This is a genomic window from Olsenella intestinalis (assembly GCF_023276655.1).
Classification (GTDB): domain Bacteria; phylum Actinomycetota; class Coriobacteriia; order Coriobacteriales; family Atopobiaceae; genus Olsenella_J; species Olsenella_J intestinalis.
The window spans coordinates 1-57,671 of the sequence record NZ_JALGRK010000001.1 but is presented as its reverse complement, the minus strand read 5'-3'; the positions used below and the strand labels follow the sequence as shown (position 1 = coordinate 57,671).

The following is a 57,671-nucleotide window of genomic DNA, read 5'->3' as shown; positions in this document are numbered from 1 at the left end:
GATGCCTGGAAGAGCCCAACTCGCGTCGGCAAGAATAGCAAGCCCTCGGTGGAGTTCATCGAAAACATCCCTGCGTTTCGGTTGCCTGAGGGCGGCAGTGGCTTGGCTGAGTGTCTCATCAACCATTTAATCCAGGTCGACGTGCTTGCGGGGACGAAGCGGAGTCTGGGCTATTCGTTTGCCCTCGAGTGCGGAAAGATGGTTAGGGGCTATGTTGGCGATCGGTGGGAGTCATCGGGAGAGCGTGAGTACGTCAACCGGCTCCTGCCGCATCTGAACAACATGAAGGAGTTCGACCCCAATGACAATCCGGGCATCGAGGACGAGGGCTCGTTCGAGACATTGAGGACTCTTGCTCAGCTATGCGAGAAGCAGGACAATCGTGAGCTCGATAGTTTCTATAGGTACCTTCTTGTGAGGTGTGGCGTTGCAGACCTGCGCGTCCCGTTCGCGATGTGGGGTGCGGCGTTTGGCTTCTCGGCGATGCCGAAGACGCTGTGCGATGGCATGTCGGAGAAGGCCGAGGACGTCGCCAGGGACTGCTTTGATAGGGTGGTTGCGAAGATAGGCCAGGCGGAGGTCGGCTAGGGGGTGGCACGATGATCATCAGCGCGAGCAGGCGGACGGATATACCCGCGTTCTACTCCAGGTGGTTCTACCGGCGCCTGGAGGAGGGCTTCGTCGTGGTGCGGAACCCCTTCAACGCGAACCAGCTGACCAAGATCCGCCTCGACGCCGACGTGGTGGACGCGATCGTGCTGTGGACCAAGAACCCTGCCCCGATGCTCGACCGGCTGGACGAGCTCGACGCGCGCGGCATCCCGTACTACTTCCAGTTCACGATCACGCCGTACGGGCGCGACCTCGAGCCGAGGCTGCCGGCCGACAAGACGACCCTCGTCGAGACCTTCCACAAGCTCGCGCGGCGGCTGGGGCCCGAGCGCGTCATCTGGCGCTACGACCCCATCCTCTTCAGCGCGAAGTACTCCATGGCGTTCCACGAGCGCGCGTTCGCCCGGTGCGCGGACCTGCTTCGCGGCGCGACCGAGCGCGTGGTAATCAGCTTCCTCGACATGGACTACAACAACACCAAGAACATCCAGCGCCTGGGCATCAGCGACGGTTCGGCGGACGTGAAGAGCGCGCTTGCCGGGCGCATCGCCGAGATCGCCGGCGAGGCGGGCATGCGGGTCGAGACGTGCGCCGAGGGGATCGACCTCGACGCCTGTGGCATCGCGCACGGGCACTGCATCGACGCCGACCTGATCGAGCGCATCTCGGGCAGGAGGCTCACGCCCCGCGGGCGCGCCAAGGACAAGGGGCAGCGGGCGCTCTGCGGCTGCATCGGCAGCACCGACATCGGCGCCTACAACACATGCCGGCACGGCTGCGCGTACTGCTACGCCAACTTCTCGCAGGGGTCCATCCAGACCAACTGCGCCCGGCACGACCCCGACTCCCCGGTGCTTATCGGCGAGTGCGACGCCGACGCGCTGCCGTTCAAGAAGGATCAGAGGAGCCTCTTCGCGGGTCCCGCCGGCCCCGAGCAGATGACGCTGCTGTAGCGAACGTGCGGCCAGCAAGACGCAGGCTCTTCTCGGCAGGCTTTGCGGCTGCCGAGGGCGCTAGGCGTTGAGGCGGTCGATGGAGACCTCGGCGCACCAGTCCTTCGTGTGGCAGTGGGTGCAGGTCACGCGGCGCGTGGTGGGCGTGTGGCGCGCGAAGAACCACTCGGCGGCGCGCGGGACGAAGGCGCGGCGGCAGTGCGGGCAGAGGTAGGCGGTGTGGGCGCGGTAGGCGCGCACGAGCAGGGCCGCGGCGGCGAGGGCGAGGGGCATGACGATCGCGAAGGGGCGCCAGTCGCCGGTGGTGACCCACCAGACGATGGCGGCGACCTGGACGACGTCGATGGCGATGCCGACGACGAGCATGGTCTTGTAGAAGGGCGCGAGCTCGCTCTTCCACATGCTGGGGCGCTCGGGCGCGGGCTGCGGCGTGGTGTTGGTCGTGGGCGTGGCGGTGTTCTGCATGATGGCTTCCATGTCGGGGATGGTCTGTGCGGGGAGCTCGCCGGTGGTGTCGAGCGAGGCGATCATGGTCGCGATGCGCTGGCGGGCGAGCGAGCGCTCCTGGAGCTCGCGCGCGAGGCGGGCGTCCTGGGCCTCGAGGATGTCGCGCAGGACCGTGGTCGATACGTCGCTCGCGAGGACGGAGCGGATGTCGGCGAGCCTGAGGCCGAGCGACTTCAGGAGAAGGATGCGGCGCAGGCGCGCGGCGTCGGCCTCGGAGTAGAGGCGCCGGCCGCCCTCGGTGTGTGCGGAGGGGGAGAGCAGGCTCTTCTCGTCGTAGTACTGGACGGTGCGAACGGTGACGCCGCATGCCTGGGCGAGCTCGCCGGTGGAGTAGGTCGCGTGCGCGGCCGTGGGGAGCGGTGCGTTGGTGGTCGTGGGATCCGACATGGAATCACCTCCTTTCGAGGGCATCATGCAACGTCACGTCGCGTGACGAGCAAGGGTTTTCGCGAAATTGGGCGCGGTATTTTTCGTTACGTAGGGTGATTTTAGCGGTGTGAAGCGAGCGGGGCGGGCGGCGTCGGCGGCCTGGGTGCTGCAGTTGTTGGCTGCATTACATGCCTATGGCTGTTTATCGGGGATGGCGCTCCGTTTCATGACATGGCTGGTGCGGTGAAGGTTGCGCGGGGCGCGTGGACGATGATATAAATCTTGCTAACGGTACCCCGCACGCGCGCGATAACGCAGCGAACCAGGCGGGGTCTTTTTTATGCCTCTACCCAAGGCGTGCTCCTTTGAGCAGCAGCTTGAAAAGATGAAGGGGCGTGGCGTCATTGTTTATGACGAAGACGCCGCCATCAGGAGACTACAATCGTCCTACGACAATCAAGCGACGATTGCTTCGGCGAGATTGTGCGTACGCGTCAGGCAAGCAGTTCCCGACCTTTCTTATCGCTAGCGTCTATACGAGCGGTCGTGGCCTGAGGAGTGGGGTCGCATGGAATTCGTGCCCGAGATCATACTGAGCGACGTTCGCGACAGGCAGGCGTTTCGCGCCTGGCTGGAGGCCAACCACGCCTCGGCGCCGGAGTGCTGGCTCGACGTGCGGCGCGGGCGGCCCGTGTACGAGGGCGAGGGCGCGGGCGTGTTCTGGTACCTCGACGCCGTGGAGGAGGCCTTGTGCTTCGGCTGGGTCGACAGCGTGCACAAGGAGGTCGACGGGGTGAGGCTGCAGCGCTTCTCTCCGCGAAAGCCAAAGAGCCCGTGGACCGAGCTGAACAAGGAGCGCGTGAGGCGGCTCGAGCGGCTGGGGCTGATGACCGACGCCGGGCGCGCGGTGCTGCCGAAGATGGGGCCGAGGAGCTTCAGGGTGGACGCCGACCTGGAGCGGGCGCTCAAGGATGCGCGGTGCTGGTCGAAGTTCCGGTCGTTTCCGGCGCTGTACCAGCGGGTGCGCGCGTACAACGTGACGTTCTACAAGACGCGCGACGAGGGTGCGTACGCGCGCGGCGTGGAGAACCTGATCGCGCACACGAGGCGCGGCGAGATGTACGGCGAGTGGAACGACTACGGGCGGCTGCTGGGGGAGTGAGCGGCTGGCGGCCCTCCCGTCCCGGCGCTGCCGGCCCTGGGTCTCCGTGCGCAATTCCACCCTTCCGTGGAAAGATTTCGAATCGCGCGATGCAAAAGTGGCCTTCCGTGGCAAGATTCGTGGCCGCCTTTCCCTGCCCTATCGGTTGGTTATGACATAGAAAGCGACGAAGGCGCACGTCGGGCCTCGAGGCTATGCATGCTTCGGGGGCGCGTTGTCGTTGAGTGGTCGGTTGGGCTTGCCACGGGGCATGGTTTTTGCGAAGCGAGGACTGAAAACTTTCCACGGGGACCTGGAATCGCGCAGAATCAGGACTTGAGCGCGTCAACGGAAGGACCCGGCCGAGCGGGTGCTCGGCCGGGTCCTTGGGGTTCGTCCGCGCGATGCGCGGGGCGAGTGGGGGAGTGGCTAGAACTCCAGGTTGGTTCCCGTCTCTTTGTCGAAGAGGTGGATGGCGTTGCCGGTGAAGGCGTACTCGACGCGCTCGCCCACGTTGTGGCGGTCGGCGAAGGTCGGGTCGGTCGCGTCCATGGTGTTGACGACGGCGATGACGTCCTGGCCGAGCGATGTCATGTGCAGGTGCACGGAGGAGCCCATCATCTCGGAGACGTCGACGGTGCCCTCGAGACAGGAGGTCTCGCCGGGGGCGAGGGTGATGTGCTCGGGGCGCACGCCCAGGGTGATCTTCTGGGACTTGATGCCGTGGGCCCTGAGGTTGGCCTGCTTCTCCTCGCTGGGCGCGACCTCGAAGCCGCCGAGGCGCACGACGTAGGAGTCGCCCGTGCGGACGAGGTCGGCGTCGAAGAAGTTCATCTGCGGGACGCCGATGAAGCCGGCGACGAAGATGTTGGCGGGGTTGTCGAAGACCTGGTGCGGGGTGCCGATCTGCTGGGCGATGCCGTCCTTCATGATGACGATGCGGTCGCCGAGGGTCATGGCCTCGGTCTGGTCGTGCGTGACGTAGATGAAGGTGGTGTCGATCTTCTGGCGCAGCTTGATGATCTCGGCGCGCATCTGGTTGCGCAGCTTCGCGTCGAGGTTGGAGAGGGGCTCGTCCATGAGGAGCACCTTGGGCTCGCGCACGATGGCGCGGCCGATGGCGACGCGCTGACGCTGGCCGCCGGAGAGTGCCTTGGGCTTGCGGTCGAGGTACTCGGTGATGCCGAGGGTCTCGGCTGCCTCGCGGACCTTTGCGTCGATCTGGTCCTTGGGGAGCTTGCGGAGCTTGAGGGGGAAGGCCATGTTCTCGTAGACCGTCATGTGCGGGTAGAGGGCATAGCTCTGGAAGACCATGGCGATGTCGCGGTCCTTGGGGGCGACGTCGTTGACGACCGTGCCGTCGATGGTGATCTCGCCGTCGGTGATGTCCTCGAGGCCGGCGATCATGCGCAGCGTGGTGGACTTGCCGCAGCCGGAGGGGCCGACGAGGACGATGAACTCGCGGTCGGCGATGTCGAGGTTGAAGTCGCGGACGACGAGGACCCCCTCGTCGGTCACGTTGGCGGGCGTGCTCTTCTCGGCGTCGCCCCTCTTCTTGCGGGACTTCTTCTCGTTGTTGGGGTAGACCTTCTTGACGTGCTTGAAGCTCACTTCTGCCATGGTTAGCTCGCTCTCCTTCCGTACAGTCGAGTCATCGAGGCGATGCGCTCGCTGAGCTCGGTTGTGGTCTGATTCGGCAGCATCCTCCACTGCCAGTTGCCCCCGAGGGTGCCCGGGGTGTTGGTTCGGGCCTCGGCGCCCAGGCCGAGGTAGTCCTGCATCTGTGCGGCGAAGAGCTTCGAGACGCTCGACATGCCGCCGCGAATGAAGCCCCAGGTGAAGCCCTCCTCGTCGTTGAGGCCGAAGTAGGCGCGCGCAAGGGCAACGTCAGCGGGGTCGGCCTCGGCGGCCCAGCCCATGAGGGTCTGGTTGTCGTGGGTGCCGACGTAGCAGGTGCTGTTGGGCACGAAGCCGTGGGGCAGGAACGGCGACGCGTCGCGGGAGTCGAAGGCGAACTCGAGGACCTTCATGCCCGGGAAGCCGGAGTCGTCGAGAAGGCGCTCGACCTCGGGGGTGTGGTAGCCGAGGTCCTCGGCGATGAACTCGAGCGTGGGGAAGGCGCGCTCGAGCGTGCCGACGAGGTCCATGCCGGGGCCCTTGACCCAGCGGCCGTGGCGGGCCGTCTTCTCGCCGTAGGGGACGGACCAGAAGGACTCGAAGCCGCGGAAGTGGTCGATGCGGATGACGTCGTAGAGCTTGGCGGCGCCGGCGATGCGCCTCTTCCACCAGCCGTAGCCGTCGGCGGCCATGGCATCGTAGTCGTAGAGGGGATTGCCCCAGAGCTGGCCGTCGGCGCTGAAGCAGTCGGGCGGGACGCCCGCGACCGAGGTGGGGACGTGCCTCTCGTCGAGCTCGAACCACTGGGGCTCGGCCCAGACGTCGGCGGAGTCGAGGGCGACGTAGATGGGAAGGTCGCCGATGATGCCGATGTGCTTCGAGCGGGCGTAGGCGCGCAGGCGCTCCCACTGCCCGAAGAAGAGGTACTGGACGTAGACGTTGAAGTCGACCTGGTCGGCGAGGGCCTCGCGGTAGGAGTCGAGGGCGCCGGGCTCGCGCATGCGGATGGCGGGGTCGTCCCACTCGATCCACGACCTCATGCCGAAGTGGCGCTTGATGGCCATGAACAGGGCGTAGTCCTCGATCCACGAGGCGTTCTGGGCGCGGAAGCGCGCGACCTTCTCGGCGTCGCGGGCGAAGCCCCGCTCGAAGGCGAGGCGTAGGACTTTGGCGCGGCTCGCGTAGAGCTTGGCGTAGTCGACGCGGGCGGGGTCGTCGCCCCAGTCGGGGGAGTCGACCTCGTCCTGGGTGAGTAGGCTGTCGGCCACGAGCTCGTCGAGGTCGATCAGGTAGGGGTTGCCCGCGAAGGCCGAGGGGCTCTGGTAGGGGGAGTCGCCGAAGCTCGTGGGACCCACGGGCAGGAGCTGCCACCACGACTGGCCGGCGTCGGCGAGGAAGTCCACGAAGTCGTGGGCGGCCTTGCCCATGGTGCCGATGCCGTGGGGAGACGGCAGCGCGTAGAGCGGCATGATGATTGCGCTGGACCTCTTCATCACTACCCCTTAACGGCGCCGGCCGCGACACCCTTGATGATGTGCTTCTGGCAGGCCAGGTAGAAGATGATGACCGGGACGATGCTCATGAGGATGAGCGCCATGGTCGCGCCGAGGTCGACGGTGCCGTAGGAGCCCTTGAGGTACTGGATGTGGATGGGAATCGTGCGGTACTCGTTGATGTCGAGCACGAGGTAGGGCAGGAGGTAGTCGTTCCAGACCCACATGAGCTCGAGGATGCCGACGGAGATGAGCGTGGGCTTGAGCATGGGGAGCACCACGCAGAAGAAGGTGCGGATGGGGCCGCAGCCGTCGATGGCGGCCGCCTCTTCGATCTCGAGGGGGATCGACTTCACGAAGCCGACGAACATGAAGATCGCGAGGCCGGCTCCGAAGCCGAGGTAGACCACCGGGATCGTCCAGGGCGTGTTGAGGTTGAGGGTGTCGGCGGTCTTCGAGAGGGTGAACATCACCATCTGGAAGGGGACGACCATCGAGAACACGCAGAGGATGTAGACGAGCTTGCAGAACTTGGAGTTGACGCGGGCGATGTACCAGGCGGCCATCGAGCAGCAGATCAGGATCAGGGCGGTGGAGGCCACGGTGATCAGGACGCTGAAGAAGGCGGCGCGCCAGAACGGGTAGTTGCCGAAGGTCATGCCCGTGATGAAGTTGGAGAGGCCTGCGAAGCTCTCGGAGTTGGGCAGGGCAAAGGTGTCGGTCTTGACGTAGGTGTTGAGCTTGAAGGAGTTCACCACCACGGCGACGACCGGCAGGCAGTAGATGACGCAGATGATCGCGAGGACGACGGACAGGATGTTCTTGCGACGCCTCTCGGACGCGAGCGTGTCGTGAGCGTTGGACATTACTGCTGCACCTCCCTCTTGCGGGTGTAGGCGAGTTGGGCGAGGCCGAGGCCTGCGACGAGGACGAAGAACAGGACGGCCTTGGCCTGGGCGACGCCGCGGGTGGCCGCGCCCGACGTGTAGAACGTGTTGTAGATGTTCAGGGCCAGCATCTCGGTGGTGTTGATGGTGCCGCCGTCGGGCTGGATGATGAAGGGCAGGCCGCCGGTGAGGGCGAGGTTCTGGTCGAAGAGCTTGAAGCCGTTGGTCAGCGACAGGAAGGTGCAGATCGTGATCGAGGGCATCACGTTGGGGATGATCACCTTGAAGAGGGTCTGCAGCTTGGTGGCGCCGTCGATCTTGGCCGCCTCGATCATGTCCTCGGGCACGGCCTGGAGGCCGGCGATGTAGATGATCATCATGTAGCCGATCTGCTGCCAGCACATGAGGATGATCAGGCCCCAGAAGCCGAGGGTGGAGTCGAGCAGGATGGACGTGCTGTAGGCCTGGAGGATGCCGTCGAAGATCATCGACCAGATGTAGCCGAGCACGATGCCGCCGATCAGGTTCGGCATGAAGAAGATCGTGCGGAAGATATTAGAGCCCTTGAGGTTCTGGGTGAGGGCGTAGGCGACGGCGAAGGCGATCACGTTGATGAGGACAAGGCTGACGATGGCCGTGGCCGCCGTGTACCAGAACGAGTGGGCGAAGCTTGCGTCTGCGAGGGCCTGGACGTAGTTGTCGAGCCCGACGAACGTGGCCTTGGAAACGAGCTTGAAGTTGCAGAACGAGAGGTAGATTCCCTGGATGAAGGGCCAGACGAAGCCGATGCAGAAGGCCACGAAGACTGGGCAGATGAAGAGCGGTGCCCACCTGCGGATCGAGCTTTGCCGGATGCTCCCTCCCTTTGCTTTCTTGGTCATAGTTGCCCCTTACGAGCTGTCGAGAGGAGGCCGGGAGGGCGTTGCCCACCCGGCCTCTCTGCGTGCGAAGAACTGCAAATCGTGCAAGGTAGTACGTGGTATGTGTCAGGGACGTGCGTCCCTCGGCACCGTGGCCTCGGACAGAGGTCCTAGGCGCTGGTCTTGCCGTAGTTGTTGGCCCAGCCGTCGACGAAGGCGGTCTTGAAGGCGCCCCAGTTGGCCTCGGACTGGTCACCGGTGTAGGAGTTGAGCGCGGAGACGAGCGCGGCGCGGTAGGTGTCGACGTTGGGCTGGAAGTTCGTGGCCCAGTCCATCGTGTAGTTGCCCTTGGAGGCGAGGTCCGCGGCGTTGTTGAGGTAGGGGTTGGTGCCCTCGGGGGCGCCGGTGAAGGGCAGGACGCCCAGGGCGTCGACCATGTCCTTGGCGGCCTCGCCATCGGTCACGAGCCAGAGCGCGAAGTCGAGCGTGGCCTTCTTGTCCTCCTCGGAGGCGTTGTCGTTGACGGCCCAGCAGTTCTCGGTGCCGCAGTTGAGGCCCGCCTTCTCCTCGCCCTGAACGCCGCAGTAGTAGGGGATGCAGGAGGTCTTCTTGACGGTGTCCTTGATGTCGGCGTAGCCGAAGGAGCCGGAGAAGATGAAGGCCGCCTTGCCCTGGGCGAACTCGGTCTCGGGGTCGTGGCCGCCGGTCGCGAGGGTCTCGGGCGCGACGGTGGAGTTGTTGATCGCGAGGTCGAAGAGGTTCTTGTAGTTCGGGAGGTACTCGCCGGTGATCGTCTTGGGGCACTCGGTCCAGGTGCTGCCGGCCTTCTTCTCCTCGTAGAAGTACTCGAGGTTGGCGAGGTGGCCGGTGACGCGCCAGGCGGAGGCGCCGTCGAGGTCGGTGGCTGCGAAGGCGTCGAAGCCGAGCTCGGAGGCACGGGAGTGGATGTCCTCGACGACCTTCTTGAGGGAGGCGAAGTCCTTGATGTCGTCCTTGGAGTGGCCGGCCTTCTCGAGGAGCTCGTCGTTCACGCAGATGCCGTAGCACTCGTAGCAGTAGCCCGCAGCGACGACCTTGTTGCCGTCCTTGAGGTTGTACTCATCGGTGTTCTGGGCCTTGACGAGCTCGGTGTCCTTGAGGTCCATGGCGTAGCTGCCCCACTCCTTGAGGGCGGCGCGGTTGCCGATGACGAACAGCGTCGGCGCGTCGTCCTTGTCCATCTCGGAGGTGAGCGTCTGCTCGTAGGTACCGGAGGCGGCGGTGACGACCTTCACCTTGACGTCGGGGTACTTCTCCATGTACTTCTTGGCGAGCGACTGTGCGGTGGTGTCGAGCTCGGGCTTGAAGTTGAGCCAGTACACCTTGCCCTTGCGGGCGCCGTCAGACGCGGCCTTGGAGCCAGAGCCGTTGCTGCAGGCAGCGAGTCCGGCGACCGTTGCGGCACTGGCCACGCCAGCGAGGAAAGACCTACGCGTAATTGCCTTCATAAACATATACCTCTTCTCTCTCTTGTAACCCGACTAACAGATGCTATCGACTACCTACGGTCCCGCCGGGACGCAGGGTAGTTTCGATCCTGAGGTGCTCGTTGTGGGCACCCTCGTTGATGACCCCCAGAATCACCTTCACGGCGTCGCGGCCGAGGTCCTGCTGCGGCTGGCAGAGGGTGGTGAGCGTGGGGACGGTGTAGAGCGAGGACTCGATGCCGTCGATGGCGATGACCGAGACGTCCTCGGGGACGCGATGGCCCAGGTCGGAGAGGGCCTTCATCGCGGCGATGGCCATGGAGTCGGAGATGGAGAAGATCGCGGTCACGTCGGGGTGGCTCCTCATGAGCTCGAGGGTCCCGTCGTAGGCGGCCGCCATCGAGAAGTCGCCGGTCTGGACGGCGAGCTCGAGCTCGGTGGGAATGCCGTGGTCCTTCAGGGCGGCGCAGTAGCCCCTGAAGCGGAGGGTGCCGATGGAGTTGGAGTCGACGGAGTCGAGCAGGATCGCGACCTTGCTGTGGCCATGGTCGAGCAGGTACTCGGTCGCCTTGTAGGCCTCGGCGGTGTCGTCGAGGGAGACGGAGGAGTACTCGGACTCGTCGAGGTTGCCGAAGCGATTGTCGAAGGAGCAGCAGACGAAGGGGACGCCGAGGGTGGCGACCTCGTTCTGCGTGTAGTCGAAGCGGCCGCCGAGGAAGACGATGCCCTTCAGGCGCTTGGAGCGCACGAGCTCGGCGGCCGCGGCGATCTCGTCGTCGGAGGGGGAGATGAGCTCGGAGATGAGCGTGTAGCCCTTCTTGTCGGCCTCCTCGTCCATCGCGTTGATGACGGGGGTGAAGAAGGGGTTGCCCGAGCCGCGGACGACGACGCCGATGGCGTCGATGGTGGAGGACACGAGGTCGCGTGCGCTGTTGTTGGGCACGTAGTGCAGCTCGGCGATGGCCTGCTGGACCTTGGCGCGGACCTCCTTGCTGACGTCCGGGTGGTTGTTGAGGACGCGGGAGACGGTGCTGACGGAAACGCCGCAGTGGGCGGCTACGTCCTTGATGGTCATGTCGCGTCCCTTCGCTTCGCAGGTGATGTGAACGGGCGCCCCGGGTGTTTCTGAAAACGTTACTGGAAACGTTTCCGAGGGCCGCCGGGAACGGTTATAGACCCTCGTGGCGGCGGCTGGAAACGTTTCCGAAAGAAATTGCCGTGAGCGTAGCGAATTGCACGGTGAACGGTTTTGCGCTCTTCTCGGCTTGACAAACGTCGCATAATGGTTCGCTAAATTTGCCATGAGCCCTTGCCCCCGCGCGGGGCGAGGGCTTTGCATAGAGAGGAAGAACATGCCGTCTACCTGCACAAACCCTGCCCAGAACCAGGTGATCTACTCCGTCTTCGTGCGAAATCACACCGAGGAGGGGACCTTCGCGGCGCTCGAGGCCGACCTTGCGCGCATCCGCTCGCTCGGCGTCGACTGGGTCTGGCTCATGCCGATCCACCCCATTGGCGAGCGGAATCGCAAGGGGAGCCTTGGCTGCCCCTACGCGATTCGCGACTACCGCGCCGTGAACCCCGAGTACGGCGACCGCGCGAGCCTGGGGCACCTGGTCGATGCGATCCACGCGGCGGGCATGCGCTGCATGATCGACGTGGTCTACAACCACACGAGCCCGGACTCGGTCCTGCTCGAGCAGCATCCCGAGTTCTTCTGGCGCACGCCCGAGGGGACCGTGGGCAACCGCGTGGGGGACTGGACCGACATCGTCGACCTGGACTACGGGGTCGAGGGCCTCTGGGACTACCAGATCGAGACGCTCTGCCAGTGGGCGAAGGTCGTGGACGGCTTTCGCTGCGACGTGGCGTCGTTCGTGCCCGTCGAGTTCTGGCAGCGCGCGCGGGCCGAGGTCGAGCGCGTGCACCCCGGCTTCGTGTGGCTCGCCGAGACCGTGCACCGGTCGTTCGCGAGGGCGAGCCGCGCCCGCGGGATGTACTGCGCGCGGGACGGCGAGCTCTTCTCGGCGTTTGACGCGGAGTACGACTACGACGTACAGGAGACCTTCGCCGACTACCTTGCCGGCAGGGCGAGCCTCGGGCACCTGCTGGACCTGCTTGACTACCAGGAGTCCGCGTACCCCGCGAGCACGTGCAAGATGCGCTTCCTCGAGAACCATGACCTGCCGCGCATCGCGTCGGTCTTGGACGGCCACTCGCTCGAGAACCTGACCGCGCTCGTGTTCATGCTGCGCGGCGCGACCCTTTTGTACGCGGGCGAGGAGCGCTGCCTCACGCACCAGCCGAGCCTGTTCGACCGCGACACGATCGACTGGTCGGCGGGGGAGGACCTGTCGGGCCTGCTCGCGCGGCTCGCGAAGATCAAGCACGAGCAGCTGGGCGGTCTCGACGTGCAGGCGCTCTCGTGCGAGGGCGACATCGCCGTGGTGAGCCGCGGACGCGTGGGCGGGGAGCACCCGTCCGTGGTGGGCGTGCTGTCGCTTGCGGGCGAGGCCGGCGAGGTCGGCGTGGACCTGCCGGACGGGACGTACGCGGAGCTTGTGGGCGGCGGCGAGGTCGTCGTGTCCGGCGGCCGCGTGCGCACCGAGGGGGCGCCCCTGGTGCTCAAGGCGTAGGCGCAGGCGCGTCGATAGATTGGCTTTTGGCCCCGTGGCGCTGGCGCGTCGCGGGGTCCTTACGTATGGCTCTGGCTTTGGTCGGCGGGGGCGCCTGGGCGCTCGGACCAGGTCCTGCGGTAGCTTGCCGGCGAGAGGCCGTAGGCCGCCTTGAAGCTGCGCGTGAAGTAGGGGACGTTGTCGAAGCCGCAGTTGGCGGCCACGCGCGAGACGGGCTCCGACGTGCGGCGAAGCATCGCCTCCGCCTCGGAGAGGCGGAAGGAGCGCAGGTAGCTCACGAAGGTCTGGCCGGTCTCGCGCTTGAACACGCGCATGAAGTGGGCTGCGCTGTAGCCCGCGAGGCCCGCGGCCTCCTCTACGCTGATGGGCTTGTCGAAATGGGTCTTCACCTCGCGCAGCACCGGCTTGAGCCTCTCGGCTACGGCGTTGGGGGTGGGTGCCTGAGTGCGCGTCGCATGGGCGTAGAGCGCCCGGAAGAAGAGGTAGATGCTGCCCTTGATTGCAAGCGTGTAGCCGGGCCCGCGCTCGGCCGAGGCGGCGTCCGCGGCGTCGAGGGCGCGGGCTGCCTCGTCGTGCAGGGCGCTTCCGGGCTCGAGCACGCAGTCGAAGGAGAGCGTGCCCTCGCGCAGGGGCGTGAGGACGTTGTCGCGGCACCAGTCGTCGGGCATGCGCGAGTCGAACGCCTCGAGCGAGAAGATGATGTTCTCGTACTCCATGCGCTCGCCGCGCAGGCCCTCGATCGCGTGGACGCGGCCGGGCCGCACCACGACGATCGTGTTCGCCGTGACCTCGTAGCGCTCGAAGTCGAGGGACACGACGCCGCGGCCGCCCTTGACGTAGATGACCTCCATCTGGTCGTGCCAATGCTCGGGCACGCGGTCGAAGTCAAGCGGGATCGTGCAGGGGTAGGTGACGTAGGCGAAGCCGGGGCGCTCGTGGAGCTTGCGCTCGCGGTAGCGCTCGTAGTCGCCGGCGGGGGCAGGCGCGCCCGGCGCGGCGACGGGCGCGGCGGCGGTCTTCGTCTCGGGGCGGTCCATGGGCGGTAGCCTTTCTCGCCGTGAGCGGCGCCCGGCCGCGGGGCGAGGCGGCACGCTCTTCTCGGCGGCGTTGGTCGTGAGCTGGCAGATGCTAGCTTAGTGCAATTCCTTGCGGGTATGGGGCATGATTTTGGGGGTTGCGCGCAACTATAGTGCCACTCAGTCAGACGAACCGCAGACCGACCGAAGGGAATGACGATGGCTGTGGCAGCTAACACGTGCCAGGGCGCGACCGGCGCCGACATCGCGCGCATCGCGGGCAAGCCGCTCGCGGAGTGCACGAACCTCGAGATCTTCAACGCGCTGCTCTCCCTCGTGCGCGACGCCGCCGAGACGCGCGGCACCAACGAGGGAAAGAAGCGGCTGTACTACGTCTCCGCCGAGTTCCTCATCGGCAAGCTCCTGAGCAACAACCTCATCAACCTGGGGCTCTTTGACCAGGTGAGCGCCGAGCTCGCGGCCGCGGGCAAGAGCCTCGCCGAGATCGAGGAGATCGAGTGCGAGCCTTCGCTGGGCAACGGTGGCCTGGGGCGCCTCGCCGCGTGCTTCCTCGACTCGTGCGCGACGCTGGGCCTGCCGGCCGACGGCATCGGCCTGGCCTACCACTGCGGCCTGTTCCGCCAGAGCTTCGCCGGCAACAAGCAGCGCGAGACGCCCGACGCGTGGCTTCGCTGGGGGCAGGAGGGCTGGATGCGACGCGCCGCACTGCACCAGACCGTGCGCTTCGGCGGCTTCGACGTCACGAGCACCCTCTACGACATCGACGTGACCGGCTACGGCAGCAAGTGCGCGCGCCTGCGGCTCTTCGACGTCGACAGCGTGGACGAGCGCATCATCAAGGACGGCATCTCCTTCGACAAGGGGCAGGTCGAGCGCGGCCTCACGCTCTTCCTCTACCCGGACGACTCCGACGACCAGGGCCGCCTGCTTCGCGTCTACCAGGAGTACTTCATGTGCTCCAACGCCGCGCAGCTGATCCTGGCCGAGTGCGAGGAGCGCGGCTCCAACCTGCGCGACCTGGCCGACTACGCCGCCGTGCAGATCAACGACACGCACCCCTCGATGATCATCCCCGAGCTGGTGCGCCTGCTCTGCGAGAAGGGCCTGACCTTCGACGAGGCCGTCTCGCAGGTGCGCGCCGTGTGCGCCTACACCAACCACACGATCCTGGCGGAGGCCCTCGAGTGCTGGCCGAAGGCCTACCTCGAGCAGGTCGCGCCCCAGATCGTGCCCGTGATCGAGAGGCTTGACGCCCGCGTGCGCGCCGCCTGCGACGATCCCTTCGTGCAGGTGATCGACGACGAGGGCCTCGTGCACATGGCCAACATGGACATCCACTTCTCGCACTCCACCAACGGCGTGGCGGCCCTGCACACCCAGATCCTGAAGGACGTGGAGCTCGCGCCCTTCCACCGGCTCTATCCCGAGCGCTTCAACAACAAGACCAACGGCATCACCTTCCGCCGCTGGTGCATCGCCTGCAACCCGGAGCTCGCGAGCCTGATCGACGGCGCCATTGGCGACGGCTGGAGACACGACGCGGCCGCGCTCGAGGGGCTGCTCGCGGCAGAGGACGAGGCTCTTCTCGGCGAGCTCGCCCGCGTCAAGCGCCACAACAAGGAGCGCTTCTGCGCGTGGCTCGAGGCGCACCAGGGCACCGTGCTCGACCCCGACTCCGTCTTCGACGTGCAGTCCAAGCGCCTGCACGAGTACAAGCGCCAGCAGCTGAACCTGCTGTGGGCCATCAACGCCTACCTCGACGTCAGGGCCGGCCGCCTGCCGAAGCGCAAGGTCAGCGTGATCTTCGGCGCCAAGGCCGCGCCCGCCTACACCATCGCCAAGGACGTGATCCACGCGATCCTGTGCCTGGGCCAGGTCGTGGCCGCGGACCCCGTGGCCAGCGAGTGGCTGCAGGTCACCATGGTCGAGAACTACAACGTGAGCGCCGCCGAGCGCCTCATCCCCGCGGCCGACATCTCCGAGCAGATCTCGCTCGCGTCGAAGGAGGCCTCGGGCACGGGCAACATGAAGTTCATGCTTAACGGCGCGCTCACGCTCGGCACCATGGACGGCGCCAACGTCGAGATCGCGAACCTCGTGGGCGCGGGCAACATCTACACCTTCGGCGAGAGCTCCGACGAGGTCATCGCCCGCTACCGCCGCGGCGACTACGACCCGATGTCCTACTACGAGTCCGACCCCCGCATCAAGCGCGCCGTCGACTTCCTGCTCTCGCCCGAGATGCTCGCCGCCGGCGACGGCCACAGCCTCGAGCGCCTCGCGCACGAGCTGCTGCACAAGGACTGGTTCATGACGTTCCCGGACTTCGACGCCTACCTCGCCGAGAAGAGCCGCATGCTCGAGGACTTCGAGGACGAGCGCACCTGGCAGGCCAAGTGCCTCGCCAACATCGCAAGGGCCGGGTTCTTCTCGTCCGACCGCACCATCGCCGAGTACAACCGCGACATCTGGCACCTCACGCCCGACGAGCGCGGCTAGCGCCCGCACCATGACTTCCCCTGCCGGCCAGAGCGAGCCGATCCAACCCCTTCGAACACCCTAGCCGGCCTCCACTTCCGGCGGCGCCGCCCATCCCTCCCGTCGGGTGGCGCCGCCATCCCCTATGCCAGCCGCGTCCTGTCAGCGCGGCGCACAAGATCGGGGCCCCACGCGTATGCGCGGGGCCCCGACGTGCGTTTGGGTTCTGTCGCGTGCGTCCGGTCGCGTGCGTATGCGCGCGTGCGTGGGTGCGCCGGCCGTCGCTCCCTGTGGGTGCTACTTGGCGAGCCTGATGCACTGGCTCAGCGCCGTGGCCTCGCCCTCGGTGTTGGCGAGGGAGACGACCTCGGCGTAGTCGGAGCCCTTCTGGAAGTAGGCGGTCAGCTCGCAGGTGGTGTCGCTGCCCTTGTGCGTGATGAAGAGGTCGGCCGGCACCTGCTGGTTGTTGATGGTGAGCTGGACGTCCTTCACCTCGTAGCTGTCGAGCTCGCCCTTGTCGACGCGGGCCTTGGCCGCCTCCTCGAGCGCGGCGCGGCGGCTCTTGGCGTAGTCGGCGACGGGCACGGCCTCGGCGTCGGCCACCTTGACCACGAGCACCTGCATCGCGCGGGTGCTGTCGGCCGCGCGCCAGACGATGGCGCGCTCTCCGTCGGCGAGCTTGTTCGCGTCGGTCTTGAGGTCGGACGTGGAGGCGAAGTCCTTGAGCTCGCTCTCGCTCAGGGAGCTCATGCCCTGGGGGATGTCGATCCCGAAGCCGAAGTAGTCGTTGTCGTAGGTGCCCGCCGACGTGGTGTCCGTTCCCGAGGAGGTGGAGAAGCTGACCTCGGTCGAGCCGTCGGACGAGGTGGTCTGGGTGGTCGTGGTGCTGCAGGCGCCGAGCGCTCCCGCGAGGACGAGTGCGGAGGCGCAGGCTACGATGGTCTGCCTCTTCATGGGTGCTCCCTTCGACGTGGCGGCGCGCGTCGCGCGTAGTTGCTCAGTAGCATACCGAACGGCGGGGCGCGGCACGTCGCTTGGGCGGCGAGGGGTCCGTTCGTCGGTGGCGGGCGGTCCGCCGTTGACCCGCCCGGTCACGCGTGCGAAGATGTAGCTGGCGACGTCCTACGGTTGTGGGTAGGCGGCGCCGGTCTTCAGGTCCCGCGATGTTCCAGCATCACGGGACCCTACTCATGACTTAGGTGCCGAGCACTACGTGCGTCGGCCTGGCCCTCCTTCCGAGCCCTCATGGTCGCGCAAGGCGCCATAGAGCTCAATCGCGGCCTTCAGCAGCCCGAACAGGGCCGTCAGAAACGCCATGACCAAGAAGAATAGCTCCATAGGCAACACCTCCTTTCGAGAGGCGCCGCCCCGCACGTAGGTCCGTCGACCAGCGTGAGTGGAGCATAGCGCGAGACCTTACGAGTTTTTGTGAGAATTCCCAGCTAATCGGCCAAATTTGGTTGTGATTTTCTGGCCCTTGTCTGGCGTGATCGGGTCGATTTTGAACGGGGTTGTATCGCGGGGGCGACGACCCGTTAGATGACCTGCGCGCCGAAGGGCATGAGGGAGAGCTTCGCCATCTTGAACGCCTGGAGCGCGACCGGGATCCCGACGATGGTGCAGCACAGCATCACGCCGACCATGCAGTAGCCGAATGCCATGGGCACGCCCGCGAAGGCGAGCCAGATGATGTTGGCCACCAGGCTTGGCATGCCGCCGCCCCAGACCACGGTGCGCCCGAAGGGCGCGAGCGTGAGCGAGGCCATCTTCATGGCCTGCCTGCCCAGCGGGATCCCGATGATGGTGAGGTAGAAGATGCCACCGATGATCACCCACGCGCAGGCCGCGATCAGCCCGCCGAAGACGATCCAGAGTATGTTGGCGATCGTGCGCATGATGCCTTCCTTCTCGGGCGCCGCCGTGCGGCGACCCGTCTGTCGCCCTCAGTATAGGAGCGCGACCGGACAACAATTCCGGCTCTTCTTGGCCGCCATCTTTGACGGCTCGCGCGCGAGGCGTTGCTAGGAGACGTCGTTCGGGTGGTCGTGTGTGCGGGCGCCGCGCATAAAGAGGGCGGCCATGACGGCCACGAGGGCGGACGCCGAGAAGAGCACGGCTTGGACCCCGAAGAGGTTCGCCAGGAAGGGCGAGATCGCGAGCGGCAGGATGCCCGAGCTGTTGAGGCCCACGCGCATCACGCCGTTGACGCGGCCGAGCTGGCCGAGCTCGCAGCACTCCTGGGTCAGCATGTGCTGCGTGGGCATGAGCAGGCCGAAGCCGAAGCCCGTGAGCGCCTGGCCGATGGCCGCGACGGCAAGGAGGTCGGTGCCGACGTAGACCATGGATCCCACGCCCGCGAGCATGAGTGAGGTGGCGACCAGGCGGAAGTCGACGCGGCTCGCGGGGATGCGCAGCAGCGCGGCCGAGCCCACGACCGAGCCGATGCCCGAGATGGTCGAGAGCCAGCCCATCCACTCGACTCCCACGCGCAGGACGTCGCGGTAGAAGAGCGACTCGAGCGCGTCGAAGGCGCCGTACGCGAGGAAGCCGAAGAAGCCGACGAGAAAGAGGAAGCGCAGGTCGGCGCTTGCGAACGTGGTACGCAGGCCTTCGGTGAACTCGGCGAGGGCCCCGCAGGGCGCGCTCTTCTCGGCGCCGGGCTCGTCACCCTTGTCGAAGCGCTCGCGAAGTCCGATCGACGTGGCGGCCGCGGCGAGCATGCAGGCGGACGAGAACGCGAGCACGGCCTGCGGCGAGCGGACGGACGCGATCATGGCGCCGACGGCCGGGCCGAAGACGATCGCGAGGGAGAAGGCCGTGTCGACGAGGCTGTTGGCGTTCTTGAGGCTCTCGCGCTCGCGCGTGAGGTAGGGCGGGAACGACGTCATGGTCGTCGCGATGCAGCCCGCGATGAAGGTCATCGCGCCGGACGCCACGACGAGCACGCGGTATCCCAGGGGCAGCAGGCAGGCGGCTCCGGCGATGGCGGCGTAGGCGACCTCGAAGGTGACGAGCACGCGCCTCGGCCCGAGGCGGTCGATGAAGATGCCCGACGTCGCTGACCCGATGACGAAGGAGAGGTTCACGACCGCGAGCAGGACGGCGATGCCGAAGGCGTCCGAGCCGAGGAGGTAGGTGGCCGTGCCGATGATGCCGACGAAGTAGGCCGCCTGGTGCCCGGACTGGACGGCGAGGTTGGCGAGCGTGAGGCGCTGTACGAGCGCGTCGGCGTTGCGGGCGGACGAGAAGAGCGACATTGCGGGCTTCCTTCTGGCGGTGCGTGCGGGTGGTGCGGTGTGGACGGCGCGTTGCGGGCAGCGGGTGGTGCGCCGCAGGCGGCGCAGTGGTGAGCGCGATTGTACGTGAGGCGCGGGTGCGTGCGCGCGTGCTCAACAAAGGCGAAACAATGCCCGCGCGAGCCTCCCGTCGAGGCGGCGGCGCCTGCGTCGCGAGGGCCTGCTACGCTGCTGTGTGACGGCGCCGCCCGACGAGGGGCGGTGCGTGGGGAAGGGAGACGAGTGCCATGCCGCGCTTTCTTATGGCGTCTGACTCGCTGAAGGGCTCGATCTCGTCGGCGCGCGCCGCCGAGCTTCTGGGGGAGGCCGCGCTCGCGCGGTTCCCCGGCTGCGAGGTGTGCGAGCTTGCCGTTGCCGACGGCGGCGAGGGCACGGTCGAGGCTGTGGTGGCGGCCACGGGCGGCGAGCTGCGGCATGCCGTGGTGCGCGGCCCCCTTGGCGATGCGACCGACGCCGCCTTCGCGCTGCTGCCGGGCGGCCGCGCCCTGATCGAGATGGCCGCGGCGTCGGGGCTTCCGCTTCTGCCCGTGGGCGAGCGCGACCCGCGGCGCACGAGCACCTACGGCACCGGCGAGCTGATCCGCGCGGCGCTCGACGCCGGCGCGCGCGACGTCACGCTGGCCGTGGGCGGCTCGGCCACCAACGACGGCGGCATGGGCTGCATGCGTGCGCTGGGCGTGCGCTTTCTGGACGAGGGCGGCTGCGAGCTTGCCGGCACGGGCGCCGACCTTGGCCGCGTGGCTGCGATCGACGCGGCCGCGCTTGACGCGCGCGTGGGCGAGACGAGCTTCTCCGTGATGTGCGACGTGGACAACCCGCTTCTGGGCGAGCGTGGCTGCGCGCGGGTGTTCGCGCCGCAGAAGGGCGCCTCGCCTGCGGTGGTCGAGGAGCTCGAGCGGGGCATGACGAGCTTCGCGGCCGTGCTCGCGGCCGCGGTGCGCGGCTTCGAGCCGCAGCGGGAGGGGATGGGCGCCGCCGGCGGGCTGGCTGCCGCGGCATGCGCGCTCCTCTCGGCGGAGATGGTGAGCGGGGTCGAGCGGGTGCTGGACCTCGTGGGATTCGACGAGCTTTTGGCCGACTGCGACGTGTGCGTGACCGGCGAGGGGCATGCCGACGCGCAGTCGGCGCACGGCAAGGTCGTGAGCGGGGTCGCCGCTCGCTGCCGGCGCGCGGGCGTGCCGTGCGTGGCCGTGGTCGGCGGGATGGACGCGGACGCCACCGAGCTTCTGGACGTGGGCGTCGACGCGATCGTGCCCAGCGTGATCGACGCGTGCGACGTGGCCGAGGCCATGGAGCGTGCCGAGGCGAACTATCGGCTGGCGGCGGAGCGGACGTTTGCCCTGCTTGCGCTTGGGCGCGGGCTGTCGTAGCGGGGCCGCGTGGTGAAAACGGTCGCAGGCGACGGGTTGAAACTGGCGAAAACGGTCGCAAAGTAGGTTCTGAAAGTGGTGAAAACGGTCGCAAACGGTGGTTGAAAACCGCTGAAAACGGTCGCAACACCTGTCGTATGAGAGCTTCGTCGCGCAGGAGCTCGTCGCGCGCGGGTTCGTCCTGCGCCACTTCGACAAGTCGCGCTACGGCGAGGTCGACTTCGTGCTGCCCTCCTGCGACGCGTCCCTCCCCGTCGAGGTCAAGTCGGGAGCCGGCTTTCGCCGGCACAAGGCGCTCGACAACGTGCTCGCCGTGGGGGAGTGGGGCATCGACCGTTCCATCGTGCTGTGCCCGTCCTTCGCGTGGGGCGCAGGAAGCGCTGCGAGTAGCGGAAGGGGAGGGGGACGCCCAGGCGCGGGTCGGGTTTCGAGAATGGCTTGATGACTGTGCTCGGTGCCGGACTCCCCATCGCGCCGTCTAACCGGTGGTCTGTTGGTTTCGGATGCGAAAGAGTTTTAAGATGTTGATGAGCCACTAAAAACTCTTTCGTAATCGAAAGGCCAGCATGGACATCAATCTCATCCCCACTGCAGAGGCTGCAAGGCTGCTTGGCGTTTCACCGCAGAGAGTCACCCAGCTCATCAGGGGCGGCCAGCTTGAGGGCACGATGGTCGGCGGCAGGTGGCTGGTCGATCGTGCCTCGGTACAGGCTCGCCGCATGAGCGCCCCGTCGCGTGGGGGCCGGCCGAGGGCGGGCAGGGGTCGTGACGAGTTCGTGTTTACGCTCATGAACCGTGGCCATGAGATCCGTGAGGTGGTTTACAACGGCAGGCGAAAGGAGTTCACCCATGTGGGGGAGCTCCTGGACGGCGATCGTGCCCCTCTCGGCGTGTTCGGGCAGGACGGCATCTCCGATGTCGTCGCGTTCGACATGTGGTGGAAGGGGCGTGGCATACCTGCAACGCGCAGGGGCCTCCAGAGGGTTCTCGATGAGGCGGGCGTCTTCGTTTCCGAGGAGCTTGCCATGAGAAACCTGGGGCTATCGCTTTCCGATCAGTATTGGATCCAGCCTCGCGGATCTGATCTTGCATGGGATGACATCAACTTCTTCAACAATGACTTTGAGAGGGTCTCTGACAGGACTGATTCCTACTCGCCCGTTTCCACCTCTATCGGGGCGCATCCCGACAACACATCCGACGGCAATCTGGGTAAGCGCTGGATGATTCGAGACGGAAGGCGAATGCTTCTCAAGGAGGGCGGAACGCTCAATCAGGAGCCTTATAACGAGGCGGTGGCAACGGTTCTCCATCGGAGGTTGTTGAGTGAGGGCGACTTTGTTGCCTATCAGCTCGTTGAGGATGGGGGCGCCACGTTGTGCGCATGCGAGGACTTTCTGACCGACGAGGAGGAGTTCGTACCTGCAATTTACGTAGACCGGCTTCTCCCCGAGCGTGGCGATTGGGACGCGTACCAACACTACGTAAGGTGCTGCGAGTCGCTTGGCGCAAAGGATGTCGAGCTTGCCCTATGGAAGATGATCGTTTGCGACGACATCATCGCGAACTCCGACAGGCACTACCGCAACTTTGGCATCGTGAGAAACGTGGAGACGTTGGAGTGTCGACCGGCACCCATATTCGATTCGGGGACGTCGCTCTGGGCTGGTTGCTCGCTTGACGACCTCAGGGGCGGGGAGTTCAGCTTCCAGAGCAGGCAGTTTGACCCAAGTCCCGCGCGGCAGTTGCTGTTGGTCGAGGATATGAGTTGGTTCGATCCCCATGACCTCGACGGTTTTGGAGACGAGGCGCTCGAGATTCTCTCTCGGAACTCGCTGCTGTCGGAGCGCCTTCCCTACATCGAAAAGTCGCTTGAGCGTCGCGTGGCGCGAATCGTGGACCTTCGCGAGTGGAGCTGAGAGGAGCCGTCCGATAGGCGCGCGCGGGGTCGGCCAGGCGCACATGCCCGAGGTGATTCTCGCCGTGGAGGAAGTGTGAAGGTAAAATACAATTTTAGGAATAAAACTTTGCCTTAACACAATAATCCGTATTTGCATCGGTTAGGTGCGAGCGCACGTAGATAGGGCGCTGCCAAGAGTATGGCCACGTGCAGCCCTGAATAAATCTTCGGGTGCGTGCCAATACTATTCAAATGTGGCATCAGAGTGTTTCCTATATCTTGTGATCATCGAGAAGCCACTCCTACACCGGTCGTGGAGCAGCGGCGAGAGACAGGCGGGTGTCGGGCAACGCGTGCCCGCCCCGTGCTGCGCCGGGCCTCTTCCAAGGTACGCATGCATGGCAGGCGCGCCGCGGGGCGCTGCCACCTGGCGTCGGCGCGAGCCGTCGCGCGGAGCCATGCCGAGGTGAGGAGGGCCCAATGGACCACATCAGGATTCTGAACGAGGGGGAGGTCCGGTCGCTCGTGACCGTCCCCATGGCGCTCGAGGCAGTCGAGGCCGCGTACGCGCAGAAGCACGCGGGGCAGGCCTCCGTCTGGCCGCTGCTCTTCCACGAGTTCGTGGACGGCGTGCGTGACATGGACCTCAAGAGCGGAAACCTCGACGGCGACGGCGTCTGGGGTCTGAAGGCCATCAGCTGCTATCAGGACAACCCCGAGCAGGGCCGTCCCGTCTACCATGGCACGTCGCTCGTGTTCGACTTCGAGACCGGAGCGCCCAAGGCCGTGCTCAACGCCATGCCGATCACGCGCTTCAGGACGGGTGCCGCCGGCGCCGTCGGTGCCAAGTGGCTCGCCCGCGCGGACGCCGCGACGCTCGTCGTGTGCGGCGACGGCGGCCTGTGCCCCTATCTGATCGTCGCGAACCTGCTTGCGCTGCCCCAGCTCGAGCGGGTCGTCGTGACCAACCCGCTCCACGGCGAGACGGACGCCGGGCGCCTCGACGCGATCTCTGCCGAGGTGGCAGCTCTTCTCGGCGAGGCGGGCACGAACGTGGTGGCGCCCCACATCGAGACGGCGGGCCTTGCCGAGGCCGTCTGCCAGGCGGACGTGATCATGTGCGCCACACCCGCGCGCACTCCCTACCTCAGGGCGGAGTGGGTGCGTCCCGGCACGCACGTCTCCTGCGTGGGCGCCGACAAGCCCGGCAAGCAGGAGGCCGAGTCCGCGCTGCTGGCAGGCGCGCGCGTGGTCGTCGACGACGTGCGCCAGTGCCTCACGGTGGGGGGAGTGCGAGATTCCGCATGTCGAGGGCGCCCTTTCCGCCGAGCTCGACGAGATCGGCGCCGTCATTGCTGGCGACGCGCCCGGCCGCACGTCCGACGACGAGATTACCGTCTTCGACTCGACGGGGCTGTCGCTGCAGGACCTAGCGACGATCGCGCGCATCGTCTCCCGCGCCGAGGCGGAGGGCGTGGGCACCCAGGTGGAGCTCTAGCCAGGCGGCTCGCCAAGTCGCGAGGCACCCAACCCGCAAACCAGAAACTCGCAACCCAGAGAGGAACCCAACATGAACATCGAGAAGTTCGAGCTCGAGTGGTGGCTCAACCCCTACGACGCGATCGCGACCCACAACATGGGCTCCAGCTGCTGCAAGCCCATGAACATGCAGGAGCTCTTCGAGCTCGACGGCGTCTCGCGCGACGAGGTGATGGACGAGATCGCCAACATGAGTCTGCACTACGGCTACTTCGAGGGGATGCCCCGCCTGAAGGACGCCGTCGCCGGCCTTTTCGAGACGCCGCAGGTCAGCGCCCAGAACGTCATGGTCGTCCACGGCGCCACGAGCGCCAACGCGCTCACGTGCTACGCGCTCTGCGAGAAGGGCGACAACGTCATCGTGGTGGTCCCGTCCTACCAGCAGTTCGTCTCCATCCCGGCGGCCCTGGGCTGCGAGGTGCGCCAGTACGTGAGCGGCCCCGAGGACGGCTTCGGCATCAACTTCCGCAGGCTCGCCGACATGGTCGACGGCCACACCAAGGCGATCTTCCTCACCAGTCCCTCCAACCCCACCGGCTACGGCATGAGCCGAGAAGAGCTCGAGCAGCTTGCCGCGATCGCGCGCCCCGTGGGAGCCTACGTGGTCTGCGACGAGATCTACCGCGGGCTCACCGAGGGCTACGCCGCGTCCATCGTCGACGTCTACGAGCGCGGTATCTCCACGGGCGGCACGAGCAAGGTCTTCTCGTCCGCCGGACTGCGCATCGGCTGGATTGTCACGCGCGACCTCGGCCTCACGCACGTGATCAAGAACCTGCGCTCCTTCAACACCATCTGCGAGAGTCCCATAACCGAGCTGCTCGCAGCCATCGTCCTCGAGCACAAGGAGGAGATCTTCGCCCGCAACCGCAAGATCTGCGCCGAGGGCCGCGCGGCCCTGAACGAGTGGCTCAAGGGCCAGCCGCACCTCCACCTGGCCTGCGAGTCGCAGGGCTCCACGAGCTTCCTCACCTACGACTGGGACATCCCGACCAAGGAGTTTTGCGAGGGCCTCTTCGACAAGACCGGCGCGCTCGTGTGCCACGGCATGTGCTTCAACATGGAGCATGGCTTCCGCATCGGCTACGGCTACGGCGACGTCGAGTACTTCAAGGCGGGACTCGCCAAGCTCGCCGAGTACACCCAGGGCCTGAGCGACGACCTTCTTATCGGGTAGAGAACCGCGCGCAGTGGAGACCTGCGCGCAGTAGGGAGCCGCACGCGTTATCGATTGACGCATACGGCTGACGAGGGGCCGACGGGACGCACGTCTCGCCGGCCCCTGCTCATGCGCTTGACGTCACGGCAGCTCCGAGAGGCGTGCGGCGTGCGGCGCGACTTTCCCGTGCGGGTCGTCCGTGCTTCTAGATGGGCCCGAATGGGCTGGTCGGAGTGCGTGTATCCTGGGATACGGTTTTTCTGACGCCATGACGATACCTTCGGAACCGTAGGAGAACGAGCGAAGGGATGAGAAATGCGCCGGAGAATCGCGTAAGCTTATCTCTTGAGTGGCGTTCCACCAGTAATTCCGGGGGCGGCTCGCCCAACGTGGACAAGAGGGACGCCGGGGCGGTTCAGAGGGAGTATGACCGACGCGTGGTCGGCACGGGCCTGGCGGAGGTCGACGAGGACCTCGGCGACCTCGAGAGCGTCATCGACTCCACCTCCACGCTCGACAAGGAGAGGCTCAAGGCCAACGTCTCCGAGCTGCGCACCAAGGTCAGGTCGACCCTCAACGAGGACGTGGGGCTCTCGGATTTCCCCAGCAACCGTGACCGGGCGCTCTTCACCCTCGGCAACAAGGGGTGACGAGCGAGCGCTCCCCCATCGCTTCTGAGGCGCGGCGGTCGCCCACCGCCGGCCGTCGTCAGCCCTGTTTCTCGTTCTCGGCGCGTCGGCGCTCGTAGGTGGCCACGGCAGCGCCGAGCGCGGCGAGGCCGGCACCGGCGAGGCCAAGTCCACCGGGTGCGGCCTCGTCTCCCGTGTCGGGAAGGGCGGAGCGCCTCGAAGAGAGAGGCGGCTCGCCGGGTTCACCTATCGTCACGGGTGCCGGCTGGAAGGGCTCGCCGCCCGCAACGTCCGGGTCCACGCCTATGGTGTCCATGTGGCGCTGGTCCGGGTCCTGGTCGGCCTGGGTGCGTACCTGCACCACCTTGTACTCGCCCGGTTCGATGTGGAACTCAACGGCCTCGGCATCGAGCTCGTCGCCCTCTGCCTGGGCGTAGAGGTCGCTCACCACCTGCCCGTCTCGTGCCACGAAGAGCACCTTCTTGTCTCCGCTGGGCCAGTCCTTGGGCACGCTCACCGTCACGGCGTACACGCTCGTCTTGCCGGGCGCGAGCGCATAGTCCTCCTCGATGCCGCTCAGGCCGCCGGAGCCGTCGCCTCTGTTGTAGGTGGACTCCTGGATCGTGTCCTTTCCGAAGGCGACCACCGCCCGCGCACCCTCCACGCGCTCGTAGGTGTTCGTCTTCTCGTCCAGCGCGCAGAGCTCGAGCGTGCAGCCGGAGAGGTATGTGTTGCCGTCGTTTCTCACCGCGACGTGGAAGTCGATCCTGCCTCCCGGGTTCACGAAGGGGTAGGGCGCCTCGCAGGCCGTGGCCGTGACGCACCGCACGGCGGGCACCGCGGTGTAGTAGATGTCTGCCGCGTGGTAGAGGGGAGCGCCCTGGGCATTGCGCTCGCCCGTGTCCACGTGCACGGTGCGCAGTGCCTCCATCACTGCAGTGCTGTTAGCGCTCACGACGGAGAGCATGTCGGTGTCGTTGGGCAGGTCCGCCACGACGAAGGGGTCGGAGAAGCGCCCGCCGCGTATGCGGCAGGCCATGATCTGATAGACCGCATCGCGCTCCCGCACGTCCTCCCCGCCGTCGACGCGCCATACGCGGTCGTCGTCGGTGTCACGTGCCTGGGGCCAGAAGATGAAGCTGCCTCGCACGGCGAAGTTCACCACGTTGAAGCCTGTGGGTCCGATGGGCTCGACCCGCAGCTTGGGCGCGGCGTCGTTTGACCAGGTGGCCTTGTGCAGCGTCCATTTGGAATAGTCCCGCTTGCCTTGGGGGAGCTCGAGCTGTGCGGGGTCGGTGGGGTACGACGTGAGGAATCCGTCTACGGCCGGGCACCACACCAGGCGAATGCTGGGGTCGTAGTCCCCGCACCCCACGGGCCTCATGAACACGTATGAGCCCGTTGGGTTGTAGTTCGAGAGCACGGTCCTGACGTAGTGTACCCTCTTCGCCCCGCGTAGCATGAGGTACCAGGGAACGCCAAAGAGCGGACTGGCCACATACGATCCCGGGCAGAACTCCGCCTCGTAGACCGTGGGGTCTATGTCTCCCACGCTCGCGTGCCACCAGTCTGCCGGGTACTTCTCTATCGTGTAGGCGTCCGGCTGCCCCTCGCCGTACATGCGCCTCACTATGAGCGCCCCGACGCGCACGTGTGCCTTTTCGCCAAGCACCTCCTCCGCCGTGTCCGCGAAGCGGTCGAGAAAGAGTATGGCCGTGAGGTCATATGCGTAGTCCTGCTTCGGGCAGTTTGCGATTTTCAGGTTGGAGATGCAGTGGAGCTTGCTCGGTTCCACGTTGGCGATGTCGCTCGCCTTCATCGAGAAGCAGCCGAGGCCGCCCGCCTTCAGCACCTCGGAGGTGCCCACGAAGTCCGCGGAGGACAGGCACAGGTGGGTGATGACGAGTTCCGTCGACGCGCTCGCAAGCTTCACGTTGCCGCCGTTGTCCCTCCTGCCGGAAAGGATGACGAGGCACACGGCGCTCCTGTTCTCGCCGTGGCCGTAATGCTCCTGCCTGACCATGACGTCGAAGTCGTAGTCATAGAGGTCGCCGTGGGGCATCCCACTCACCAAGGTGTCGAACTCTATGACCCTGGTCGCGCCATTCGGGTCGCCGTCTATGCAGTTCGCGACTATGCGCGTGCGCGGTCGGCCGTCCACCTCCACCGAGGCGACGCGGAAGCACCAGACCCCGTGCTCCCGCGTCTTGCCGATGGGGGCACCTATGTCGAGCACCTGCGCGTGCGCGGCGCTCAGGACGTGCTGTCCGTCGGACCCGAAGAGGCGCACGTCGGACGAGGGGCGCACACCGCCCTGTGCGCCCAGGGACGCAACGCCCGGGCTGGGCAGGGAATCGTCTGCGGCGGTCTGCAGCCAGCTGACGTCAAGGGGCGCTCCGGCCTCAGCCTGCGTCTCCAAGGCGTCGCCTTGGTCTGGAGTCGCCGGGTGGGTGCCCCCTCCTGCGACCTCCTGCGTCGTGGTGCCTCCCAGCTCGTACGTCACGAGGGTCATGGTCGTGCCGTCCTCGAGCTCCACGACCTCCTCCCTGGCCAGCTCGTCCCAGTCGATGCAGACGGCCTCCGCCTCGTCCGCCGCCTGGGTGTGCACGCCCGACGCCAAGATCGCCTCGCTCGTCTGCTCGAGCATCGCGTCGTTGATGGGCGTCAGCTCGTCGAGCAGCTCGTCGAGCGACTTGTTGGCCATGGCGCCCAGCGCTGCCTCCTCTGCCTGCGACGCGAGGTTCTTACCGTTCCAGTTGTCGTAGAAGTTCGCGAAGGGCTTTGAGTAGAGCGAGAAGCTCTGGGTGAACAGGAACAGCTCGATGACGAGCGATATCTGCGCAGACCAGCCGGCCGAGAAATGAGGGCTCGGCAGCTCCTTGGGCTGGGTGCCCATGGGCACGCCGAAGAAGAGCGTGAGGGTGATGGCGCCCTTGACCGAGATGGAGGCGATGCCGCGGATGCCCACGCCCACCGAGAGTGCCGGCGTGATGTTGAGGGTCATGGTGAACCCGGTGTTCTCGTAGTCGAACCGCCAGCGACCGAAGTCGCAGATGGCGTCGATCATCTTCTCGTCGTCCCTCTCCTTCGTGGCGTAGGCCGCCGCGGACAGCGCGAAGACGAGGCTTGCGTCGAGCGAGAACGTGATGAGCACGGGTATGGGGCCGGCAAAGAAGTTCTCGGTGATGGTGAAGTTCATGGCCGCGAGGATCTGGCCCGCGACCTCGCCCTGGAAGAGGCCCTTGCCCGCGTTCCACTGCGCGAGGGCGAGCAGGTGGAAGTTGATGTCGACGGAGAAGGACTTGAAGAGGTCGATCTGCTGCACCGCCCCCGGCTTGGAGACGAGGGCGGCGGTCTTGTCCTGCATCTTCTTGAGCGTATTGACCTTCTTGTTCCACTGCTCCTCGACCGTCTTGCGCGGGTAGCGCCCCCAGCCGCTTGGCTCGTCGTCGCCCTTGTCGTTGCGGTAGCCCCAGATGGGGATGGTGAGGGTCAGCTGTGCCAGGCCAAAGGGGTTCACGTACACGTTGATGGGCAGCTCGGGAGCCCAGAACTTGAGTTCCCCGCCGCCGATGATGGGCACGTTGCTCGACCACGTGGCGCCTACGCCCGTGGCTCCGCCCTTGGTGGTGTTGATGAGGCCAAGCGTCTGGCCGTCCTTGCCCGCCGGCTCGTCGACGATTCCCTCCGCGAACTCGATGGCGAGCGGAATGGTGTAGGTGGCGCTGCCCTGCCGTGCAACGATCTTGAGCCGTGCTCCCACGGGAATCTGCTCCGTGTCGCCCTCCTTGAGGAAGTGTGCCTCGAAGGCGGCGGTGGCCGGGGCGCCGTAGACGTCCTCGTAGCCGTCGGGCGCGAACTCACCGGGAACGGAGTGCCTCTTGGCCCTCGTTCCGATCTTCTCGAGCTTGCCCATGGTCGCCGTTACGCTCGCACGGGGCTTGCCCTCGCCGTCCACCCACAGCTCGACCGTGGTGCCTTCGTCGCTGGGGAGGTTCCATATCTCGGCCCTGATGGTGTGCTTGTCCGAGTTCTGGGGCGTTACGAGGAACTCATTTCGCCAGTAGAGGGCGTCCCACTCGTCGAAGGAGACGAGCCGGGGGTAGGGCGTGCCAAGCTCGTCGGCGGGATGGGCGGGCACCTGCATGCCGGTGCCGCCCTCTATCGCCAGAAGCGCGGTCTCGAACTTGCGGTAGCCGAGGTCGGGGACGGTGGATGACGCTTGGGGCCCTCGCTCGATGGTGACGCTGCCGTTGAAGGCGTACGACGTGAGGCGGTTTACGTCCTCGCCGTCCTCGTGCACCGCGAGCTCGCGGACGTCGATGTTGGCGATGCCGCTCGCGTTGGTGGTGCCCTTGGCCACCTTGCCGTTGAAGCGCGAGGTCACGGTGACTTCGGCGCCGGAGACCGGTGGGTAGCTCATGAGGCCGCCGTCCTCCTGGACGCCCTTGGTGATGTCCACCACCATGAAGCCCACCTGCCACGGCTCCACGACGTCGATGACCACGTACTTGGACTCCCTGCCCGCTATCTGGTCGGCAAGGGTGTAGTCGTCCTCGGCGTAGGCCGGACGCGGCGCGAGGATGCGGCCCCCGGCGAGCACGGGCAGGCTGGTGATCATTCCGGCGGCAAGCTCCACGAACGAGCGGCGCGATACGTTGGGCATGGTCGCTCCTTGCTCGAGGGGATTTCGGACTCTGCACTATTGTATATGGTGAGACAGGGCTGGACCTTCCGCCTCGTTAAGCGGTGGAAACGGTACGCCGCTCGCATGTGGATGGCGATGTGCGAGACGTGCCGTTGCGATCGCGACGGTCGCCGCATCGAGCGGCGCGAATGGCAACTGGCGGGGGTCACGGTCTTATCGGTACGGATACGGTGCCATTTTCAAGAGGTGCAATGCGCCATGGATGCAACTCTTCACGACCGCCGGACTGCTTCGCAAGTGTTTTTTCAAAAGCTTGCGGTGGCCCATCTGCGCTTGGCGGTGGCTGACGCGCGAGCCTACTCCCCCTCAAGGAACGCGCCGCTCTGGCGGTCCCAGAGTCCCTCGTAGACGCCGCCGGCCTGGCTGAGCTCGGCGTGCGTGCCGTCCTCCACGATCTCGCCGCCGTCGAGCACGACGATGCGGTCGAGCGACGCGACGGTCGAGAGGCGGTGCGCGACCACGATCGCGGTGCGCCCGCGCATGAGGTTCTCGAGCGCGCCCTGGACCGCGGCCTCGCTCTCGCTGTCGAGGGCGCTCGTGGCCTCGTCGAGCACGAGGATCGGCGCGTCGGCCAGGATCGCGCGGGCGATCGCGATGCGCTGCCGCTGTCCGCCCGAGAGCTTGACGCCCCTCTCGCCGACCATGGTCTCGAGCCCGTTGGGCAGGCGGTCGATGAACTCGAGGGCGTTGGCCTGCGCCGCCGCGTCGCGGATCTCCTCCACGGTCGCGTCGGGCTTGCCGTAGGCGATGTTCTCGCCGATGGAGCGGTGGAAGAGAAGAGCCTCCTGCGGGACGTAGGCGATCTGGCGGCGCAGCGACTGCTGGGTGCAGCGGCTGATGTCCTGCCCGTCGACGAGTACGCGGCCCTCCTGCACGTCGGAGAGGCGAAGCAGCAGCTTGGTGAGGGTGGTCTTGCCCGAGCCCGAGCGGCCGACGAGGCCGATGCGCTGGCCGGCCGGCACGTGGAGGTCGAGGTCGGAGAAGACGTAGTCGCCCTCGGCGGCGTCGAGGTAGCGGAAGGAGAGGTGCTCGAAGTCGATGGCGCCCTCGCTGACGGCGAGCTCGGCGGCGTCGGGGGCGTCCTCCACGAGGCGCGGCTCGTCGAGGATGCGGGTCATCTCGGCGGCGTCGCCCACGGCGCGGTTCATGCGCGCGAGCATGGAGTTGAAGTAGTTGAAGCGCATGGTGAGCTGGTAGGTGTAGGTGAACATCATCACGAGGGTGCCTGCGCTGATACCGAACCAGGCGTTGCCGCCGGCCACGAAGATCGACGTGACGAACATGATGACGGTGATGAGCGTCGAGGTCATGGCGCCGCGGCGCATCATGGCGTTCATGGAGACGCGCTCGGTCTCCATCGCCTCGGTGTTGGCGGCGTCGAAGAAGCCGCGCTCAAAGTCCTCGCGGCCGTAGGTCTTGACGGCGAGGATGTTGGTCACGGCGTCGGAGAGCACGCCGGAGAGCTTGTTCTGCGCTTTGGCCGTGGCGGCCGTGAGCGGCAGGATCTTGTTGTACATGAAGTAGGCGGCCGCGACGTAGACCGTGAGCAGCACGAAGAGGATGAGCACGAAGAGGGGCGCCACCGGCACGAGGGTCACGAGCGTGCAGACGACGGCGGCGACGGTGGGGATCAGCGAGTAGACCACGACGTCGACCAGTGCCGTGTAGCCGCCCATGAAGCGGCTCGTCTGCGAGACGAGCGAGCCCCCAAAGCGGCTCGTGTGGAAGGTCATGGACTGGTTGGAGAGGGTGTCGAAGCACAGGCGCGCGAGGTGGTAGTTGCCGTTCATCTCGAGCTTGTAGACGGTGTAGTCCTGCAGCTTGGAGAAGGCCTGGCCCACGGCGTTGACGAGCAGCAGCGCGAGCACGTAGGGGCCGAAGACGGCGGCGACCTGGTCGGGCGCGACCGGTCCCGCCTGGACGCGGTCCACGATGAGACCCATGACGTAGGTGTTTGCGTAGGTGAGAAGGGCCGTGTAGCCGGCGCTCGTGATGACGGAGAGCGCGGTGATGCCGGGCTGCATCCTCGTGACGGCCCAGAAGCGCTGGAGGGTGCGCTTGACGGTGGAGCGCTTGAGGGGCGCTGTGGATCTCTGGGACATGGCGGTCCTTTCTAGTTGGAGCGTGCTCTTCTCGCCCGCGCCTTGTGAAGGCGGAGGGAGAAGCCGTGGAGGGTCTCGCGCGTGGCCACGATCTTGTCGGCGAGGCAGAGGATGGCGCCTTCGCGGCAGGTGGGCGGCGTGGGCGTGAGCGGGAACATGTGGTGGCGGACCATGGAGCGCTCGGTCGGCGTGAGGCCGAAGTCGCGCTCGGCGTTGGCGCAGGCGACGCCGGGGTGCGTGAAGCCGTGGAGGCGGTGGCTGGGGTCGTCGACGTGCCAGTCGTAGAGGAAGTAGTCGTGGAGGAGCGAGCCGCGGACGAGGGCGCGCTCGTCGACCGGGACGCGCAGGGTGCGCGCGATGACGACGCACCAGGCGCTGACGGCGGCGGAGTGGGCGAGGACCGAGGTGTCGCCGTGCTGGATGCAGGTCGCCTCGACGCGCATGCCGGGCGACGCGAGGATGTCAGCGGCGTGGCGGGAGATGAGCTGCTCGGGTGTGGCGTCGGCGGCGATGGGGCGGCGGGCGGGGCGCGGCTCGCGTGCGGCCTGGTCGGCGGGGGAGGGGGCGGCGTCGGGGGTTGCGTGGGTCACGCTAGGCCTCCTTGAACGCGGCGAGCAGGTCCTCGAGCAGGCCCTTGAGCTCAACGAGCTTTGCCGGCTCGAGGCCGACGCGGCCCGCGATGCAGCTGGGCACGTCGAGCGCCTGGCGGCGAAGGTCGCGGCCCTTCTCGGTGAGGGTGATGATGACGACGCGCTCGTCCTTGGGGGAGCGCGTGCGGCTGAGGTAGCCGTGCGACTCGAGGCGCTTGAGCAGCGGCGTGAGGGTCGCCGAGTCGAGGTAGAGGCGATCGCCGAGCTCGCCGACGGTCACGCCGTCGCGCTCCCAGAGGGCCATCATGGTGACGTACTGGGTGTAGGTGAGGCCGAGCGGATCGAGGAACGGCTTGTACCTGCGGGTGAGCTCCTTGGACGCCGCGTAGAGCGGGAAGCAGAGCTGGTTGTCGAGGCAGAGGGGGTTGAAGTCCTCCGGGATGGCGTCGGGGGCCGTGGTGGTGCTGGGCGTCATGCGTACCTTCTGTTCCTGCGGCCGGTGGCCGCAAATTGTATTGGGCAGAGATATATCGCCTGCAATTGTTTTGTGTGAGATAGTCTACCCGCAGGGCGCGAACTGATGCCTGCCGAGCCCGTGCGTGCACGTAAAGTGCATGTTTGATGGGTTGGGTCCGAGGCGGCTGCGTAATCGGGGAGTAGCCCTATGACCAAAGGCCCTTGCATGAGATTGCATAGAGCGGCACGTTCCTCATCCAGTCCTGCTCTCGGTAGCCTGAGAGACTGAAGCGTAGGGCCTTTGTCTCGGGGTGTGCCTTCTTGAAGGAACGCAGACTCTTGGCGCGGAGGTTCTCGTCTGCCTTTACTTCGATAGCGAAGACGTCGGTGCCGCTCTGGACGAGGAAGTCGATCTCTCCCGTCGAGCTTTTGGCTGACCAATAGTAGGGAGAGAGAGCGTTCTCTGATACGAGCTGCTGACAGACATACTGCTCGGTAAGCGCACCCTTGAACTCTTCGAAGATGTCGCTGCCCGAGATGACGGCGTTCTTGTCGAGCTGAACCATGGCACCCAGCAGGCCGATGTCGGCGAGGAATAACTTGAAGATCGAGGGGTCTTCGTATGAGCGAAGTGGGATGTCCGGCTTGGAGATCCTGGGGACCCTGAGTGCGATTCCTGCTTGCGTCAGCCAGGTGATGCCTGATCTGAAGTCCCTTGCGCGGGCGCCCTCGGCGATGTGGCCGAACACAAATCGTTTGTTTTCTCTCCCGAGGTGAGACGGCACGGAGTTCCATGCGGCGATCGTGTATTCGGTCTCTGTCCTAGAAAGGTGTTTGGAGATGTCGAACTCGTAGTCAAGAATAATCTGGCGCTGTACCGCACGGGCGTCCTCGAGGAGTCCGCGCTCCAGGAAGGCCATGACTGCCTCGGGCATCCCGCCGACGTAATAGTACTGGCGCAGCAGCGGTATGAATTTGGACGAGAAGGAACTTATGAGGGCGGCGTCGTTGCTGTCGAGCAGGTCTACGAGGCTGACGTTGCCTGATGCGGAAAGAAATTCACGAAAGCTCAGGGGGTATAGGTCGAGCGTGTTCACCTTACCGACGGGGTAGCCTGTTCCTTCGTGCACCGTTATGCCGAGAAGCGATCCCGCTGCGGCAACGGCAAGGCCCGGACGTTTTTCGCAGAAGTATTTGAGTGAGGTAAGAGCCTTGGGGCACTCCTGTATCTCGTCGAGGATGACGAGCGTGCTTCCCTCGCTGACGATTTGGCCAGTCTCGAACTGGATGGCGGAGACAATCCTGTCGATGTCGTAACCGAGCTCGAATTGCTCCCTCATCGTCGGGCTGTCGTCGAGGTTGACGTAGGCGACGCTTTCGAAGTGCGTTCGGCCGAATTCCTTGAGCAGCCAGGTCTTTCCGACCTGGCGTGCGCCGTTGAGGATGAGCGGTTTACGACGTGGGGCGTCTTTCCACTCGACGAGCTTTTTCATGAGGGCTCTCTGCATGGACAACCTCCTCCTTGCTGTTTGCGACCTATTATCGCCAAAATTGGCGAAAATTAGGCCTAACTTTCGCCAAAAATGGCGATTTTTAGTCGCTAAGCGGTATGGGAGGGCTTGGCCGGGTCACCGTCGAGGCACGGCCGAGTCCACCCGTGCGACCGCGGTGCGGGGACGCTATCATGCAGGGGACAGAGACGTCGGCCGCCTTGCTGCGCATGACTGCGCGCCGGGGCAGGCCTGCAGACAGGAGGGACGCATGAACTTCTCGGCGATTCATCACGTTGCGATCATCGTGTCCGACTACGAGGTCTCGCGCGAGTTCTACGTGGAGCGCCTGGGCTTTGAGGTCGTGCGCGAGAACTGGCGGCCCGAGAAGCGCGACTGGAAGCTCGACCTGCGCGTGAACCCCACGACCGAGCTCGAGATCTTCGCGCCGGAGAATCCGCCCGCGCGGCCGTCGTACCCCGAGGCGTGCGGCCTGCGCCACCTCGCGTTTCGCGTGAGCGACATCGAGGCGGCCGTGGCCCAGCTCGCCGAGCGCGGCATCGAGTGCGAGCCGGTGCGCACCGACGACTTCACCGGCGAGCGAATGACGTTCTTCTCCGACCCCGACGGGCTCCCGCTCGAGCTGCACGAGTAGCCGCGGCGCGACCCGGCTTCCGCACGCCACGTCGCCGCCGCGTTCGCGCGGGCGAGAAGAGCGTGGCCTACCAGCCCGGACGTAGGCTCTTCTCGGCAGGGCTCCTGATTATTGCGATTCGGAATCGCGATGGGGCAATCGTCGGGGGATGGCGTGCGCGCCCCGTATACTCATGTGCGTAGCGGGTCGCCCCGCGGGCGGCCGAACACTGTCTGGGCGGAGGTCTCATGGGTGCTTTCTTTGGTGCGGTGTCTCACCGTGACGTGGTGCTGGACGTCTTCTTTGGCGTCGACTATCACTCACACCTAGGCACGCGTCGCGCGGGCATGGTCTCGTGCCTGCCGGATGGCGGGTTCAAGAAGGAGATCCACTCGATCGAGAACACGCCGTTCCGCACCCGGTTCGACCACGACCTGCCCGAGTTCGAGGGCATGTGCGCCATGGGCTGCATCTCCGACTCCGACCCGCAGCCGCTTCTGGTGCGCTCGAAGCTCGGCGTGTACGCGATCTCGACGGTGGGCAACATCACCAACCAGGCCGACCTCGTCGAGAAGATGGAGGAGCGCGGCGCGCAGTTCATGTCGCTCAGCAACGGCGACGTGAACGCGACCGAGCTCGTCGCGACCATGATCAACACGCAGGACGACCTCGTCGAGGGCATCAAGTACGCGCAGGGCCAGATCGAGGGCTCGCTCACGCTGCTCATCATGCTCGAGTCCGGCGAGCTCGTGGCCGCGCGCGACAAGATGGGCCGCCTGCCGGTCCTCATCGGCCGCGACGACGACGGCTACTGCGTGTCGTTCGAGTCGTTCGCCTACGAGAAGCTGGGCTACGCCTCCGAGCACGAGCTTGGCTCCGCCGAGATCGTGCGGGTGCGCGCCGACGGCTACGAGGTTCTCTCCGAGCCCGTCGACGAGATGCGCATCTGCTCGTTCCTCTGGGTCTACTACGGCTACCCCAACTCCGTCTACGAGGGCCAGAACGTCGAGACCATGCGCTACGCCAACGGCCGCATCATGGCGCGCGACGAGCGCGAGGCCGGCACCCTGCCCGACGTGGACTACGTCGCCGGCGTGCCCGACTCCGGCCTTCCCCACGGCATCGGCTACGCCATGGAGTCCGGCAAGACCTTCGCGCGCCCGTTCGTGAAGTACACCCCCACGTGGCCGCGCTCGTTCATGCCGACCAACCAGGAGATCCGCAACCGCGTCGCCAAGATGAAGCAGATCCCGGTCTCCGAGCTGATCGACGGCAAGAAGCTCCTGCTCGTCGACGACTCGATCGTCCGCGGCACGCAGCTGCGCGAGACCGTCGACTTCCTCTACAACACCGGCGCCAAGGAAGTCCACATGCGCTCGGCCTGCCCGCCGATCATGTACGGCTGCAAGTACCTCTCGTTCTCGCGCAGCAACTCCGAGTACGAGCTCATCGCCCGCCGCAAGATCAAGGAGCTCGAGCCTGAGGGCGGAGAAGAGCACATCGCCGAGTACGCGGACGGCAAGACCAAGCGCGGCAAGTGCCTGCTCAAGTCGATCTGCGAGGAGATGGGCTTCGACTCGCTGTCGTTCCAGAGCCTGGACGGCCTGCTCGAGGCCATCGGCCTCCCGCGCGAGAAGGTCTGCACCTACTGCTGGGACGGTCGCGAGTAGCGAGCACCCGACCAGGTCCACCTGACATGAAGACGCCGGCCGCAGGGCTTCCTGCGACCGGCGTCGTTCGTTTGGTGCTGTCTGTCGAGTGCGGGGGCAGGCTCTTCTCGGCTGCCCGCGCCCGTGCTCGCGCCTATGCCTGCGCTAGGCCAGCGCGTCGAGGGTCTCGCGCACCGCGAGGATGAACTCGCGCGTGCCGAGCGTGGTCACGTCCTCAAGCGACGTGATGCGCGCGAGGTCGCCGGTCATCTTGCCGGCCTCGATCGTCTGGATGGTCGCGCGCTCCAGGCGGTCTGCGAACTCCACGAGCTCCGGCGTGGCGTCCAGCTCGCCGCGCTTGCGCAGGGCGCCGGTCCACGCGAAGATCGTCGCCACCGAGTTGGTCGACGTCGGCTCGCCCTTGAGGTGCTTGTAGTAGTGGCGCTGCACGGTGCCGTGCGCGGCCTCGTACTCGAAGTAGCCGTGCGGCGAGACGAGCACCGACGTCATCATCGCGAGCGAGCCGAACGCAGACGACAGCATGTCGCTCATGACGTCGCCGTCGTAGTTCTTGCACGCCCAGATGAAGCCGCCCTCCGACTTCATGACGCGCGCCACGGCGTCGTCGATCAGCGTGTAGAAGTACTCGATGCCGGCCGCCTCGAAGCGCGTGCGGTAGTCTGCCTCGAACACCTCGGCGAACACGTCCTTGAAGCGGTGGTCGTAGGTCTTCGAGATGGTGTCCTTCGTCGCGAACCACAGGTCCTGCCCCGTGGCGAGCGCGTACTCGAAGCAGCTGCGCGCGAAGCTCTCGATCGAGGCGTCGAGGTTGTGCGTGCCCTGGATCACGCCCGCGCCCTCGAACTCGTGGATCTTCTCGCGCGTTACGGTGCCGTCGGCCGCGGTGAAGACGAGCTCCGCCGTGCCCGCGCCCGGCACGCGGATCTCGGTGTTCTTGTACACGTCGCCGTACGCGTGACGCGCGATGGTGATCGGCTTCTTCCACGTGCGCACCACCGGGTCGATCCCCTTGACCACGATCGGCGCGCGGAACACGGTGCCGTCGAGCAGCGCGCGGATCGTGCCGTTGGGGCTCTTCCACATCTGCTTGAGGTCGTACTCCTCCATGCGCGCCGCGTTCGGCGTGATGGTCGCGCACTTCACGGCGACGCCCAGGCGCTTGGTCGCCTCCGCCGAGTCGATCGTCACCTGGTCGTCGGTCGCGTTGCGCATCTCGAGCCCCAGGTCGAAGTACTCGCTCTTCAGCTCCACGTACGGGCAGATCAGCTCGTCCTTGATCATCTGCCAGATGATGCGGGTCATCTCGTCGCCGTCCATCTCGACGAGCGCGGTCTTCATCTCGATCTTAGCCATAGAGCCTCCGAAGCCCCAAGGGGCGCCTGCGGCCACCCCGTGCCAACCAGTCTTCGTGCGCCGACCACGCATCCCGCGCGTCCGCGCACGAAAAAGAGTGTAGCCGAGAAGATCTCGGCCACACTCGTTAGGTGCATCTTGTATTCGAATCTAAACGTTGCCGCGAGGCGACGTCCGTCAGTCGCGCGGGTGCTCGTCCATGAAGCTCGTCCACTCCATCGGCTCGACCTCGGGCAGGCCCAGCTGCTCCTTGCCCAGGGCGATCGCCTTCACCATGAACGCCATGTTGCGCCCGAGCATGCGCATGGTCTGCATGCCCTCCACGTCGCGACGGACGTCCTCGGGCGCGTGCCCGTGCACGCTGTTCCAGTAGCGGCTCGAGACCACGGGCATCTGCGAGATCGTAAAGTACTTGTTGAGCTGGTCAAACGTCGCCGACGCACCGCCGCGCCTGCAGCTGACCACGGCCGCGCCGCACTTGAAGCGCTTGTCGAAGCTCGACGCGTAGAACAGCCGGTCGAGCACGCTCGTGATCGAGCCGGTCGCCGACGCGTAGTGCACGGCCGTGCCCACGACCAGGCCGTCGGCCGCCTCGAACTTCTCCAGCAGGTCGTTCACGATGTCGTTCTGCACGCAGCGGCCGTTCTTCGCGCAGAAGCCGCAGCCCATGCACCCGCCCTTCACGGCGTTGCCGACCCACACGGTCTCGCACGCGACGCCCGCGCGCTCGAGCTCACGGGCGACCTCCGCCAGCGCCGTCGCGGTGCACCCCGCCCTGTGCGGGCTGCCGTTTATGATGAGCACGCGCGGCGCGCCCTTGCCCTCTCCGGCCATGCAACCTCCCTCTCCGCCGGTCGCCCGGCATCTCCGACCGTCAGTCGCGACGATGCGCGACGCTAGTCCCTTTCCGCCGTCGCCGCTGCCGTCGCCGCCACCGTCGCCTCGCGCGGCGCGAGCCAGCGCGGCAGCTCGCTCGAGACCACGCGCGCGCAGACCCGTGCGCGGGCGAGAGGAGCGAGCGCCACCGCCCGGTAGCGTGCCTGGGGCCAGGCCAGCACGTCGTTGGCACGCTCCTCGTCGTCGAGCTCGAGCACGAGCGCGGCCTCGGCGCGCACCGAGCCCTCCTCGCAGAGCGGCAGCAGCAGGTGGACCATTCCCGAGGCGCCGTCGAAGGCCGGCGCCGCCAGGCGCACGTCTGCCCGCGCGCGGCGGGTGGCCCGCTCGATCGCGGCCGCGAGCGCCTCTGCGTCCCGAGCGAGCGCGGGCAGGGACGCCTCGCTCCTCTCGGCGGCGGCATCGCGGACGCACTGGCGCGCGAGCCTGCGCGCGTCTGCGTCCACCTGCCCGGCCGGCGCGAAGGCGGCCAGGCGCGCGTCGTCGGCAAAGGTCGCGCGCGCGGGCTGCGTGGCGAAGCGCTCGGCAACGCCCGCGCCCAGCATGCCGGCGCCCTCGGCGAGAAAGCCCTCGAGGCGCCAGGGGGTCTCGCCGTCGGTCGCCGAGAGCAGCGCCAGCACGCGCTCGCCGCGCGGTGCGAAGAGGCCGGTATCGAAGGCCGCGAGCGTGCCGTCCTGCGCGAGCACGAGCCTGTCCTGGTCGATCACGCGGCGGAAGGTCGAGGCGAGGTACGCGCGCAGCAGGCCGTGCGCGTCGGTGCCGGTCGCATCCGCCTCGTCCGCCGTGCCCGGCAGCGCCCACGGCTCGGGCGCGCTCACGTCGGCGAGCGCCGCGAGCGCGGTCTCCCAGCTGCCCAGGTGCACGGTACGCGCAAGCTCGCGCTCGGGGTCGGCCGCCTGCCCGCGCTGGCTCACGAGCACGCCTGCGCCCACGCGGGCCCACGGCGCCTCGGCCGGGTCGACCCAGTCGCCGCCCTCGCCCTCGCGCATGCCGCAGATCGAGGCGAGCTCCCAGTGCTTGCCGCTTGCGGTGCGCGCGACGTGCGCGATCGTGACCTCGACGGGCGTGCCGTCCGCGCTCACGTAGCGCAGCGGGAACGTCACGCTCGCGCGCGTGCCCGCGATCCGCGACGTCGAGCGCGCCACGAGCCACCCCTCGTCGAGCGCCGCCATGGGGTCGACGTCGGGCGGAAGCACCTGGTAGAGCAGGCCGAGCATGGCGTCCTTGCAGCTCACGTCCGCCGAGATGGTCTTGGGCAGGCCGCCCTGGTCGGCGATCTGGGCCTCGGGCGACTCGGGAATCCCGATGGTCGAGAGGAGCGAGGGCTCGTCCTCGTCTTCCTCCTCGACATCTGCCGCGCCCTCGGTCTCGAAGGAGAAGGAGCCCTTGGCGGGCAGTTCGTCTTCGCTGACGTAGAGGTGCGCCTGGGACTCGTCCTTGCGCGGGTCGTAGGTGATCGTGAGGTTGATGCCCGTGGCGGGCGCGGGCGCGGGCTCAGTCGCGGGCTCAGGCTCTGCCGCGGGCGCGGGCTCGGGCTCGGCTGCAGGCTCGGGCTCTGCCTCGGGCTCGGGCTCAGCCTCGGCCTCGGGATCGGCCTCGGCCACCGCAACGGCCTCCGTCTCCGCAGCCTCGGTCGCAACCTCGGGCGCAGCCGAAACCTCGGCCTCAGCCACGGCCTCCGTCGCGTCCACGGTCTCGGTCGCAGCTTCGGGAGCTGCGCTCTTCTCGGCGGCCTTCTGCTTCTTGTGGCGGGGCTTGGCGGGCTTCACGATCTTGCCGGCGCGCTTGCGCTTCCACGACTTGCCCGCGCGGACGTCCTTGTCGTCGCTGGGCTGCTTGGCCTTGGCGAGCATATCGTCGAGCTCGGGGGTCTGCTGGAGCGTCGCGAAGACGCGGCCCTTCTTGAAGGTCGTGATCTTGAGGAACTCGCCGAGCTCGCCGAGCAGCTCCTCGGCGGTCTCGCAGCCGCAGTCTGCGGGCGCGATGTCGTCGGCGGCGAGCGCGTCGGCGAAGACCCCGATGCGGACCTGGTTGCCAAAGCCGATCTCGCGCTGGAACAGCTGGTAGAAGTACAGGCGATTTCCCGGTGTGATCTTTGGCATGGTGTGCTCCTGCGTCTGCCCGCGAGGCGGGCGTGTTTCGTTTATGCGAGAGTGCGAAGGGTGCGGACCCTGAGGCACGCACCCTTCGGCAGCTAGGTTGGGTTGTGTGCGCTAGGCGAGGGGCTCGGCGCAGACGATCTGCGCGATCTGCTCGATCGCGTCCTTTGCCTCGGGGATGGGGTAGAGGGGCCAGACGTGGTTCATGCCCTGGCCGACGACGAGGTCGCAGCGGACCTTGGCGTCCTTCAGCTTGTCGGCGAACTTCACGCAGTCGGGGTAGAACAGCTCGCGCGTGCCGGCGAAGATCGTGACGTTGCGCAGGCCGCTGACGTCGCCGTAGATGGGCGAGAGGCGCGGGTCGCAGATGTCGTCGCCGTCGGCCCAGAGGTCGCCGACCTGGGCCAGGCCCCACGGCGCGTTCATCGGGTCGCGGTCGAAGAAGTCGTGCACGTCGGGGTTGCGCATCGACAGGTCGACGACCGGCGAGATGAGCACGAGGTTGGCCGGCTGGTCGAGGTTGTAGTGGTCGAAGGTCTCGGCGAGGCCGGCCGCGAGGCCGCCGCCGGTGGAGTCGCCCATGATGGTGATCGAGTCGGCCCCGTAGCGGTCGCACATGCCCTCGTAGAGGTCGGTGAGAAGAGAATAGGCCTCGTCGTAGTCGTGTGCGGGGGCGAGCGGGTAGATCGGGACCACGATCTCTGCGCCGGTGAGCTCGCAGAGGCGGTCGATGAACTGCCAGTGGAAGGGCGAGATCTGGTGGATGTGGGCCACGCCGTGCAGGTAGAGGACCGCGCGGTCGTTCTTGCCGGTGGTGCCGACGTGGAAGGTCTTCATGCCGTCGCGCGTCTCCTCGAAGACGACCGACTTCATGCCCATCCAGCCGGGAAGGTGGTATTCCTTCTCGTTGTTCTCGCGTTGCTTCTGGATGTAGTCGTCGTAGCGGCCCAGGTCGCGGCCGAGCATGTTGGAGCGCAGGCCGGACAGGCGGAGGACGCCCTCGGCCACGGTCGCGATGCCGGAGCGGCCGAAGCGGGCGCGCGACCAGGTCTCGAGCGAGGCGCACGCGGCCGCGGTGCCTGCGGCGACGGTGGTGATGGCAAGCAGTGCCTTGGTGGACTTCTTCACGTTTGCTCCTATCTCCCAATGCGTCACGTTCAAAAGTGTACCCAAGTCGTGCCCCAAAAGCGCGCTCGGCCCGCTCGCCGAAGGTCGGCGCCTGCGCTCTCCCTAGAGGTGCCGGTTGTGTATGCCCTTGCGCTCGAGGTTGCGGAGGTTGGTCACCGTGCCCTGCATGCCGTGGGGGACGTAGGTCATGGTCGAGAGGTCCTCGGGCAGGTAGTCGATGAGGCTGAGCGACGCGGTCTGCTCGACGGTGCCGTCGGCTGCGCGCTTCGGCTCGCGCGCGGGCGTGGCCTCGATCGCGTAGACGGTCGCGCCCTGCGCCGAGAGGCGCTCCTCGTACCAGCTCACGGGGTCGTCCGGGCGCTCGGCGCGGGCGTCGTCGGACTCCCAGACGATGTCGTAGCCCGCCAGCTCGAACTGCGTGCGTGAGAAGCCCCACAGCGGATAGCTGTCGGTCTTGAGCAGCACGGTGGCGCCCGGCGCGAGGATCTTGCGGTAGCGCAGGAGGTTGTCGAGGTGCGTCAAGCGCTGGGCCGCCTCCTTCTTGCGCGGGAACGGCGTGGGGAAGTTGAGGTAGATGCGCGAGAGCTCGCCCTCGGCGAAGTAGGTGGTCACCTTGTCCGCCACGCCGGGGGAGAAGATGACGTTGTCGAGCCCCGACTCCTCGGCCTTCTGCGCGGCATAGGCGATGCAGATGGGCTCGAAGTCGATGCCCACGAACAGCACGCTCTTCTCGGCCGCTGCCGCCTCCACGGTGAAGGCGCCCTTGCCGCAGCCCATGTCGAGGCGGACCTCGTCGAAGGACGTGCGCTCTGATCCGAGCGGGTGGCAGGCCTCGGCCCACTGTCCGGCCCAGCGCTCGGGGCTGGCCTCGATGGAGTCGGCGTAGCGCTCGAGGCGCTCCTCGAGGACGAAGTTCTTGGGCAGGCGTGCGTGCAGGGCGTGCATGTGGTCTCCTTGGACGGTTTCCCCAGTTGGGCGGGGTGCAGAGCACGCGACAGTATACAACCGTGAGTATCGCGGGCATTTGTTGTGGGCAAAGCTGCCACAAGGCTCCATGCTGGTAGACTGAAGTCGTTGGCCCGGCCGACGCAGACTACGTATGCCAATGACCGCATGGCGCTTCGGCGCCGCGAGCGAAAGGTGCGCACGAATGATCTTCACCGTTACCCTGAACCCTGCACTCGACAAGACCGCGCAGGCTCCCAACTTCAAGCTCGATGCGGTGACCAGGATCACGGAGCTCCGCCAGGACCCCGGCGGGAAGGGCATCAACGTCTCGAAGGTCATCAAGCAGCTCGGCGGCGAGTCCGTCGCATGGGCCGTGCTCGGCGGCAACACCGGCCGCGGCATCAAGGCCTCCCTCGAAGACATGGGCATCAGCTGCCGCGCCTTCGAGGTCGAGGGCGAGACCCGCACCAACCTCAAGGTGGTCGACCCCGTCGACGACACGCACACGGACATCAACGAGCCGGGTCCCGTCGTGACCGATGCGATGCTCGACGACATGCTCGCGCAGCTCGTGGCCGAGATCTCCGAGGGCGACATCGTCGTGCTCGCGGGCTCGATCGCGCGCGGCGCCTCCGACGACACCTACGAGAAGTGGGTCAAGGCCTGCCGCGAGGCCGGCGCCAAGGTCTTCCTCGACGCCGACGGCGACAAGCTCGTGGCCGGCATCAAGGGCAATCCCTTCCTCATCAAGCCCAACGAGATCGAGCTCGGCAACATGCTGGGCCGCACCCTCGACACCGACGAGAAGGTCGCCGAGGCCGCACGCGAGCTCATTGCCCAGGGCCTCGACAACGTGGTCGTCTCCATGGGCGGCGCCGGCGCCATGTTCGTGAGCGCCGACCGCGTCGTCAAGGGCGGTTCGGTCAAGGTCCCCGTGGGCTCCACCGTGGGCGCTGGCGACTCCGTGGTCGCCGCCCTCGCCTTCGCGGAGGAGAAGGGGATGTCGCTCGAGGACAAGGTCAAGCTCTCGATGGCCACCGGTGCCGCCAACGTCATGCAGTCCGGCACCCAGGCCGCCCCGCGCGACCTGGTCGACTCCCTGATCGAGAAGGTCACCGTCACCGAGATGTAGGCTCGGGCCCCATAGCGCACGACTCGGCGCCGGCTGCGATGGTTCGCGGCCGGCGTCCTTCCATTCACGAGGCCCAAGACCGGCCTGCCACGCGCAAAACATGCCCTCCGTGGCAAGATTTCGATTTCGCGTGCGCGATTTTGGGTCTCCGTGGCAAGCCGATGCGGCCACTCGCGCGACGCACGTCTTCGAGCATGCATACGTTCGCATTCCGACGTGCGCCTTCGCGAGTTCCTATGCAATAGAAATCATGCTAGGGCCTAAAGGCGCGGCCAGAGTTTGCCACGGAGGCCATAAATCGCTCATCGAGTTCGCGAAACTTACCACAAGAGGGCAAAACCGCGCATGAACCGGCTCCCGGCCGCCCAGACGTCGCCCTACAGCAGCTGGTCGAGCGTCTTCCCGTACGACGGCACGAACTCCGCCACGAAGTCGGCGACCTCGGGCAGCTCGGCGGCCATCTCGTCGACCTTGGCGCGTACCGACACGGCGGCGGTTTCGAACTCGGCGTTTCCCGCCTGCTGCTCCTCGATGCACTTGATGAGCGCCGAGATCTTGTCGGCGGCCTTCACGAGCCGGCGCAGGTACGCCTCGTCCTCGTCGTCCGAGCCAAAGTAGATGCCCTCGTAGGCGCCGCGCAGGTCCTCGGGCAGCTCCTCGATCAGCTGCCTGCACGCGCCGTCCTCGACGTCCTTGTAGGCGTCGCGGATCAGCGGGTTCGCGTACTTCACCGGCGTCGGCATGTCGCCCGTGATGATCTCGGACGTGTCGTGGAACAGCCCGATGAGGGCCGCCTTCTCGGCGTCAAGCGACCTGCCGTGCCGGACGTTTGCCAGCGTGGCCAGCGCGTGCGCGATGATCGCCACGTCGAGCGAGTGCTCCGCGAGGTTCTCCGGACGCGTGCTGCGCATGAGCGCCCAGCGCTCGATGTAGCGCATCCTTGACACGATCGCGAAGAAACTCGACCCTTCGGCAGATCCCTGCTCACTCACCTGCGTCATACTGACCTCCAACGGTAGCGTGCGGCGCGCCCGCGGCGCACCCCACATACTACGACAGCGCGAGCGCCGCGCGCCGCGTCACTGGTTGATGTGCACGTGCGGCCTGTCCCCGTACTCGTGGAAGTCGCCCATGTAGACGAAGTAGTCGGCCACCTCGTCGGCGAGCGACTGGTCGTGCGTCGCGATCACGAGCGTCTTGCCCGCGTCCTTGAGCTGGTGCAGAAAGCCCAAGAGCCACGCCCGCGTCCTTGCGTCCAGCCCGTTCAGCGGCTCGTCGAAGCAGTACACGTCCGGGTTCATCGACAGGATGCAGCCAATGGCGACCTTCTTCTTCTCGCCGCCCGACAGCGCCCACGGCGCCCGCCCGCGCAGCTCGTCGATGCCGATCATCCGGCATACGTCGTCCACGCGGCGGCGCACCTCCTCCTCGCCTAGCCCCATCTGCCTGGGCCCGAACGCGATCTCGTCCTCGACGCTCGCGCAGAACAGCTGCGCGTCGGAGTCCTGGAAGATGAACCCAACGCGCTGGTGCAGCCGCTTGGCGAACGACGCGTCGCGCATCGAGGCCTCGCTGACCTCCTCGCCGTCGAAGCGATAGCTGCCCCGCTGCGCGAACACCAGGCCGCTCATGGCCTTGAGCAGCGTCGACTTCCCCGATCCGTTGTCGCCCATCAGCACCACCGAGTCGCCCGCATACACGTCCAGGCTCACGTGGCGCAGCGTCGGCCGCTCCTCGTAGGCGAAGCAGAAGTCGTCGAAGCTCATGAGCACGCGGTCGCGCTCCGGCAGCCCGCACCCCTCGTGCGGGTGGTGGAACGCCTTCGGATGCGTCGCGTCGTGTGCCATGGGATCCCCTCTGCGCCTGCGTCACCATCCTGCGACGCCCAACGCCAGTTATACCAGAGACTGCAGGTAGCCAAAGGCGCAGGCGAGAAGAGCCAGCCCCACCGCCCACGCCGCGTCTTGCGCGCGCAGCCCGCCGCGCGCCGGTGCCGCCATGCGCCCGTCGAAGCCGCGGCAGCGCATCGCGGCCGCCACGTCCTCGGCCGCCTCGCGCGACTTGAGGAACAGCATGCCGCCCACGCCCCCGACGGAGGCGCGCTTGTCGTCGTTTCGTCCCACGCTTCGCAGCCTGAGCGCCTCGAGCATCTCGAGCGCCACCGTGCCCAGCACCACGATGTACTTGAGCGTGAGCCCCAGCGTGAGCGTGACCACCTCGCTCACGCGGAAGGTCGAGAGCGCCCGCATCATCTCGTGCGCGGGCGTCGTGAGCGCCACCTCGAGCGCGATGGCGGTCGTTGTCAGCACCTTGGTCCCCAGAAGCAGCGGCGCGTGACCCTGCCCCAGAAGGATCGCCGGAAGCATGACCAGCAGCGACACGCCCGCCGCCCCCGCCGACACGCCCGCAACGCGCCGCAGCGCCGACGACGGCAGCGCGCACGCGCGCACCAGCACGAGCGCGAGCATCAGCAGCACGAAGACGAAGTTCTGCGCCAGCGACGTCATGAGGATGCACGCTAGGCCAAGCACCAGCTTGAACGCCGGCGACGGCGAGAAGGGCGCCTCGCGCCCGTCGTCCACGCGCAGCCGCGTCAGCACCCCCGCCACGGACAGCATGCTCTTGCCGATGAACGCGTCGCGGTCGCGCGCGGGCTCGTAGCCCTCCGGCTCCGCGAGCCACGAGGGAAGGGGGCCGCCCGCACCGGTCGCACCCGGCTCGCGCGCGGCCCCCCGCTCGTCCGATATGTCGCGTCCGCTAGGCGCGCGCACGGTCAAAGTCGACGCTCGGCCTCATCGCGGCGGCCGCGAGCCTGAAGATCACGACCAGCAGCGCCACGCCGATCACGGCGCACAGGATGTAGCCGAACCACTCGGGCAGCTCGCCGATCGCGTAGTCGGGCATCAGCGAGCCCCACTCCCACGCGCCGTCCATGCCGGCGGGCGTGTAGCCCACAAGGCCGGCCAGGTCCTCGACGCCCCACTCGCCCCACGCGTCGCCGGTGGCCAGAAGCCCGAGCGGCGTCGCCAGGATGAGGCAGACGAGAAGAGCCACCACGGCGCCGCGAGAGCGCGCGGAGGCCTTATCGTCCGCGGTCGCGGCGCTCGAGCTCAGGCCGAAGTCGGGTGCGACGGCGTGCAGGAACGCGAGGATGCCGCAGGTGAAGACCACCTCGGCCGCGCCCCAGATCGTCAGGTGCCCCACGAGCATCGCCGGGACGGAGACGGCCAGCGGGTAGGGGCAGTACAGCGCCTCGCCCGCGGCGTTGGTGAACAGCAGCGGCTGGATGCCGAACTCGACCGCGGCACACAGCGCGGCACAGTTGATCGCCACGTAGGAGCCGACGGCGGCGCCCAAAAGCTCGCCCTTCTCGCCCTCGACGCGCTCCTTGATCAGCGAGTAGATGGCGTGGCCCACCATGGGGAGGACGAACGCCATGTTGAAGCAGTTGGCGCCCAGCGCGAGCACGCCGCCGTCGCCGAAGAGGACGGCCTGGATCACCAGGGCGATCGTCACCGCGATGCATGCGGCCCAGGGGCCGAAGAGGATCGCGATCAGCGTGCCGCAGACCGCGTGGCCGGTGGTGCCGCCCGGGATGGGGATGTTGAACATCATCGAGAGGAAGCAGAAGGCCGCGGCGATGCCGAGCAGCGGCATCTTCTCGCGCGGCATGGTCTCGCGCACGCGGCGGACGGCGGTCGCCCACACGGGGACCATCGCGACGCCCAGGACGCCGCAGGTGGACGGGCTCAGGTAGTTCTCGGGAATGTGCATCGGGCCTTCTCTTTCTCTCGGCACTCGGGCGTCTTGGCGCAGGGCGGCCTCAGGCGCCCCGCGCAGATGCGGCCATGCACGGCCGCAGCCGGCGTCACTCGCTGGTGGCCTGCGCGTGGTGGGCCGCCTTGTCATTGTAGAGCTTGGCGTCGGCGTGTTCGATCATGTCGCGCAGGTCGTCAGGGGCGACGGGCGTGCCACAGCTCATGCCCGCGCTGCAGACGATCTTGCGGCTCACGCCCTCGAGCGAGATGCCGAGCAGCTCCCGCTGCCACTCTTCGACCTTGCGTCTCACGTCCTCGTCGGCCTCGTCGACGAGGATGACGAGAAACTCGTCGCCTCCGAAGCGGTAGGCGCATCCCTCGCCGAAGACGTCCGTGATGGCGTCGGCGACGGCGACCAGCACGCGGTCGCCCGCAATGTGGCCGAAGGCGTCGTTGAACTTCTTGAAGTGGTCGACGTCGAGTATCAGCACGTGCAGGTCGTGACCGAGGTAGGACTCGAAGCGGTCGCGCAGGGCCATGCGGTTGAGCAGTCCCGTCAGCTCGTCGTGGGTGGACGTGTGGCGCAGCTCCTCGTTGAGCTCGTCGATCTGGCGGCGCCTGGCGAAGACGTCGATCATCGTCTGGTAGCGCACGGTCGCGCCCAGGATCGCGATGACCGCGAACAGGACGTAGTTGGTGACGTTGAGCGACGGCGCCCCGTCGAAGGCGACGCACATCGCGTAGAAGGTGCCGAACGCGCCGCCGTACATGATGACGGACTGCAGGGGCTTCGTGAGCAGGAAGCAGATGAAGCAGAGCTGCACGACGTAGAAGGTGACGATCTGCTCGCCTACAACGTAGTGTCGGTATGACGCGAAGATGCCCCATGCGGTCGCAAGCACGAAGATCGCGACCAGAAGCGCGTCGGCGGCGAGCACGCTGGTCTTCTCGCCACGCTTCAGCACGTGGGCGATCCCGATGGAGACGATGCAGAGCAGGAGGATCAGGCCAACGCTCATCGCGCTCGCGGTGCGCGACTGGATCTGGCCCTCGGGCACCAGGAGGACGTAGGCCAAGGTGATCGTCTCGAGCGCGATCACGAACGACCCCATGAGCCTGATGCTGGCCAGGTTGCTGTTCGCAACGTCCATGCGGGCCTCGCTCGTCGGGGCCCTGCGCGTGAACCACCGGAACCAATCTGTAAGCGTCTTGCCCATGGGCCTCCAACGTCCTTGGCGTTTCCCCTAGTGTAGCCCCTTTGCGGAAAGCTTTTATCCCAGTCGCCTTACAATGCGGCGGACGCAAGAGGGCGGCCGCCACGTGGCAGCCGCCCTCGGTCTTGGTGCATGTTGTTGCGCGCGGGTGAGACGCGCCGGAGCCTAGTCCTCGGTCTCCATCTCCTGCAGGGTCGCCATCAGGGGCGGGATGACCTGCTTCTTGCGGCTGACGACGCCAGGCAGCACGGCGATGCCGTCCTTCGGCGTGACGTCGAAGGTGCGCGCCACGATCTGCTCGGTGTCGGCGCCCCAGTAGAGCATCTCGGTAGTCTGGCTCTTCACGTCGGTGAACATGTAGAAGACCATCGGGATCTCGTTGGCCGCGGCCGCGTCCTTGAGGTAGGGGCCGACGAGGGCCTCGGCGGCCTTGCGGCTGTTCTCGGTCATGAAGCTGCCCTGGCCGACGCCGAAGCGGACGTGGCCGCGCGAGAAGACCTTGAAGTCGGAGTTGAAGACGTCCTCGGCGGTGCGGCCCGTGAGGTCGGCGCCCGCGTCGAACATGGCGTCGGCGTACTCGTCGATGTCGACGCCGCAGATCTTGGCGAGCTCCCTGCCGGCGTGCTCGTCCTTGGGCGTGCAGGTGGGGGAGCGGAACGCCAGCGTGTCGGAGAGGATGGCCGACAGCATGATGCCGGCGATGTTGGCCGGGATCTCGACGCCGTTCTCCTGGAAGATGTCGAAGATGATCGTGGAGGTGCAGCCCACGGGCATGTTGCGGAAGAGCGCGGGCGCGGCCGTCTCGATCGAGCCGATGCGGTGGTGGTCGATGATCTCCATGATCTCGGCGCGCTCGAGGCCGCTGACCGCCTGGCTGCGCTCGTTGTGGTCGACGAGCACGACGTGCTTCTTGTTGACGTTGATCATGCTGGAGGAGCTGACGACGCCGCAGTAGTGGCCGCCCTCGTCGAGCACGGGGAAGAAGCGGTGCTGCGAGCTCGCCATGACCTTCTGCGCGTCGTCGATCGAGGTGTTGACCGAGAAGCGCAGGATCGACTCCTCGGGGAGCATCTTGGCGCGCACGGGGATCGACATGCAGATGAGGCGCGCGGCGGCGTAGGTGTCGTACGGGGTGGTGATGACCGTGCAGCCGTGGCGCTTGGCGGCCTCGATCACGATGCTGGAGACGCCGGCGTCGTTGCAGATGATGAGCGTGCTCGCGCCCGCCTCGACGGCGAAGCGCTGGGTCTCGTAGCGGTTGGTGACGAGGACGATGTCGCCCTTCTCGACGTTGCCCTCCATCATCTCGGGGGTGGTGCCTACGCGGACCTTGCCCTCGGTGATGAAGCCGTTGGGGTCGCCTGCGACCATCTCGCCCTGGAGGGTCTCGACGACGTTGGAGTAGACGGTCTTCGACTCGGCGAGCACCGCGTTGTCGAAGATGTCCATGTTGGCGTTCGCGATGTCCTTGACCGCGATGAGGCCGAGCAGGTCGTTGTTGTCGTCGGTGACGCAGAGCGTGGCGGTCTTCATGTCACGCATGAGGTTCCAGGCGGAGAAGAGGCTCTTCTCGGCGTCGATGCCCTTGATGGGCAAGATCTCGATGTCCTTGATCTGAGGGGCGACCGAGGTGATGAGCTCGGGCTCGTCGAAGCCGAACTGCTTGAGGGCGAAGGCCGTCTCGCGGTTGATGGCGCCGGCGCGGCGCGGCTCGTACTCGACGTCGCCGAGCTGGTTCTTGAGGTAGGCGTAGGCGATCGCGGAGCAGATGCTGTCCGTGTCGGGGTGCAGGTGGCCGATGACGTTTACCTTGCGGATGGCCTCAGACATGGGTTCTCCCTCTGGTCGTGTTCGGGCGTTGTTTGCGTGGTGTGTTGCTCGGGCGCCTCGCGCGCGCGATGCGGCGCGTGCGCACCATCGGTAGAATTGCACAAGAATGCGGCGAGTACCATAGAAAACACAGTGTTCGCATACGCGCCCGGCTCGGCGAGGGGGCGACCCCGGGCGCGCGTGTGCCCAAAACCAGTCGAGGGCGCCGCGGCCCGGTCCGCTAGCGCGGGTTGCGGTCGTGGTTCACGGTGCGGTAGAAGAGCTCGCGCACGACCTCGGGGTCCTTGGACTGCCCGAGCGCCCACATGGTCTTGGCGACCAGCGCCTCGGTCGTCATGTCGTCGCCCTTCAGGATGTCGGCGTTCTCGGCGTAGGCGCGCCCGACCTCGTAGACGCCCAGGTCAAGCCCCTCCTCCGACACCTGCGTCGTGAGCGCGAGGGTGTGCCCGGACTCGACCCAGTCAAAGATCGCCCGCTCGAACGACGCGCGCTCGTACTCGGGGATGCCGCCGATGCCAAAGGTCTCGAGCACGATCGCGTCGAAGTCGCCGGCGAGAAGGTCGAACACCCTCGGGCTGAGGCCGGGCGTCAGGCGCAGGACGATGACGCGCTCGTTGAGCCGGTCGTAGACGAGCGGGCCCGCCGAGGACGCGACGTCGCCGGCGCCGTCGGGCCAGATGTCGCCGAGCGCCATGCCGACGCCGCCGTCACGCACGATGCGCCCGGCCCTGATGATGGCCGGCAGCGGGAAGTTGACGCTGTTGAACGCGTTGAAGCTCATGGTGCGCTGCTTGTGGGCGCGCGTCCCCACGATGACCTGCCCGCCGAAGACGATGGTCACGTCGCGCGACAGGTCGTCGGTCGCGTACAGCACCGACTGGTAGAGGTTGAGCCGCGCGTCGGTGAAGGGGTTGGCCATGGGCTGCTGCGAGCCGGTGAGCACGATGGGCTTGGGGCTCCCCTGGATGAGGTAGCTGAGCGCGGCCGCGGTGTAGGCCATGGTGTCGGTGCCGTGCAGCACGACGAAGCCGTCAAAGTCCTCGTACGCCCCCATGATCGTGCGCGATATGGCGACCCAGTCGGCCGGGCGCATGTTGGTGCTGTCGATGTTCATGGGCTGCACGACTTCGACCTGGGCGATGTCCGCGAGCTCGGGAACGTAGGCGGCGAGCTCCTCGCCGGTGAGGCCGGGCGCGAGGCCGTCCCCGCCGGGGGTCGAGGCGATCGTGCCGCCCGTCGCGATGATGAGGATCTTCTTCATGCTGCTGGTGCTCCTTCTGATTCGGCGTACCGATTGTCGCACACGGCGCCCCCGCGCGCGACATGGGCCCCGCCGCGCCGCTTGGGCGCCCGCGCGCCTTTCCGCCGCGTCCCCAAGCGCCCGAGAAGAGCGTGCCTCGCGACCCCCTACATGTGCGGAAAGGCGCGAATCGCCTCCTCTGGCACGAACGGCATGTTCGTGGCACGAACGGTCATTCCCGAGGCGAAATGTTGTCGTTCCAGCAGCCAATAATAAATGTGACTAGTTTTCGAACGTATGCGTGTCCTAGGAGGCAATTCAGGTGAGGTAGTCGTTCTGTCGCAGGGTGTTTGGAAGACGCCCCTGCATGAGTTAGGAAGGTGTTGGCGATGAAGCGGACCAAGACCAGGGTCGGGACCGATCCAAAGAAGCCCATCGTATCCACCAAGAGGCGCGCACGCGTCTGGGCAAACAAGGCCCTCTCAGTGCTGTGCGCCGTGACCCTCGTGTGCGGGCTCGTGCCAAACGTCGCCCTCGGCACCAATACGGCTGCCGAGCAGGAGGCTGCTGCGGCCGCCGCCACGGCTCAGGTCATCGAGACCAAGGCCACCGAGGTCGCGACCGCCGATGCCCAGGCCGGCGCCCAGGCAGACGCCCAAGCAGACGCCCAGGCCGTCCAGACCAAGGTGACCGAGCCCGCGAAGTCGGACGCCCAGACCGCGGCCTCTGCCACGGACGCTGCTCCCGCAGCCGAGAAGAGCGTGGCATACCCCGCCGTCACGTTCCCGACACAGCGCGCCAACGGCGTGACCGTCGACGTCTCCGCCCCCGAGGGCGCCCTTCCCGAGGGCGTCAGCATCAAGGTGACGGGCGTCTCGTCCGAGGACGTGCGCGGCACCGTCGCGGACGCCGTCTCCGAGGACGTCTCCGCCAGCGAGATCGCTGCGGTCGACATCTCCTTCACCTACACCGACCCCAAGACCGGCCAGGAGGGCGAGGTCGAGCCCAAGAGCGACATCTCCGTCAGGCTCGCCGCCGACTCCATCCGCGACGCGCGCTCCAACGCCGAGTCCAAGGTCGACGTCGTCCACATCGCCGACACCGGCGCCGCCGAGGTCGTCCCGTCTTCCGTCACCGCAGACGACCAGGTCCAGATCGCCGCCAAGAGCTTCTCCGTCTACGCCATCGTCACCCAGGTCACCCCGCGCCTCACCGTCAGGTTCGAGAACGGTGCCGCCGAGGCGCCCTCGATGATCGTCAAGGCCGACGACTCCGCCGAGGAGGTCGCCCAGATCATCCACGACCCCGGCGTCGAGGGCCTCGCCTCCAACGAGGTCTTCACGGGCTGGACCACCGACCCCAACTACACCGCCGAGACGCAGCTGCTCACCATCGAGCAGGTTCGCGAGGCCGCCATGGCCAAGGCCGACCAGATCACCTCCGACGAGTCGGTCACCTATTATGCGGCGACCGCGCTTCGCTACAAGGTCAACTACGTCGACGAGGCCGGCGTCTCCCAGGGCACCGAGACCGTCGAGGCCCCGGGCAACTCCGCCACCGGTGAGGCCGCCTACACCGTCAACATGGGCTACACCCCCGACAGCTCCGAGCGCGCCTTCGAGGGCTGGCTCGTCGCCGAGGGCAAGTCCAACGTCGTCGGCTACGAGGAGGGCCACCTCTACAAGAACGGCGACTCCGTCACCATCAAGGGCGACGTCGAGTTCCGCGTCTGCGAGCCCTACGGCCGCTGGCTCGTCTTCGAGGAGAACGGCAAGGGCGCGACCTACAACGCCCCGCAGTTCGTCAAGTCCGGCGACACCACCTCCAAGCCGTGCGACGACTCCGCGATGACCCGCTTCGGCTACACCTTCGGCGGCTGGTACACTGACGCCGCCTGCACGCCCGGCCACGAGTTCACCTTCGGGAACACCCTCGACGAGACCACTACCATCTATGCCAAGTGGACGGCTAGCGCGACCGCTGAGTACACCGTCATCATCTGGAAGCAGAACCTCGCGGGCGACGGCTACGACTTCGAGGAGGCCATCAACCTCTCCGGCCGCGTCGGCACCACCGTCAACACGGTCTCGCGGCAGGGCAACGGCAATAACGCCTACGCTCGCGTCAACGGCACGAACAAGCAGTACACGGGCTTCCACCTCAACAACTTCGACCAGAACGTCACAATCGCGACCGAGGGCAACTCCGTCGTGAACGTGTACTACGATCGCACCCAGTACACCCTCACGTTCAAGGGCACTGGTCTCTGGGCCAGGACCTACAAGACCATCACCGCACTGTACGGCCAGTACATCGGCGACAACTTCCCTATCACCGACAACGGTGCTGAAGAGGATTGGCGTTGGAAGCCTCAGAGCAGCAGCACGTTCAAGCAGGTCCTCGTCTACATCGACGTGATGCCTGCCGAGGACGTCACGTTTGTCCGTGACGAGGCAAATCACGGCACGAAGTACATGGAGTTCTACGTTGAGGCCCTCCCCGGCCAGACGGCCGAGAGGACCTGGAACGGAAAGGGCTTCGTCAAGTACGGCAACACGATTCCCGCGAACTACGCGTTCTTCACCGAGGCCGAGGACTTCGTCGAGCTCACGGGTTACGACAAGTTCGGCTCCGACCCCGCCTTCAACAGCAGCGGAAGGGCCGACGTCGCCAGTGGCGGCACCCTCAGTCTCTACTACACGCGTCAGGCATTCGCCATCAACTACATGGATGGCCTGTGCGTCGACGGCAACAACAACACCCTCGACGAGGTTAACCTCGGCCAGATCGACGAGGTCGACGGCATCTCCTACGGCGCGGACATCACGTCTCGCAACAAGGGCGGAGCCGACTACTTCCAGCCGACGCGCGATGGCTTCGTGTTCGAGGGATGGTTCTCCGATCCCGAGTGCAGGCAGCCCTACGACTTCACCACCATGCCCGATGGCGGCATCACCGTCTACGCCAAGTGGCGCCAGGTGCAGTACCGTGTCTTCCTGCACCCCAACGCCGGCACGCAGGAGAGCGACCCCAGCCTCGACTGGGGCTCCGATAGCCAGGCCATGAACTTCCGCATTAGCCACGGCGGAACCATCTCTCTGCCCAACACGGCGCTTCGTGACGGCTATGACTTCGTTGGTTGGTACTCCGACGCGGCCTGCACCAGGGTGTTCAACGAGGACACCAGGCTGACCGACGCCATGGCGACGCCGTACAACAAGGCGACCGACTTCACCGACGTCATGGACCAGTGGGGCAACATCGTCAATGCCGACACCGCGTACAACAGCGACGCGACCGGGTTCAACGGCGGCGACCGCTTCTGGATCACCAAGCGCGTCGACGTCTACGCCAAGTGGCGTCATGTCCTGGTGGGCGCCGACGGCATCAACGTCATTTATGACGAGAACGTCGCCGAGGGCGGCAAGGAGGGCACCAAGCCCACTGATACCTCCTTCTACGCCGACTCTGCGATGGTGCCCGCGGGCGCGGCGGCCCAGCCTGCCGACTCGAGCGCCAAGTACTTCAAGCACTGGGTCGTCCAGCACTGGAACAATGACACACAGTCCTACGAGGACACGGCCACCACGGTCCAGCCTGGCGCGACCTTCGAGATCAGCCAGAGCGACGCGCGTGTGGTCGAGCGTGAGGGCAGCACGCCCGAGAACCCGCTCAACACCTACACCGTCCGCCTGAAGGCGGTCTGGGGCGACGTCGAGCAGAGGACCCCGACGCACATCGACTGGTACGCCAACTATGGTACCGAGAACGACGGCAAGGGCGCCCTGTACCGCTCCGACCAGGACGTCAAGATCAACGAGGGCGTCGACATCGTCGCCGCCCCGAGCCGCGAGGGCTACACCTTCATCGGCTGGACCAAGACCAAGGGCGGCGCCACCGCCGACTTCCTCTCCTGGGACGGCGAGAAGTACACCACCACCGTGAATGGCGAGACCCACGTGGTCACGCAGGTCGCGGCTGACGAGAAGCAGCCCTACGACGATCTGTACGCCGTCTGGCGCGCCAACCTGACCGTCAGGATCGTGGGCAACACCAGCACCGTCACCTACAACGCGCAGGAGCAGTCGGTCTCCGGCTACACCGTCACCTATCAGGTCGCGGACCAGCCCTCGACGACCACCGCGCCCTCGGGCGTCAGCGTCTCCCTCAAGCAGGGCAAGGAGGCCGTCGCCAAGGGCACGAACGCCGCTACATATATGATGGGGCTCACCCTCGATGACTTCGAGATCGCGGCTCCCGACTATAACTTCAACGCGGCCGACGCTGCCAACTCCTACACTGACGGCTGGCTCAAGATCACCAAGAAGGCCGTCACCATCAAGGCCGAGGACAAGACCAAGACCTTCGGCGAGGCCGACCCCGCGCTCACCGCCCAGGTCGAGGGCGCCGCCGCCTCCGAGATCGACTTCGCGCTCAGCCGCCAGGCGGGCGAGGACGTCGGCGAGTACGCCATCA

General features: G+C 66.7%; 44 protein-coding genes and 1 pseudogene (1 of these 45 running past the window's edge). 16 read left to right on the top strand and 29 right to left on the bottom strand.

Annotated features, from left to right (window positions below):
- Together M5D76_RS00210 and M5D76_RS00205 are read left to right on the top strand one after the other, a co-directional pair.
- Positions 1-588 carry the final stretch of a hypothetical protein gene (locus M5D76_RS00210; RefSeq protein WP_248921398.1) on the top strand. It extends 699 nt beyond the left edge of the window, so 588 of the gene's 1,287 nt are visible here — the last part of the coding sequence; its start codon lies off the left edge, out of view; the stop codon is at positions 586-588.
- 11 nt (positions 589-599) lie between these two features.
- Positions 600-1,565, top strand: a complete 966-nt coding sequence (locus M5D76_RS00205; RefSeq protein ID WP_248921397.1) for a DUF1848 domain-containing protein — start codon at positions 600-602, stop codon at positions 1,563-1,565.
- A 60-nt stretch (positions 1,566-1,625) separates the two neighbouring features.
- Here the strand turns inward: M5D76_RS00205 and M5D76_RS00200 are convergent, their stop codons facing one another.
- Positions 1,626-2,459 carry a MerR family transcriptional regulator gene (locus tag M5D76_RS00200; RefSeq protein ID WP_248921396.1) on the bottom strand — a complete coding sequence of 278 codons (834 nt, stop codon included), beginning with the start codon at positions 2,457-2,459 and terminating at the stop codon, positions 1,626-1,628.
- Positions 2,460-3,009: 550 nt separating this feature from the next.
- Between M5D76_RS00200 and M5D76_RS00195 the strand changes: the two genes are divergently transcribed.
- On the top strand, positions 3,010-3,603 hold the full coding sequence (locus M5D76_RS00195; protein ID WP_248921395.1) for a YdeI/OmpD-associated family protein: 594 nt from the start codon (positions 3,010-3,012) through the stop codon (positions 3,601-3,603).
- A 408-nt stretch (positions 3,604-4,011) separates the two neighbouring features.
- Here M5D76_RS00195 and M5D76_RS00190 read toward each other — a convergent pair whose 3' ends face one another.
- The 6 genes from M5D76_RS00190 to M5D76_RS00165 form a co-directional block, all read right to left on the bottom strand.
- Positions 4,012-5,202 (bottom strand): ABC transporter ATP-binding protein, encoded by a 1,191-nt coding sequence (locus tag M5D76_RS00190; protein ID WP_248921394.1) that lies wholly within the window; start codon positions 5,200-5,202, stop codon positions 4,012-4,014.
- A gap of 2 nt (positions 5,203-5,204) precedes the next feature.
- A complete protein-coding gene (gene malQ, locus M5D76_RS00185; protein ID WP_248921393.1) occupies positions 5,205-6,692 on the bottom strand; it encodes a 4-alpha-glucanotransferase in 1,488 nt (495 codons plus the stop codon).
- A 2-nt stretch (positions 6,693-6,694) separates the two neighbouring features.
- Complete coding sequence (locus M5D76_RS00180) at positions 6,695-7,558, bottom strand: carbohydrate ABC transporter permease (protein ID WP_248921392.1); 864 nt, start codon at positions 7,556-7,558, stop codon at positions 6,695-6,697.
- Positions 7,558-8,460, bottom strand: coding sequence for a carbohydrate ABC transporter permease (locus tag M5D76_RS00175; protein WP_248921391.1), 903 nt, complete (start codon positions 8,458-8,460; stop codon positions 7,558-7,560). The genes M5D76_RS00180 and M5D76_RS00175 overlap by 1 nt, the downstream gene beginning before the upstream one ends.
- Positions 8,461-8,609: 149 nt before the next feature.
- Positions 8,610-9,890 carry an ABC transporter substrate-binding protein gene (locus M5D76_RS00170; protein WP_248921390.1) on the bottom strand — a complete coding sequence of 427 codons (1,281 nt, stop codon included), beginning with the start codon at positions 9,888-9,890 and terminating at the stop codon, positions 8,610-8,612.
- Between the two features lie 79 nt (positions 9,891-9,969).
- Positions 9,970-10,980 carry a LacI family DNA-binding transcriptional regulator gene (locus M5D76_RS00165; RefSeq protein ID WP_248921389.1) on the bottom strand — a complete coding sequence of 337 codons (1,011 nt, stop codon included), beginning with the start codon at positions 10,978-10,980 and terminating at the stop codon, positions 9,970-9,972.
- 277 nt (positions 10,981-11,257) lie between these two features.
- Here M5D76_RS00165 and M5D76_RS00160 point away from each other — a divergent pair, with 277 nt between their 5' ends.
- On the top strand, positions 11,258-12,541 hold the full coding sequence (locus M5D76_RS00160) for an alpha-amylase family glycosyl hydrolase (RefSeq protein ID WP_248921388.1): 1,284 nt from the start codon (positions 11,258-11,260) through the stop codon (positions 12,539-12,541).
- 59 nt (positions 12,542-12,600) lie between these two features.
- Here M5D76_RS00160 and M5D76_RS00155 read toward each other — a convergent pair whose 3' ends face one another.
- On the bottom strand, positions 12,601-13,578 hold the full coding sequence (locus M5D76_RS00155) for a helix-turn-helix transcriptional regulator (RefSeq protein ID WP_248921387.1): 978 nt from the start codon (positions 13,576-13,578) through the stop codon (positions 12,601-12,603).
- 198 nt (positions 13,579-13,776) lie between these two features.
- Between M5D76_RS00155 and M5D76_RS00150 the strand changes: the two genes are divergently transcribed.
- Entirely contained in the window at positions 13,777-16,077 is a 2,301-nt protein-coding gene (locus M5D76_RS00150; protein WP_248921386.1) for a glycogen/starch/alpha-glucan phosphorylase, read from the top strand.
- A 276-nt stretch (positions 16,078-16,353) separates the two neighbouring features.
- On the opposite strand, the gene M5D76_RS00145 is transcribed toward M5D76_RS00150, so the two are convergent.
- The 4 genes from M5D76_RS00145 to M5D76_RS00135 all read right to left on the bottom strand — a co-directional run bounded on the left by M5D76_RS00145 (position 16,354) and on the right by M5D76_RS00135 (position 19,313).
- A complete protein-coding gene (locus tag M5D76_RS00145; RefSeq protein ID WP_248921385.1) occupies positions 16,354-17,010 on the bottom strand; it encodes a hypothetical protein in 657 nt (218 codons plus the stop codon).
- A gap of 255 nt (positions 17,011-17,265) precedes the next feature.
- Positions 17,266-17,394 (bottom strand): hypothetical protein, encoded by a 129-nt coding sequence (locus M5D76_RS09065; RefSeq protein WP_283101996.1) that lies wholly within the window; start codon positions 17,392-17,394, stop codon positions 17,266-17,268.
- 197 nt (positions 17,395-17,591) lie between these two features.
- Entirely contained in the window at positions 17,592-17,951 is a 360-nt protein-coding gene (locus M5D76_RS00140; protein WP_248921384.1) for a YccF domain-containing protein, read from the bottom strand.
- Positions 17,952-18,077: 126 nt separating this feature from the next.
- Entirely contained in the window at positions 18,078-19,313 is a 1,236-nt protein-coding gene (locus M5D76_RS00135) for an MFS transporter (RefSeq protein WP_248921383.1), read from the bottom strand.
- Positions 19,314-19,579: 266 nt separating this feature from the next.
- Between M5D76_RS00135 and M5D76_RS00130 the strand changes: the two genes are divergently transcribed.
- The 7 genes and pseudogenes from M5D76_RS00130 to M5D76_RS00110 all read left to right on the top strand — a co-directional run bounded on the left by M5D76_RS00130 (position 19,580) and on the right by M5D76_RS00110 (position 25,970).
- Positions 19,580-20,722 carry a glycerate kinase family protein gene (locus tag M5D76_RS00130; RefSeq protein WP_248921382.1) on the top strand — a complete coding sequence of 381 codons (1,143 nt, stop codon included), beginning with the start codon at positions 19,580-19,582 and terminating at the stop codon, positions 20,720-20,722.
- A 130-nt stretch (positions 20,723-20,852) separates the two neighbouring features.
- On the top strand, positions 20,853-21,164 hold the full coding sequence (locus M5D76_RS09310; RefSeq protein WP_428847222.1) for a DUF4143 domain-containing protein: 312 nt from the start codon (positions 20,853-20,855) through the stop codon (positions 21,162-21,164).
- Positions 21,165-21,288: 124 nt separating this feature from the next.
- Positions 21,289-22,641 carry a DNA-binding protein gene (locus M5D76_RS00125; RefSeq protein ID WP_248921381.1) on the top strand — a complete coding sequence of 451 codons (1,353 nt, stop codon included), beginning with the start codon at positions 21,289-21,291 and terminating at the stop codon, positions 22,639-22,641.
- Positions 22,642-23,102: 461 nt separating this feature from the next.
- Positions 23,103-23,852: pseudogene (locus M5D76_RS09305) on the top strand (ornithine cyclodeaminase family protein); the annotation flags it as partial.
- 67 nt (positions 23,853-23,919) lie between these two features.
- Entirely contained in the window at positions 23,920-24,120 is a 201-nt protein-coding gene (locus tag M5D76_RS09300) for a hypothetical protein (RefSeq protein WP_428847221.1), read from the top strand.
- Between the two features lie 72 nt (positions 24,121-24,192).
- Positions 24,193-25,338 (top strand): aminotransferase class I/II-fold pyridoxal phosphate-dependent enzyme, encoded by a 1,146-nt coding sequence (locus M5D76_RS00115; RefSeq protein WP_248921379.1) that lies wholly within the window; start codon positions 24,193-24,195, stop codon positions 25,336-25,338.
- Positions 25,339-25,709: 371 nt separating this feature from the next.
- Positions 25,710-25,970: a hypothetical protein gene (locus M5D76_RS00110; protein ID WP_248921378.1), complete on the top strand. Its 261-nt coding sequence runs from the start codon at positions 25,710-25,712 to the stop codon at positions 25,968-25,970.
- Between the two features lie 58 nt (positions 25,971-26,028).
- Here M5D76_RS00110 and M5D76_RS00105 read toward each other — a convergent pair whose 3' ends face one another.
- From M5D76_RS00105 to M5D76_RS00085, 5 genes are all read right to left on the bottom strand, one after another.
- A complete protein-coding gene (locus M5D76_RS00105) occupies positions 26,029-30,615 on the bottom strand; it encodes a hypothetical protein (RefSeq protein ID WP_248921377.1) in 4,587 nt (1,528 codons plus the stop codon).
- A gap of 338 nt (positions 30,616-30,953) precedes the next feature.
- The gene (locus tag M5D76_RS00100; protein WP_248921376.1) at positions 30,954-32,759 is read right to left on the bottom strand and encodes an ABC transporter ATP-binding protein; all 1,806 of its coding nucleotides are present in this window, start codon (positions 32,757-32,759) and stop codon (positions 30,954-30,956) included.
- An 11-nt stretch (positions 32,760-32,770) separates the two neighbouring features.
- Positions 32,771-33,349 carry an HD domain-containing protein gene (locus M5D76_RS00095; protein WP_248921375.1) on the bottom strand — a complete coding sequence of 193 codons (579 nt, stop codon included), beginning with the start codon at positions 33,347-33,349 and terminating at the stop codon, positions 32,771-32,773.
- Position 33,350: 1 nt separating this feature from the next.
- Positions 33,351-33,824, bottom strand: coding sequence for a MarR family winged helix-turn-helix transcriptional regulator (locus tag M5D76_RS00090; RefSeq protein ID WP_248921374.1), 474 nt, complete (start codon positions 33,822-33,824; stop codon positions 33,351-33,353).
- A gap of 187 nt (positions 33,825-34,011) precedes the next feature.
- Entirely contained in the window at positions 34,012-35,313 is a 1,302-nt protein-coding gene (locus M5D76_RS00085; RefSeq protein ID WP_248921373.1) for an ATP-binding protein, read from the bottom strand.
- Between the two features lie 253 nt (positions 35,314-35,566).
- Between M5D76_RS00085 and gloA2 the strand changes: the two genes are divergently transcribed.
- A complete protein-coding gene (gloA2, locus tag M5D76_RS00080; protein WP_248921372.1) occupies positions 35,567-35,950 on the top strand; it encodes an SMU1112c/YaeR family gloxylase I-like metalloprotein in 384 nt (127 codons plus the stop codon).
- A gap of 227 nt (positions 35,951-36,177) precedes the next feature.
- On the top strand, positions 36,178-37,599 hold the full coding sequence (locus tag M5D76_RS00075; RefSeq protein WP_248921371.1) for an amidophosphoribosyltransferase: 1,422 nt from the start codon (positions 36,178-36,180) through the stop codon (positions 37,597-37,599).
- A gap of 144 nt (positions 37,600-37,743) precedes the next feature.
- Here M5D76_RS00075 and M5D76_RS00070 read toward each other — a convergent pair whose 3' ends face one another.
- The 5 genes from M5D76_RS00070 to trmB form a co-directional block, all read right to left on the bottom strand.
- Entirely contained in the window at positions 37,744-38,952 is a 1,209-nt protein-coding gene (locus M5D76_RS00070) for an NADP-dependent isocitrate dehydrogenase (protein WP_248921370.1), read from the bottom strand.
- 177 nt (positions 38,953-39,129) lie between these two features.
- Positions 39,130-39,786 (bottom strand): flavodoxin family protein, encoded by a 657-nt coding sequence (locus M5D76_RS00065; RefSeq protein WP_248921369.1) that lies wholly within the window; start codon positions 39,784-39,786, stop codon positions 39,130-39,132.
- A gap of 62 nt (positions 39,787-39,848) precedes the next feature.
- Positions 39,849-41,948, bottom strand: coding sequence for a DUF3825 domain-containing protein (locus tag M5D76_RS00060; protein ID WP_248921368.1), 2,100 nt, complete (start codon positions 41,946-41,948; stop codon positions 39,849-39,851).
- A gap of 111 nt (positions 41,949-42,059) precedes the next feature.
- Positions 42,060-43,073, bottom strand: a complete 1,014-nt coding sequence (locus M5D76_RS00055) for an alpha/beta hydrolase (protein WP_248921367.1) — start codon at positions 43,071-43,073, stop codon at positions 42,060-42,062.
- A 102-nt stretch (positions 43,074-43,175) separates the two neighbouring features.
- Complete coding sequence (gene trmB, locus M5D76_RS00050) at positions 43,176-44,018, bottom strand: tRNA (guanine(46)-N(7))-methyltransferase TrmB (protein ID WP_248921366.1); 843 nt, start codon at positions 44,016-44,018, stop codon at positions 43,176-43,178.
- 205 nt (positions 44,019-44,223) lie between these two features.
- Here trmB and pfkB point away from each other — a divergent pair, with 205 nt between their 5' ends.
- Positions 44,224-45,153, top strand: a complete 930-nt coding sequence (gene pfkB / locus M5D76_RS00045) for a 1-phosphofructokinase (protein ID WP_248921365.1) — start codon at positions 44,224-44,226, stop codon at positions 45,151-45,153.
- A 377-nt stretch (positions 45,154-45,530) separates the two neighbouring features.
- Here pfkB and yfbR read toward each other — a convergent pair whose 3' ends face one another.
- The 7 genes from yfbR to M5D76_RS00010 form a co-directional block, all read right to left on the bottom strand.
- Positions 45,531-46,154, bottom strand: a complete 624-nt coding sequence (gene yfbR / locus M5D76_RS00040) for a 5'-deoxynucleotidase (protein WP_248921364.1) — start codon at positions 46,152-46,154, stop codon at positions 45,531-45,533.
- A 78-nt stretch (positions 46,155-46,232) separates the two neighbouring features.
- Positions 46,233-47,000, bottom strand: coding sequence for an energy-coupling factor ABC transporter ATP-binding protein (locus M5D76_RS00035; RefSeq protein WP_248921363.1), 768 nt, complete (start codon positions 46,998-47,000; stop codon positions 46,233-46,235).
- 48 nt (positions 47,001-47,048) lie between these two features.
- Complete coding sequence (locus M5D76_RS00030) at positions 47,049-47,924, bottom strand: energy-coupling factor transporter transmembrane component T family protein (protein WP_248921362.1); 876 nt, start codon at positions 47,922-47,924, stop codon at positions 47,049-47,051.
- Positions 47,911-48,927, bottom strand: a complete 1,017-nt coding sequence (gene cbiM, locus M5D76_RS00025; protein WP_248921361.1) for a cobalt transporter CbiM — start codon at positions 48,925-48,927, stop codon at positions 47,911-47,913. The genes M5D76_RS00030 and cbiM overlap by 14 nt, the downstream gene beginning before the upstream one ends.
- Before the next feature lie 94 nt (positions 48,928-49,021).
- Entirely contained in the window at positions 49,022-50,128 is a 1,107-nt protein-coding gene (locus M5D76_RS00020) for a GGDEF domain-containing protein (RefSeq protein WP_248921360.1), read from the bottom strand.
- Positions 50,129-50,290: 162 nt separating this feature from the next.
- Positions 50,291-51,955 carry a putative manganese-dependent inorganic diphosphatase gene (locus tag M5D76_RS00015; RefSeq protein WP_248921359.1) on the bottom strand — a complete coding sequence of 555 codons (1,665 nt, stop codon included), beginning with the start codon at positions 51,953-51,955 and terminating at the stop codon, positions 50,291-50,293.
- A 220-nt stretch (positions 51,956-52,175) separates the two neighbouring features.
- Positions 52,176-53,216, bottom strand: a complete 1,041-nt coding sequence (locus M5D76_RS00010; RefSeq protein WP_248921358.1) for an asparaginase — start codon at positions 53,214-53,216, stop codon at positions 52,176-52,178.
- A 368-nt stretch (positions 53,217-53,584) separates the two neighbouring features.
- On the opposite strand from M5D76_RS00010, the gene M5D76_RS00005 reads away from it, so the two are divergent.
- Positions 53,585-57,671, top strand: a 4,087-nt coding sequence (locus M5D76_RS00005) for an InlB B-repeat-containing protein (RefSeq protein WP_248921357.1), incomplete at its 3' end; no start/stop codon positions are given.

Coding starts and splice junctions, on each gene's coding strand:
- M5D76_RS00130 (WP_248921382.1), top strand. CDS start 19,580: ATGCCGCGCTTTCTTATGGCGTCTGACTCGCTGAAGGGCTCGATCTCG.
- M5D76_RS00140 (WP_248921384.1), bottom strand. CDS start 17,951: ATGCGCACGATCGCCAACATACTCTGGATCGTCTTCGGCGGGCTGATC.
- M5D76_RS00020 (WP_248921360.1), bottom strand. CDS start 50,128: ATGGGCAAGACGCTTACAGATTGGTTCCGGTGGTTCACGCGCAGGGCC.
- gloA2 (WP_248921372.1), top strand. CDS start 35,567: ATGAACTTCTCGGCGATTCATCACGTTGCGATCATCGTGTCCGACTAC.
- M5D76_RS00195 (WP_248921395.1), top strand. CDS start 3,010: ATGGAATTCGTGCCCGAGATCATACTGAGCGACGTTCGCGACAGGCAG.
- M5D76_RS00165 (WP_248921389.1), bottom strand. CDS start 10,980: ATGACCATCAAGGACGTAGCCGCCCACTGCGGCGTTTCCGTCAGCACC.
- M5D76_RS00125 (WP_248921381.1), top strand. CDS start 21,289: ATGGACATCAATCTCATCCCCACTGCAGAGGCTGCAAGGCTGCTTGGC.
- M5D76_RS00035 (WP_248921363.1), bottom strand. CDS start 47,000: ATGGCACACGACGCGACGCATCCGAAGGCGTTCCACCACCCGCACGAG.
- cbiM (WP_248921361.1), bottom strand. CDS start 48,927: ATGCACATTCCCGAGAACTACCTGAGCCCGTCCACCTGCGGCGTCCTG.
- M5D76_RS00175 (WP_248921391.1), bottom strand. CDS start 8,460: ATGACCAAGAAAGCAAAGGGAGGGAGCATCCGGCAAAGCTCGATCCGC.
- M5D76_RS00015 (WP_248921359.1), bottom strand. CDS start 51,955: ATGTCTGAGGCCATCCGCAAGGTAAACGTCATCGGCCACCTGCACCCC.
- pfkB (WP_248921365.1), top strand. CDS start 44,224: ATGATCTTCACCGTTACCCTGAACCCTGCACTCGACAAGACCGCGCAG.
- M5D76_RS00065 (WP_248921369.1), bottom strand. CDS start 39,786: ATGGCCGGAGAGGGCAAGGGCGCGCCGCGCGTGCTCATCATAAACGGC.
- M5D76_RS00150 (WP_248921386.1), top strand. CDS start 13,777: ATGGCTGTGGCAGCTAACACGTGCCAGGGCGCGACCGGCGCCGACATC.
- trmB (WP_248921366.1), bottom strand. CDS start 44,018: ATGCACGCCCTGCACGCACGCCTGCCCAAGAACTTCGTCCTCGAGGAG.
- M5D76_RS00135 (WP_248921383.1), bottom strand. CDS start 19,313: ATGTCGCTCTTCTCGTCCGCCCGCAACGCCGACGCGCTCGTACAGCGC.
- malQ (WP_248921393.1), bottom strand. CDS start 6,692: ATGAAGAGGTCCAGCGCAATCATCATGCCGCTCTACGCGCTGCCGTCT.
- M5D76_RS00200 (WP_248921396.1), bottom strand. CDS start 2,459: ATGTCGGATCCCACGACCACCAACGCACCGCTCCCCACGGCCGCGCAC.
- M5D76_RS00085 (WP_248921373.1), bottom strand. CDS start 35,313: ATGCAGAGAGCCCTCATGAAAAAGCTCGTCGAGTGGAAAGACGCCCCA.
- M5D76_RS09065 (WP_283101996.1), bottom strand. CDS start 17,394: ATGGAGCTATTCTTCTTGGTCATGGCGTTTCTGACGGCCCTGTTCGGG.
- M5D76_RS00060 (WP_248921368.1), bottom strand. CDS start 41,948: ATGCCAAAGATCACACCGGGAAATCGCCTGTACTTCTACCAGCTGTTC.
- M5D76_RS00105 (WP_248921377.1), bottom strand. CDS start 30,615: ATGCCCAACGTATCGCGCCGCTCGTTCGTGGAGCTTGCCGCCGGAATG.
- M5D76_RS00115 (WP_248921379.1), top strand. CDS start 24,193: ATGAACATCGAGAAGTTCGAGCTCGAGTGGTGGCTCAACCCCTACGAC.
- M5D76_RS00155 (WP_248921387.1), bottom strand. CDS start 13,578: ATGGACCGCCCCGAGACGAAGACCGCCGCCGCGCCCGTCGCCGCGCCG.
- M5D76_RS00190 (WP_248921394.1), bottom strand. CDS start 5,202: ATGGCAGAAGTGAGCTTCAAGCACGTCAAGAAGGTCTACCCCAACAAC.
- yfbR (WP_248921364.1), bottom strand. CDS start 46,154: ATGACGCAGGTGAGTGAGCAGGGATCTGCCGAAGGGTCGAGTTTCTTC.
- M5D76_RS00205 (WP_248921397.1), top strand. CDS start 600: ATGATCATCAGCGCGAGCAGGCGGACGGATATACCCGCGTTCTACTCC.
- M5D76_RS00145 (WP_248921385.1), bottom strand. CDS start 17,010: ATGAAGAGGCAGACCATCGTAGCCTGCGCCTCCGCACTCGTCCTCGCG.
- M5D76_RS00100 (WP_248921376.1), bottom strand. CDS start 32,759: ATGTCCCAGAGATCCACAGCGCCCCTCAAGCGCTCCACCGTCAAGCGC.
- M5D76_RS00010 (WP_248921358.1), bottom strand. CDS start 53,216: ATGAAGAAGATCCTCATCATCGCGACGGGCGGCACGATCGCCTCGACC.
- M5D76_RS00090 (WP_248921374.1), bottom strand. CDS start 33,824: ATGACGCCCAGCACCACCACGGCCCCCGACGCCATCCCGGAGGACTTC.
- M5D76_RS00070 (WP_248921370.1), bottom strand. CDS start 38,952: ATGGCTAAGATCGAGATGAAGACCGCGCTCGTCGAGATGGACGGCGAC.
- M5D76_RS00160 (WP_248921388.1), top strand. CDS start 11,258: ATGCCGTCTACCTGCACAAACCCTGCCCAGAACCAGGTGATCTACTCC.
- M5D76_RS00180 (WP_248921392.1), bottom strand. CDS start 7,558: ATGTCCAACGCTCACGACACGCTCGCGTCCGAGAGGCGTCGCAAGAAC.
- M5D76_RS00075 (WP_248921371.1), top strand. CDS start 36,178: ATGGGTGCTTTCTTTGGTGCGGTGTCTCACCGTGACGTGGTGCTGGAC.